30 protein-coding genes and 7 pseudogenes are annotated in these 44,035 nt (G+C 57.7%); 23 read left to right on the top strand and 14 right to left on the bottom strand.

Features of this window, described 5'->3' with window-relative positions; translation table 11 throughout:
- Both KJQ96_RS33450 and KJQ96_RS33455 read left to right on the top strand, forming a co-directional pair.
- A pseudogene (locus tag KJQ96_RS33450) lies at window positions 1–92 on the top strand (insulinase family protein); the annotation flags it as partial.
- Between the two features lie 31 nt (window positions 93–123).
- Entirely contained in the window at window positions 124–876 is a 753-nt protein-coding gene (locus tag KJQ96_RS33455) for a 4Fe4S-binding leucine-rich repeat protein (protein ID WP_213253717.1), read from the top strand.
- 399 nt (window positions 877–1,275) lie between these two features.
- Here the strand turns inward: KJQ96_RS33455 and hemN are convergent, their stop codons facing one another.
- Window positions 1,276–2,631, bottom strand: a complete 1,356-nt coding sequence (gene hemN, locus KJQ96_RS33460; RefSeq protein ID WP_213253718.1) for an oxygen-independent coproporphyrinogen III oxidase — start codon at window positions 2,629–2,631, stop codon at window positions 1,276–1,278.
- A 260-nt stretch (window positions 2,632–2,891) separates the two neighbouring features.
- On the opposite strand from hemN, the pseudogene KJQ96_RS33465 reads away from it, so the two are divergent.
- Window positions 2,892–3,621, top strand: a pseudogene (locus tag KJQ96_RS33465) (HAD-IC family P-type ATPase); the annotation flags it as partial.
- 105 nt (window positions 3,622–3,726) lie between these two features.
- Here the strand turns inward: KJQ96_RS33465 and KJQ96_RS33470 are convergent.
- Window positions 3,727–3,960, bottom strand: coding sequence for a hypothetical protein (locus tag KJQ96_RS33470; protein ID WP_244608661.1), 234 nt, complete (start codon window positions 3,958–3,960; stop codon window positions 3,727–3,729).
- A gap of 7 nt (window positions 3,961–3,967) precedes the next feature.
- Window positions 3,968–4,300 carry a hypothetical protein gene (locus KJQ96_RS33475; RefSeq protein WP_057853677.1) on the bottom strand — a complete coding sequence of 111 codons (333 nt, stop codon included), beginning with the start codon at window positions 4,298–4,300 and terminating at the stop codon, window positions 3,968–3,970.
- Between the two features lie 324 nt (window positions 4,301–4,624).
- Between KJQ96_RS33475 and KJQ96_RS33480 the strand changes: the two are divergent.
- From KJQ96_RS33480 to KJQ96_RS33495, 3 genes and pseudogenes are all read left to right on the top strand, one after another.
- Window positions 4,625–5,507: pseudogene (locus KJQ96_RS33480) on the top strand (tyrosine-type recombinase/integrase).
- Between the two features lie 11 nt (window positions 5,508–5,518).
- Window positions 5,519–6,541: pseudogene (locus KJQ96_RS33490) on the top strand (IS91 family transposase); the annotation flags it as partial.
- A 362-nt stretch (window positions 6,542–6,903) separates the two neighbouring features.
- Complete coding sequence (locus tag KJQ96_RS33495; protein ID WP_213253721.1) at window positions 6,904–7,086, top strand: hypothetical protein; 183 nt, start codon at window positions 6,904–6,906, stop codon at window positions 7,084–7,086.
- A 168-nt stretch (window positions 7,087–7,254) separates the two neighbouring features.
- On the opposite strand, the gene KJQ96_RS40675 is transcribed toward KJQ96_RS33495, so the two are convergent.
- Together KJQ96_RS40675 and KJQ96_RS40680 are read right to left on the bottom strand one after the other, a co-directional pair.
- Window positions 7,255–7,635 (bottom strand): hypothetical protein, encoded by a 381-nt coding sequence (locus KJQ96_RS40675; RefSeq protein ID WP_249726841.1) that lies wholly within the window; start codon window positions 7,633–7,635, stop codon window positions 7,255–7,257.
- Window positions 7,620–7,802, bottom strand: a complete 183-nt coding sequence (locus KJQ96_RS40680; protein ID WP_249726843.1) for a hypothetical protein — start codon at window positions 7,800–7,802, stop codon at window positions 7,620–7,622. Before KJQ96_RS40680 ends, KJQ96_RS40675 begins: the two co-directional genes overlap by 16 nt.
- Window positions 7,803–7,929: 127 nt before the next feature.
- On the opposite strand from KJQ96_RS40680, the pseudogene KJQ96_RS33505 reads away from it, so the two are divergent.
- The 3 genes and pseudogenes from KJQ96_RS33505 to KJQ96_RS33515 form a co-directional block, all read left to right on the top strand.
- Window positions 7,930–9,111 (top strand): annotated as a pseudogene (locus tag KJQ96_RS33505) (PQQ-dependent sugar dehydrogenase); the annotation flags it as partial.
- A 4-nt stretch (window positions 9,112–9,115) separates the two neighbouring features.
- Window positions 9,116–10,012 carry an SMP-30/gluconolactonase/LRE family protein gene (locus KJQ96_RS33510; RefSeq protein ID WP_309142505.1) on the top strand — a complete coding sequence of 299 codons (897 nt, stop codon included), beginning with the start codon at window positions 9,116–9,118 and terminating at the stop codon, window positions 10,010–10,012.
- Between the two features lie 291 nt (window positions 10,013–10,303).
- Window positions 10,304–11,635: a site-specific integrase gene (locus tag KJQ96_RS33515; RefSeq protein ID WP_213290535.1), complete on the top strand. Its 1,332-nt coding sequence runs from the start codon at window positions 10,304–10,306 to the stop codon at window positions 11,633–11,635.
- An 88-nt stretch (window positions 11,636–11,723) separates the two neighbouring features.
- On the opposite strand, the gene KJQ96_RS33520 is transcribed toward KJQ96_RS33515, so the two are convergent.
- Window positions 11,724–14,000, bottom strand: coding sequence for a hypothetical protein (locus KJQ96_RS33520; protein ID WP_213290536.1), 2,277 nt, complete (start codon window positions 13,998–14,000; stop codon window positions 11,724–11,726).
- Window positions 14,001–14,023: 23 nt separating this feature from the next.
- Window positions 14,024–16,123: an AAA family ATPase gene (locus KJQ96_RS33525; protein WP_213290537.1), complete on the bottom strand. Its 2,100-nt coding sequence runs from the start codon at window positions 16,121–16,123 to the stop codon at window positions 14,024–14,026.
- Between the two features lie 222 nt (window positions 16,124–16,345).
- Between KJQ96_RS33525 and KJQ96_RS33530 the strand changes: the two genes are divergently transcribed.
- The 6 genes and pseudogenes from KJQ96_RS33530 (at window position 16,346) to KJQ96_RS33555 (ending at window position 25,611) form a co-directional block, all read left to right on the top strand.
- Window positions 16,346–17,659, top strand: a complete 1,314-nt coding sequence (locus tag KJQ96_RS33530) for a DUF2130 domain-containing protein (protein WP_213290538.1) — start codon at window positions 16,346–16,348, stop codon at window positions 17,657–17,659.
- 88 nt (window positions 17,660–17,747) lie between these two features.
- A complete protein-coding gene (locus KJQ96_RS33535) occupies window positions 17,748–21,794 on the top strand; it encodes a helix-turn-helix domain-containing protein (RefSeq protein ID WP_213290539.1) in 4,047 nt (1,348 codons plus the stop codon).
- A gap of 705 nt (window positions 21,795–22,499) precedes the next feature.
- A complete protein-coding gene (locus tag KJQ96_RS33540) occupies window positions 22,500–24,248 on the top strand; it encodes an alpha/beta hydrolase (RefSeq protein WP_213290540.1) in 1,749 nt (582 codons plus the stop codon).
- 291 nt (window positions 24,249–24,539) lie between these two features.
- Complete coding sequence (locus KJQ96_RS33545) at window positions 24,540–24,755, top strand: hypothetical protein (protein WP_213290541.1); 216 nt, start codon at window positions 24,540–24,542, stop codon at window positions 24,753–24,755.
- Window positions 24,752–24,958 carry a hypothetical protein gene (locus KJQ96_RS33550; RefSeq protein ID WP_213290542.1) on the top strand — a complete coding sequence of 69 codons (207 nt, stop codon included), beginning with the start codon at window positions 24,752–24,754 and terminating at the stop codon, window positions 24,956–24,958. The genes KJQ96_RS33545 and KJQ96_RS33550 overlap by 4 nt, the downstream gene beginning before the upstream one ends.
- A 65-nt stretch (window positions 24,959–25,023) precedes the next feature.
- Window positions 25,024–25,611, top strand: a pseudogene (locus KJQ96_RS33555) (DNA methyltransferase).
- Here the strand turns inward: KJQ96_RS33555 and KJQ96_RS33560 are convergent.
- On the bottom strand, window positions 25,608–27,812 hold the full coding sequence (locus tag KJQ96_RS33560) for a type IV secretory system conjugative DNA transfer family protein (protein ID WP_213290543.1): 2,205 nt from the start codon (window positions 27,810–27,812) through the stop codon (window positions 25,608–25,610). The pseudogene KJQ96_RS33555 and the gene KJQ96_RS33560 overlap by 4 nt on opposite strands.
- Before the next feature lie 2 nt (window positions 27,813–27,814).
- Window positions 27,815–28,090, bottom strand: coding sequence for a hypothetical protein (locus KJQ96_RS33565; RefSeq protein ID WP_213290544.1), 276 nt, complete (start codon window positions 28,088–28,090; stop codon window positions 27,815–27,817).
- 285 nt (window positions 28,091–28,375) lie between these two features.
- Here KJQ96_RS33565 and KJQ96_RS33570 point away from each other — a divergent pair, with 285 nt between their 5' ends.
- The gene (locus tag KJQ96_RS33570) at window positions 28,376–30,550 is read left to right on the top strand and encodes a MobA/MobL family protein (RefSeq protein WP_249734834.1); all 2,175 of its coding nucleotides are present in this window, start codon (window positions 28,376–28,378) and stop codon (window positions 30,548–30,550) included.
- 231 nt (window positions 30,551–30,781) lie between these two features.
- On the top strand, window positions 30,782–31,954 hold the full coding sequence (gene mobQ, locus KJQ96_RS33575) for a MobQ family relaxase (RefSeq protein ID WP_213290545.1): 1,173 nt from the start codon (window positions 30,782–30,784) through the stop codon (window positions 31,952–31,954).
- A 71-nt stretch (window positions 31,955–32,025) separates the two neighbouring features.
- Here mobQ and KJQ96_RS33580 read toward each other — a convergent pair whose 3' ends face one another.
- The 3 genes from KJQ96_RS33580 to KJQ96_RS33590 all read right to left on the bottom strand — a co-directional run bounded on the left by KJQ96_RS33580 (window position 32,026) and on the right by KJQ96_RS33590 (window position 35,134).
- Window positions 32,026–32,805, bottom strand: a complete 780-nt coding sequence (locus tag KJQ96_RS33580; RefSeq protein ID WP_213290546.1) for a hypothetical protein — start codon at window positions 32,803–32,805, stop codon at window positions 32,026–32,028.
- Between the two features lie 263 nt (window positions 32,806–33,068).
- Window positions 33,069–34,391, bottom strand: coding sequence for a type IV secretory system conjugative DNA transfer family protein (locus tag KJQ96_RS33585; RefSeq protein WP_213290547.1), 1,323 nt, complete (start codon window positions 34,389–34,391; stop codon window positions 33,069–33,071).
- A 491-nt stretch (window positions 34,392–34,882) separates the two neighbouring features.
- On the bottom strand, window positions 34,883–35,134 hold the full coding sequence (locus KJQ96_RS33590) for a hypothetical protein (protein ID WP_213290548.1): 252 nt from the start codon (window positions 35,132–35,134) through the stop codon (window positions 34,883–34,885).
- Between the two features lie 48 nt (window positions 35,135–35,182).
- Between KJQ96_RS33590 and KJQ96_RS33595 the strand changes: the two genes are divergently transcribed.
- The 4 genes from KJQ96_RS33595 (at window position 35,183) to KJQ96_RS33610 (ending at window position 39,653) form a co-directional block, all read left to right on the top strand.
- The gene (locus KJQ96_RS33595; RefSeq protein WP_213290549.1) at window positions 35,183–37,546 is read left to right on the top strand and encodes a hypothetical protein; all 2,364 of its coding nucleotides are present in this window, start codon (window positions 35,183–35,185) and stop codon (window positions 37,544–37,546) included.
- A gap of 17 nt (window positions 37,547–37,563) precedes the next feature.
- The gene (locus tag KJQ96_RS33600) at window positions 37,564–37,791 is read left to right on the top strand and encodes a hypothetical protein (RefSeq protein WP_213290550.1); all 228 of its coding nucleotides are present in this window, start codon (window positions 37,564–37,566) and stop codon (window positions 37,789–37,791) included.
- Window positions 37,792–38,214: 423 nt separating this feature from the next.
- Complete coding sequence (locus KJQ96_RS33605) at window positions 38,215–38,628, top strand: hypothetical protein (RefSeq protein ID WP_213290551.1); 414 nt, start codon at window positions 38,215–38,217, stop codon at window positions 38,626–38,628.
- Complete coding sequence (locus tag KJQ96_RS33610) at window positions 38,625–39,653, top strand: hypothetical protein (RefSeq protein ID WP_213290552.1); 1,029 nt, start codon at window positions 38,625–38,627, stop codon at window positions 39,651–39,653. Before KJQ96_RS33605 ends, KJQ96_RS33610 begins: the two co-directional genes overlap by 4 nt.
- Window positions 39,654–39,974: 321 nt before the next feature.
- On the opposite strand, the gene KJQ96_RS33615 is transcribed toward KJQ96_RS33610, so the two are convergent.
- Window positions 39,975–40,535 (bottom strand): recombinase family protein, encoded by a 561-nt coding sequence (locus KJQ96_RS33615; protein ID WP_213290553.1) that lies wholly within the window; start codon window positions 40,533–40,535, stop codon window positions 39,975–39,977.
- 1,106 nt (window positions 40,536–41,641) lie between these two features.
- On the opposite strand from KJQ96_RS33615, the pseudogene KJQ96_RS42260 reads away from it, so the two are divergent.
- Window positions 41,642–41,719, top strand: a pseudogene (locus KJQ96_RS42260) (PEP-CTERM sorting domain-containing protein); the annotation flags it as partial.
- Between the two features lie 748 nt (window positions 41,720–42,467).
- The gene (locus KJQ96_RS33625; RefSeq protein ID WP_213290555.1) at window positions 42,468–42,689 is read left to right on the top strand and encodes a hypothetical protein; all 222 of its coding nucleotides are present in this window, start codon (window positions 42,468–42,470) and stop codon (window positions 42,687–42,689) included.
- A 734-nt stretch (window positions 42,690–43,423) separates the two neighbouring features.
- Here KJQ96_RS33625 and KJQ96_RS33630 read toward each other — a convergent pair.
- Entirely contained in the window at window positions 43,424–43,732 is a 309-nt protein-coding gene (locus tag KJQ96_RS33630) for a DNA -binding domain-containing protein (protein ID WP_213290556.1), read from the bottom strand.
- Window positions 43,733–44,035 lie beyond the last annotated feature (303 nt).

Below are 44,035 nucleotides of genomic sequence, written 5' to 3' on the forward strand. Positions count from 1 at the left end.
AGCTCGACCGCGAGGATGCGCTGGCGTTCTACAAGCGCTTCTACGCACCGAACAATGCGATCCTGGTGATCGCGGGCGACGTCGACGCCAAGGTGCGCGTGCCTGACCTATGTGGGCAGGACAATGGTTGATGATATCGATAAGGCTCTTGACTGGGAGGGCAACCGGCTTGATTGCACGTCGTGCGAGCACCTCGCACTGAGCGAAACCGGCGGATGTCGGCTCAAGCACGCCTGCGTCAACGACCGTTGTCCCCGCGGTATCGAGAGGTTCTTCGAGTGGAATCCGGATCTCGCCGACCGCTATCTCTGCCATCCGCATTTTGAGGTAAGGGCAATCGCGGCGAAGTTTGCCAATGTCTTGCTGCTGCCGCCGCTGATCGATGATCCCAATGAAAAAGTGCAATGGAATGCGATGCTTCGCCTGCCTAGACGCTACGCGTTGCAATTACGGAAGCATCCGCATCCCGAGCTGAGGAAGCGGGTGGCGAGCCTGTTCGACGGTGAAGAATTGCTACCCATGGCCTCGGACGAATATTACTATGTTCGCCTTGTCGTCGCGAGTCGGATCGAGCCTATGCTGCTCCCCCGAATGGTGGATGACGAGGAAGCCGAGGTCCGCCGTGTTGTGGCACGGCGCATTCCAAATGAATGGTTGCTCCGCATGATCGACGATCGTGAGGCGTCGGTAAGACTGGAGATAGCCCGACGACTATCTGTGCAGCTTGTGCCGCTGCTGCGGCATGATCCTGACTGGCGCATCCGCTACGAGGTCGCAAGCCGTGCGCCAGTGACTGAGATCCTTAGCCTCGTCGATGACCCGTATAGTCTCGTGCGCGAAGTCGCGAGCTCGCGGATTGCAGGAGACCGCCGCTGAGATCGATACCGCGTCGGCCGACGCCGACGGCCAGATGAACTTGCCGCGATATGCCTATTGCGTCATGCCGAGGATCTTGACCAGATCGCCGCGGCGTTCCCGGAAGATGTAGAGATCGCCAGCATACGGATATGTGACGCGCCACATATCCATTCTGCGGAGATCTGTTCCTTTTCCGATCCAGGCAATGCCTCCTTGGTCGAATTTGCGCCAAACAAGGTGCTCGCGCAGCGAATTTAAGCCCCGCGGCGGGGCAAGTTGCAGGAAATGGTGCAACCACCTGAGTACGATGCCCGGGAGGACGCAACATTTAACGAGCCAATTATCGCGAAGGTCGCAAGAGCAGTGGCCCGTTGCACGATGCTCGGGGAAGCTACTAGTGTGGCAGCTCCAGGAGCCTCATACTGTGCGGCTGTGAGTCGCGACTGACCGCGCCAGATGAGCATCGAATGCGGACGCTACGGTCCTGACGAGAAACTCGGCGCCTTTCCTGACGAACAGTCGCTCGTCGCCGTCCATGGTCACTGCGCCGTCTGCAATGAGGCTATCGAGCCGCGAGCGATCGACGATGGCCGACTTCGGATCGCGGCCATGCGACAGAGCGATCTTCGACAGGTCGAGGGCCATGTCGCACATCAGTCGCTCGATCAGATCGGCTCGGAAGCGATCGTCACCCGTGAAGCCATACCCCTTGAGGGTGGCGGGCCGGTCCTCGGCGATGCGCGCCAGGTAATCACGGGTTACCACGACATTCTGTGCGAATCCCTGCGGCATCCTCCCGATGGCGCTTGCCCCTAGCCCGATGAGTGTTTCGGCGGTGTCGTCGGTGTAACCCTGGAAGTTCCGACGCAGCCGCCCCTCGCGCTTCGCCGCGGTAAGATTGTCGCGGGGTAGGGCGAAGTGGTCGAAACCAATGCGCACGTAGCCCGCGTCGACCAGGGCTTCCGCAATCAATTCCGACTGAAGATGACGCTCGACTGGCTGGGGCAGGGCGTGTTCGTCGATCTTGCGCTGATGCTTCTTGAAGGAGGGCATATGCGCGTAACCGAACACCCACAAGCGATCCGGCCGGAGTTCGATGCATTTGGCTACCGTGTCTAGGCACGATTGCATGGTCTGAAGCGGCAGACCGTAGATAAGATTGAAGTTGAGCCGGCCGACGCCGGCTCGCCGCAGGCGCTCAACGCACGTGGCGGTCTGCTCGAAAGTCTGCAGGCGGTTGATGGCGCGCTGCACAACAGGATCGAAGCTCTGTACACCCAGGCTCGCGCGATTGACGCCGCTGTAGCCCAAACCCTCCGCGATCGGCTCGGTCAGGGTACGCGGATCGATCTCCACGGCGATTTCGGCGTCGGGCAACACGAAATACGAGAAGCGGAGCGCGCCGACGAGATCGGCGAAGGTCTCGGGCGTCATGATCGTCGGCGTGCCGCCGCCGAAATGGATGTGCGAGATAGGAAGGCGGTGGCCGATAGTTTCGGCGATTAGGTGCGCCTCCGCTCGCAGGCCCGATGTATAGACTGCGATGGGGTCGTCTTTCTGCGTGACCGAGGTGTGGCAACCGCAGTACCAGCACATAGACCGGCAGAACGGAACGTGCACATAGATCGAGGCCGGCTGGCGGGGCGGCAGGGATCCAAGCCACATCCGGTAATCAGGTTCGCCGATCGCTGGCGAAAAGTGCGGCGCGGTCGGATAGCTTGTGTAGAGGGGAAGCCTGTCGTGACCGTACGATTGCGCCAGATCCGATCTCATCTGTTTCTCCTTCAGCTGCCGGATTGTCTAACGACTTCGCTGAGGAGGCACCTTGCGCTGGCGCAATCCTTTGGTCGTTTTGGGCTTCAACTCCGCCAGCAGCAGTTGGCAGCTCTGATCCTCTTGGCCGAAACGCGGCCCGCGGCTTGATTGCGGCAAAAAAAGCCGGCCGAAATGCGTTCGGCGGGCCAAGTCGCGGAGGAGAAACGTCGGCCGGGTGAAAGCGATCAGGCGTCGAGATTGTGCAGGCGCTAGCGGTTGCGATCGGGGTGATCCTGGCGCTCGGCATGTCCGTGGTGGAGACCATTCATCATGCCGAGCACGCTTATTTCGACGCGGCGGTCATGTTGCTGACGTTCCTCCTGGTCGGCCGCGTCCTCGACCAGAACACGCGGCGGCGGACGCGCGCGGTCGCCGGCAATCTTGCCGCATTGAAGGCGGAGACGGCGGCCAAATTCGTGGGACCCGATGAGATCTCGCAGGTGCCGGTGGCGGCGATTCATCCCGGCGACATCGTGCTCTTGCGGCCCGGCGAGCGCTGCGCCGTCGACGGCACCGTGATCGAGGGGCGCTCCGAGATCGACCAGAGCCTGATCACCGGCGAAACGCTCTATGTCACGGCCGGGCAGGGACGCCGGTTTATGCCGGATCGATCAATATTTCCGGCACGCTGCGGTGCGGGTCTCGGCCGCCTCGGAGGCGACGCTGCTCGCCGAGATCACGAGGCTGCTCGACAATGCGCTCCAGGCCCGTTCGCGCTACAGGCGGCTCGCCGACCGCGCCTCTCGGCTCTACGCGCCGGTGGTGCATGCGACTGCGCTGCTCACCATCCTCGGCTGGGTCATCGCAGGCGCAAGCTGGCATGATGCCATCGTCACCGGCATCGCCGTCCTCATCATCACCTGTCCCTGTGCACTCGGGCTGGGGCGCAAGTCCTGGCTATTCTGCGGCTCCGATCGCGGCGGCGACCGTGCCGCGGTGATGTACAGCCGCCCTATCCCGCGCGCGGCATAGGGCCGATTGGACTAAACCGCTCCGCGGTAGGCAGCGATGGCGGCGGCCTGAAGAAGGAAGCGGCACAGAGTGCGCGGCAGCTTAACGATTCTTCGCTGTGCGTCGCGCCGTCCGACCCGTGGCCTCGCTGAACAGGTGGCGGGGGATGTTGATTATCGCATAACGTCGCCGTTCTTCCGGGTGCGTTTCAAAATCTGCCTCCACAAAAATCTCGACGGTCTCCTCACTGGCATGAACTTCGACGCGTACCGGCGCGTCTTCAAACTCCACTTCATATCGGCGACCATTCTTTCCTCGGATAATCGCGTGCGCCATTTCTATGCTACCTCCGGCCCTGCTTCTTGAGCTTCTTCACTCGGTGCTTCTGATAATCCAGAACGGCCGCTGCAAGTGGCATCGAGCGCGGCACGCGCACATGTGTGAGGGAGACGACAAGCGCTCTGCCTGTTTCTTCCGAGCGAGACAAATGGCAAATGATACCGCCCTCGTCACCGGCGTATGACAAATCCCAGACGACGTGGTGCATCCGATCAGCATCGGCAACATTCTCGGCCTGCAGATATTCGATCAACGATGGTGCCAGTTCAACGTCAAATGGCGCAGCTGCCTTGAGTGCGGCGAGCAGCCGGGTGGTCTTCTCCGGATTGTCGAGCATAGGTCGTCCATCTTTAACGGGCGAATCAGAGAGCCGACGGTCAGCGATGATAGCGAATATGGCTCAACAGAGCCATATTCCCTATCCGTCGCACAACTCGCCTTCCTCCCATTGCTGGTTGACCCGATCCAATAGCGACGACCTCACGGGCATTACCCCGCTTCCTCGCTAATACAACGCAGTCCGCCCCCTCCGGCGCATCACCGCTTCGCGGTAGGCGACTCGTGGCAAGCTTCGGTACCACCATCTGATCTTCCTGCATTCCCGACGAAGTTCGATTGCGAGATGCTGGAGGCGCTGCTTGCAGCGCTTAAGGAGCTTCCCATGACGGTTCTTCGACAACGGATGACTGAGGACATGCAGGTGCGGAATCTGTCGCCGCATACACAGGCATCGTATCTCCAACAGGTATCGCTGTTTGCACGTTACTTCCGTATGTCGCCGGATGCGCTGACCCCCGAGCACATCCGGACTTATCAAATCTACCTCACGAACGAGAAGAGGTTGGCCCCCAATTCAATCCATACGGCTGTCGCGGCGCTTCGGTTCCTTTGCAGGATTACGCTCAAGGAGGACTGGACCTTTGGAGAAGACATCCCGCTTCCAAAAAAGCCGCAGAAGCTACCCGTCGTCCTGAGCCCTGAAGAAGTTGTGCATTTCCTCAGCTGCGTGGATTGCAACAAACATCGGGTGATCCTGACCACCTGCTACGCGGCAGGCTTGCGCATTTCGGAGGCCGTCCGGCTGAAGGCCGCCGCCATCGATAGCGCCCGTATGGTTGTTCGCGTCGAGCAGGGTAAAAGTCGCAAAGATCGGTACGTGATGCTGTCGCCCATGCTGCTGGAGATCCTGCGCAGCTACTGGATCGCCGTTCGCCCGAAGGAGTGGCTGTTCCCTGGCATTCACGATGATCGGCCAATCACGAAGGACGCCGTAGAAGCAGCCTGCCAAAAAGGCGCATCGGTTGTCCGATCTCTCTAAACCCGTCACCCCACATTCGCTTCGGCACGCATTCGCTGTACATCTCCTCGAATCAGGTACCGACTTGCGGACCATTCAGCTCCTCCTCGGTCATCGCAGCCTCGCCACCACGGCCAAGTACTTGCGCATCGCGACCAACAAGGTCTGCGCGACGTCCAGCCCTCTGGACCTCTTGCCGCATCCAGTTCCAGCCGAACCACAGCCGGCGCCGCCAAAACACTTCTGAGTTTCAGACCGATGGCCCGCTCGGAGCCGGAAGTGGCGGACATATTCCGCCGCTACGGCGCAGCCTATCGTGAGAGCCATGACGCCTCGCTATGCACCGCACAGCGTCGCGTCATGAGCGCGATCGAATTGTGTCGAACTGCGGCACTTGGTGGTCATGTTGAGCGCTGCGATCACTGTGACCACCAGCGCATCTGCTACAATAGTTGTCGTGATCGCCACGGCCCAAAATGCCAATCACTGGCTCGTGCCCAGTGGTTGGACGACCGTCGATCAGAACTTCTCGACACCCAGTATTTTCATGTGGTCTTCACCATACCGCAGTCCATTGCAGCTATTGCCCTTCAAAACAAGAAGATCGTCTACGGCATTCTGTTCCGGGCCGCCAGCGAGACGTTGCGCACCATCGCAGCTGACTCCAAGCATTTGGGCGCACAAATCGGATTCTTCGCGGTGCTTCATACTTGGGGTCAGGCTCTTTTTCACCATCCGCATCTGCATTGCGTGGTTCCGGGTGGGGGCATTTCTCCGGATGGTACACGATGGATTTCCTGCCGGCGCAAGTTCTTTTTGCCCGTTCTCGTGTTGGCGCGACTGTTTCTCGATTATCTCCGGAAGGCCTTCGACGCCGGAGACTTGCAGTTCTTTTCCTCGCTGGAATCCCTTCGGACGCGCGACGCCTTCTTGCGTCACATCGCGCCTATCCAGAAGAAGGATTGGGTGGTTTACGCGAAGCGCCCCTTCGCCGGACCTGAACAAGTCCTCAAATACGTCGCACGATACACGCACCGCATCGCCATCTCTAACAATCGCCTCCTCGATGTCGACGACGGCAAGGTTCAGTTTCGCTGGAAAGATTATCGCAATGGCCACCGTCAAAAGACGATGACGCTTGGCGCTGACGAATTCATCCGTCGGTTCCTGCTTCACGTACTTCCCGACGGGTTTCAACGTATTCGGTATTTCGGCTTCCTGGCCAATCGCTACTGCGCAGAAAAGCTCGCGAAGGGATGTGATGAGCTGGGCCAGTCGAGGAAATCCAAACATGAAGTCCTGCAAGAGTAGGACCGCCTCAGTTGGCGGCCCGCCATCGTGAACCGGCGGACGAGACGCGCTTGACCTCCGCTCGCCGCATTCAAGCAGAAGCACTTTGCGCTAAGCTCGTGCAAGAGAGCAGAAATGCAGCAACCATTTTTACCTAACCATCACATCGTTCCGTCGGCTGCCGAACGATCGCCTGCTGCTTGGCATGAAGGGCATCCGCGCCGTGCGCAGCGGTGCCGTTCAATACGTGGCGAAGGACGCCAGCGTCTCAATGGGAGGCAGCTACGTCGGGGAATCCACGCCGCGTCTGGCCGGCTCTCCTGTTTGCGTCGATGCGTGAGGAGCCACACGACATGAACGTGATCACATCAGAACGCAATTCCCTGATCTCGGAAACTTGGGCTGTGCTTGCGGCGGCCAAGGACCTTAGCGACACGTCAATGCAACTCATCTGCCGACGCGTGATCGAAGGCCATCTCGCCGGCAGAACACCGCGTGAGGCCGACGCGGTCGCGATCCGCGCCTATTTCCGCTAGGTGCTGATGCAGTGCTCTACGTGAAGAGGCCCGGGAGGTCATCCTGGGCTTTTTCTTGGTGCGCCAGGCATGGCGCGGAGCGCCGTGAGTGGCGCGATTTGATCGGAGTGGTGTCCGGTCGATGACTTGGAGGTGAGAGTCCTCTACAGACCCTGGTGATGGGAACCGTTAGCCGAACAGCAAGGGCGTCGTCGCCAACCGACAGCAGGAACTGAGACAATGCCAGCACACTACCGCGGCCCACCACGGCTGGGCGAGAAGCGCCGCCAAGCTCATGCCTCCAGCGCTCAGCGCCAGCGCAACCATCAGCAACGGCCCAAGCCCGATCGCACGTCCCGCCCACGGTGCGGTGACCGCGCCGACGACGCCACCGAGTGCACCGATGCCGAGCACCACGCCGACAGTTCCGCCCTCCAAACCCAGATCTTTCGTCAGGTGCAGCAGGAAGACCGCCGAGTATGCGTTGTACCAAAAGATGAAGGTGCCAGTGGCCAACGTGACTGCCCGCAGAATCGGGGTGCCGAACACGGTGGTCAGCCCTTCGGCCATTTGGCCGAGTAGCTGGGTCGACCCGGCCGCTGAGCCGGCAGCCGCGCGCTCGGCACGAGCGACAGCAACGCGGCGGCGAGCAGGAACGAGGCTGAGTCGGCCAGGATCGCGGTCGGCGCGGAGAACGTGCTGACCAGCCAGCCGGCCAGGAACGGACCGGCTGCCACCGCGCTTCCTGGCTGAGCTCCAACAAACTCTGCGCCTGGACCAGCCGATACCGGTCCACCACCGTGGGTACGCACGCCAGATAGGCCACCTCGGCGTTCACCGGCGCCACCCCGACCAGCGCCGTTGCCCAACGAGGAGATCAACGCGATCGAGAGAGGGAAGCATTACGGCTGGCCATATTGCTACGATCTTTCGACGCCAAGCCCTGAATTTAAGGCGGTGCTACAGTCCGGGCCCTACAAGAATTTCTGTAACAACACGGCCGCGTACAAACCGCCGCACTCGCTGCTGCCGCCGCACGGCGCGCCACTCGGCATGCTGTATTATCACGGGCGCAAATTCCCGGAACTTGACGGCAAGCTTCTTGTCGCCCTGCACGGCTACCGCCCGACGGGAAGCCGTCTTCTCATCTACGATGTAGACGGCCGCGGCTTCCCGAAAATAAGCCCGCCGCCCGTCCGCTATCAGGTGAGCTGTGGCGCGGAACCGAGCCGCGCCTTTCAGACCGACGCCGGAAATGCTCCGGCCGCCGCCTATGAGGAGCTGATATCCGGCTGGTACCGGGTGAACGGCGCGCGGCCGCAGGGCGCGCCGGTCGGCATGACGGTCGCGGCCGATGGTGCGATCTGGATCGCCGAGGACAAGAACCAGGCAGTGATCCGCATCGACCGCGCTTCCGGCAACCCGCCCGATCCGCTGCCGTGCGGCGTGCGGACACCCGAGCAGATCGACGAGCTTGCCGGCTTCGTCACGAACGATTCCAAGAACAAGGCTCGCCTGACTTCCGTCCGGACCAATCTGGTCGAGAAGCACTGTCTCGGCTGCCATTCCGATTTCGGGCTTAAGAAGGGACAGCCGGGGGCTGAGAAAGATCAAACGGTCCTGCGCTTCATACTCGCGCAGGACGGCTGGATTTATCCAGGAGACCCCGATTCCGGGAAGCTGCGCATCCGCCTCCGCGGACTCGGCGCGGAAAAGCTGATGCCTCCAGGAGGAGAGAAATTGCCCCAGACGGAGCCGGGCTACGCGCAGGTTCTGAACCTTGCCGATTATCTGGCGGGGACGATGGTTCCCGGAACAAGGATGCGGATCAAGCCCGGCCCCGTCCAGCGGAAATTCGTTAGCAAGACCGACAAGGAATGCGGCGAAATCCCGACGACGAAGGTCGTCGTGGTGACACAAAAGAACGCTGCAGGTAAGCCCGGCTTCAGCCGGTTCTATCGGCCTGCCGATATCTTCCTCAACGGCGAGTGCGCCGATGCAGATGGCTACTATATCCGTCAGGACCTTCTGGTGCCTTTGCTGTAGCGCCATGCAGAGCCTGGCCGCCGTGACATCCGCGCCGGCCGAAGTGAAGTTGTTCGAAAGCGTCCAGGCCACGCCCGCGGGCGAATACACGTCGGGCATCGAAGGGCCGGCCGTCGATCTCGACGGCAATCTCTATGTCGTCAATCTCGGCAGACAGGGCACGATCGGCAAGCTTCCACCCGGGAGCGCCGCTTCCGAGAAGTTCATCGATCTTCCCGAGGGCAGCGTCGGCAACTCGATCCGCTTCGCGCGCGACGGAACGATGTTCATAGCGGACTACAAGAAGCACAACATATTCGCGGTGAGGAAGGGCAGCGCGATGCCCGAAGTCTGGTTTCATTCCGACCAAATGAACCAGCCTAACGACATGACCATCGCGCGCGAGGGCACGATCTACGCGAGCGACCCGAACTGGAAGGGACGCAGCGGCCAGATTTGGCGGATCGCGAAGGGAGCCGACGGATCGGTGCAGGGTAAGGTGATGACCGCGCCACGCGCCATGGGCACCACAAACGGCATCGATCTCAGCCCCGACGAAAAGACGCTCTATGTCGGCGAGTCCGACAGTGGTCAGATATGGGCTTATGAAATTCGCGGCAACGAGCTGACCAATGCAAGGCTAGTCAAGACGTTCGATCGCGACACAATCGACGGGGTGCGTACCGACACGGAGGGCAAACTATTCATCGCCCGCATCCTAAAGGGTTCAATTGCAGTCCTGACCCCAGACGGCAAAGCCCAGAGAGAGATCGCGCTCAAGGGCAAAGAGCCCTCAAACCTCGCCTTCGGTGGCAAAGACGGCAAGACGATCTTTGTCACCCAGCGGCAAGGGGGCTTCATCGAATCCTTCCGCACAGACCAGGAAGGGCGTGAGTACTGCCTGCAAAGAACTGATTGCTAGACATGACTTATAAGCCTTCGAGCAAATGCTTATAAGTCGGCAACTGGATAGGTTTCTAACAAACCTGATCAGTCTCAACGCACCTAAGCGGAGCGGCTCGTGAGAGCTTGTCAGGCTCATTACCTGAAGGTCATAGGTTCAAATCCTATCCCCGCAACCAAATATTGTACGTAATACAAAGGGTTAGGCAAACGCCTAACCCTTTAATTTTTCGTAAATGCCCTAGCACAGAGCTAGCACAAAATTCGACTTTTGGTTCCACGGCGCTAAAATGCTCGTGGAGGTGCGGAGATGGCTCGGCACGAACTGCTAGGTGGTCTGGTTCAAGTTTATCGGCGGGGGGAGGGGCGGCATTGGCATTGCTCGGCATCCATCAATGGCCGGCAGCACCGCGCGACCACTGGCGAGGACGATCTCGTCCTCGCCAAGCAAGCGGCCGAAGACTGGTTTCTTGCGCTTCGGGGGAAATCAAAGGCGGGTCTGCTCCTCAAGGAAAAAACCTTCCGGAAGGCCGCCGAGCAATTCCTGAAGGAATATGAAGTGATCACCGAGGGTCACCGAAGCCCGCGCTGGGTGAAAGGGTACGAGGATCGTCTGCGGCTCCACGTTTTGCCGTTCTTCGGCGACATGGGTCTCTCGACCATCACGCCCGGCAAGGTCCAGGAATACCGGGTGCACCGGATATCCACTTCAAAGGCGCGCAAGACTGACGCCGAAGATCCCGACAAGGCTCCTCCCAAGCCACCTGCCCGTAGCACCATTCACAATGAGATCGTGACCATACGGCAAGTCCTGAAGACGGCCATTCGTCATGAATGGCTCGCGCACCTTCCCGACTTCTCGCCTCCGTATAAATCGCAGGGAAAGGTGGTGCATCGGCCGTGGTTCAGCCCGGAAGAATACAAGCAGCTGTATACGACGACGAGGGAGCACACGAAGGCGAGCCCTCCGCATTACCGTTGGAACGCTGAGCAGTTGCACGACTACGTTCTTTTTCTCGGCAACACCGGTCTGCGGCCGGACGAAGCCAAGAACCTGCAGCACCGCGACGTGACCATCGTGGAGGAGGGGCGTCGCGGCGAGAAAATTCTAGAAATCGAGGTGCGCGGAAAGCGCGGCGTAGGCTACTGCAAGAGCACGCCGAGCGCGGTTCTGCCTTACGAGCGGTTGCTCAGTCGGCCAAAGTATGTGCCGCAGGGAAAAGCCCGCGAGCGTAAGAGGAATCCTCGTCCTCCGGTGCCACCCACGTATCCCCAGCCTACCGATCCCGTTTTTCCAGGCAACCACCTTAAGCTTTTCAATCGGCTGCTTGAGAAAAGCACGCTGAAGCTTGATCGTGATGGCAAGCCACGCACGGCCTACAGCCTGCGTCACACCTATATCTGCATGAGGCTGATGGAAGGCGCCGATATTTATCAGATCGCGAAGAATTGCCGCACCAGCGTCGAGATGATTGAGAAGTTCTATGCGGCGCACATCAAGAACACTCTCGATGCTTCCGCCATTAACGTCCGTCGATCGAAATCCGTCCGGCAGGTCAAGCCGGTCATGTCCAGCGAGCCTGCTATCCGCATCAACCCGGCTGCGATCGAGGCTACAGAATCCAGAGATACTGAGGTTTAGCGGGCCAAGCTGGGCACGTACTTAGAGCCCGGAGGGGCTCCTCTTACGAGCCGGTAGCGGCTCGCCTTCATGCGCGAAGGCGCACTTTCTACTCGTCTACGTCATCGAAGATCGAACGTGATCCTTCCCAAGTGTCTTCGAGTGAGCCCATCGTGTTTGAGCTACGTCGCGGAGAGGGGCGATCCGATTGAAGATCGTCGATGATGCTTTTGATTCTCTCAAGTCCAGTGTCGATCGCTTTTTGGACATTCTGGTCGGCAGCAAACTCCTTCTTGAAGTCTCTCAAAGTGGCTTCCAGGGTACTGAAGTACTCCTCGGGATCGTCTTCGCCCCCACAATTGAAGCGCCAATTGCTAATGCAATCGTCGAGCTTCAAAAGGAGGTTGCTACGAACGTGCGTCAGGCACTCCTCCAACTCATCAGGAGTGAACAAGGCTCGAACCTCCCCATCAAGGAAGCCTGAATCCGGGGTATCAACTGCCAACTCACGAATCGTGGCAATGTGTCGTTTCCTGTCTTCTTCGGGCAGAAGCGAGAAGCTGTGGAGGCGGCAAACAACTCCAATCTCGGAGATGCTGTCGAGGTAAGACCACAAATTGAGTGATTTCAGGTAGCTGGGTTCAGCGGCCAAATACTGCTGGAGGAATTGAGCATCGCAACGGTAAGCGAGAAAGCGGTTAACTTGTGAGGTGTTCTCGGAACGCTGCTTTTTAAACTCAAGAATCCGGCCAAGCACCAGCGCAAAGCGATCAGGAGGAACGATCACTTTTGCGCCTTCATAACCAATATCGCCGCACGATACTTCGTGAAAAAGGCGAGGGACCGGCGTTCCTGTAAGATATATATCCAGCAGCTCCCGGTTCTCGGCCACTATGGTGGCGAAAGCATCGCGGATCGTAGGATGCTTGAACGTCCATGCGACAGATCCGGCCGATTTCACCTGGATAAGCAGACTGCCATCCAAAGAGTTCAGAGCATTGCGGACCTCGGATTGAGATCCTCCAAGCAAAGCCAGCGCTTCCGCTTCATCGGGCATGAGGGCGACCGGACTTGTGAGTTGCCCGCCTCTCATGAACACAAGGGCGATGGCGGCACGAGAGGAAACGTCCAAGGTCTGAATAACATCCATCAAGAGCTGCATTGGATTGGCTACAAAATCCTGAAGCTCTGATCTGTCGATCGAAAGCTTCCTTGTGAAAGCTCGGTTACCTAACCTACGGGCAATCTCCGGGCTAAACCCGGAGTGCGCTGAGACCGGAGGCAGGTGAGGCTTCAACTCTGATTTGAACGTGTGGGTTTGATTCCCAAGGCGCATGTGATTGTAAAGGATTTGATCTTTCTCGGGTCGAGACAATTCCTGAACTTTGATAACGACCTGCGACTCAAGAATTTCCGGGAGCGCTGCCTCCTTGATGAAGGAACGAGCGTTTCGATAGATGTAGTCTCGTGAAGTGAAGATTACTCTGGCTCCGCGTTTGATCGCGGCGTGAAGATGCGGAAACGCGCTGTTCCATTTGAACGTTGCAGCCACGTCCAGTTGTGTGGCGCCAAAGGCGTCATCAACCCAAAAGAACTGCTGTTTTTCGCGAGGGTTCGAATGCCGCACGAATTCGTCGGCATCTCTAATCTTGATAGTTGAGCATCCCCACTCGTCGAGAGCTCCCAATGCGAGGGCCGCCGCAATAGTGGATTTGCCGCACATCGGCTCACCGAGCAGCAAAACGAAGCCGTGCTCAATGAGAGCTTTGGCTGCCTTCCGATAGGCTGAGGTAAGTACAAATTTTGAAAGGTCGTCTCCTAGCGCGCTCAAGATTTCCTGAGATTGAGCATACGCGCGCTCATCGAGGATTTGGCTGAGATCGCCCAGCCCATAAATGCGTGGCACCAGCATTCGGAGACGTGGGGATTCATGTATGAACTGCGAAATTCTATCGCTTCCATAGGCAGCAAAGTGTTTTACACCGGAAATAGCCAGAACGGTGCTTCGAAGCTTTTCCTCGAAAGTCCCCGTTAAGCGTGCGTTGGTGAAGAGAAAATAGTTGTCCGCGAGGCCGTGCTCGGCCAACCGCTCTATCTTTGAGATTTCGTCTTTCAGGTCAGCTAAACGTAGCGTTTTGGCGGGCTGGGACGTGAATTTGCATTGCGCCGCGAAGGACCCGCTAAGGGTCTCTCCCGATTGTACCTTCCACTGACCGTGAAAGGCACCATCCCGACCGCCGTCATGAGTGTCGTAAAAACCTTGGACCGTTTGTCCCCAGATCTCGCTTGCCACTGCCACACAGAGCTGCTGGAAGGCTTTCCATCCCAATGAATGCAGCTCGTAGCTTGGCTGTGCCGCTTGCGCTTTGGCAGGAACTGATTTCATTCCGGTTGCATCGTTTCCGTCGTTCATAGGCCTGAGAACAATTCCGCCAGGATCTCTTTCAGCTCCGGCGACCTCCCGGTACCGAGCGGTTGACTTAGCGCCAATGCATGTGCCTCTGTTTCTATCATGGACGCTGCTTTGAGCGCTCGATTTGGCTTCGATCCGTCCGCCGGACAACCATCAGGGTAGTATTCTTCGATGGCTCCTTTTGAAAGAACGCAAATTCCCTGCGTCTTTAGGTGATCTAGAAGTGGAACTATTGCCGTCGCGCAAACTGGGTCCTCGCGGCATGCGAGACAGCGTGTCAACTCGCTTTCCCACGAGAAGAGCGAGTCAAGCTGCGCCAAGGCATCATCGTCCACGACCCTCGTAGCCTGCATATTGCGGAGCCCGGCCCTGGCATTGGTATACTTCGCTCTAAAGCTGTGCCGATTAAACCGATCTCGTATTTGAGAAGCAGTTGGCGTGGCGGCCAGGCCAGTCTCCTGGATTCTGGCGTCGATGCTTTGAATCGCTGTGGCGCGGATGGCGTTGCTAGCCTCGTTGGCGCCGAGATGCTCGTAGTCTTTGAAGAGAGCATCGAGATCGGCAACAATCATGACTTTCATGCCGAATGACTGAAAAAAGGCTCGATACTTACCAAAATTGCCTTTGCCATCGACCCGAACCAGTCCGATGCTCTTTCTCTCAAAGTCCCAATCCAGGCTTAGCTTCCTTGCTATATGCTTGAGATAACTATCGTCTGACTGACCCTCAAATAGCACGACACGCGAACTGAAGAACGCGGCGTCAGCATTCTCAAACCGAGCCAGACGAAACACTTCGGCGGACGCTCCATCGAGAGCAAAATCGATCGGGTACAGAACTCCGACAGGCTTCGGAGCGCTTGCTTCCTTGGCAACTCTCGTAAATCCGGCCGTTACGCCTGGTGCGAAGAAGAGAGGCGAATGTGTAGTGACGATTACCTGATGCGCGCTTGAAATAGCGGCCAAGGTGTCAAACAACACCTTTTGTGAGCGCGGGTGAAGATATAGCTCCGGCTCTTCGAACAAGAATAGCAGGGGCCTTTGAGCTGCCCCCTCGTCAGTTCTTTCTCGCTGCTTTTGCACGTATGCCTGAAGCAGTGCAAACGTGAGTGACCTCTTAATGCCGTCCCCCTTGTTTTCGATAAGGTCCCGAGAGCCGTCATCGATATAGATTTCCGCCGTATTCAATATTGTCCGCAGTTGCGGAGGTGGGATTGCTAGTTCGACCTTCGCGCTGGGAAAGTTTTGGCAGAGTATCCCTTCAAGCAGATTTTCCAGCGATCTTACCTTCGCATGTCGCTCATCCACTCGAAGTCCATCCCGTGTGATCCGATTGAGCAGTGTATCGAGTTGAAGGAGCGAATCCGAAATACGAGCTAGGTCCGGCTCCATATCTTCGAGTAACAGCCCTAACAGGCGGCCGAACGATGTAGACTGTGTTGTCTTCATATCATCGGCTAAGTTCTTCACCGCTGGAATGTAGATTGGCTCCGGCATAAGCGTAGTGATCGAGGGAGCCATGCCTGACGGGAGCGGACCGTCGACCATTTCAAGCTCTTCCTCGTTCAAGATGGCGAGGCAATGCTGCAAGTATTCTGTCGCCTTTGCGATCGTGCTTAAGTCTTCTGGGGCGTTGGCAATAAATTCAGGATAGCTTTCCTCCAATGCTGCGCGTATCGCATTGCCTCCCCGTTTTCCCTTAAAAACCTGCTCTATGGCTTCGTCCCGGTACCGCGCTTCCCGGGGGACCTTCCTCAAAATGCGATATTCGGCCTTCTCGCCAGCTTTGCAGCGTACAATGAGCGTAAAACGCCCTTGCACAACAAGCGGCTCTATTTTCCCTCGGTGGGTTTCGCCGAGTCTCTCTAAGTCAGCATTGCCGATGCCGCTGAAGACTAGCTTGAACTCTCCGCAGAGTTCGGGGTCATAAAGTTGGGACGACGAAAGGCTGACTTGTTTCAACGCACCGACGATTGCTTGGAGAACCGTCGATTTTCCGGCGTTGTTCTCTCCGACAAGACAAGAGAACTTTGTCGCCTTGAATGTCGCCGCTCTGAGACCTTTGAAATTCGTTATGTCGATCTGTTCTAAGAGCATAATTGCCAAACCTAAAAAAAGCCGAGCTGCGCCGGAGCCGCTCGATTCGTGCAGTATTCCACAACTTTAGGTTTGCGGCGGGTCTGCTGCAAGGCGAAAGCCACATTGCCCTTCGAATTTTGCTCTCAAGTTCAACAACTAAATTGGGTATTGCGTGAATCAGCGCTGCGCCGAGACTGTCCGGGCACCGCTGTTCTGGTACAATAGCAACAAGGGGGGGCTATGAATTTGAAGGCAACTATGGGCAACGGGGTGCAGGAGCCGACTCTCAACTGTCCTAACTGCAACCATGAGATCAAGCTCACGGAGTCGCTCGCCGCTCCTCTGATCGAGGAGACACGCCGTCGTTTTCAAGAGCAGTTGGCGAGCAAGGATGCCGATGTTGCGCGGAAGATCGAGGCCTTGCGTCAGGAGCGCGAACAGCTCGAAAAATCACGAGAGCAGATCGAAGACCAGGTAAAGCAGCGGCTCTCGGCCGAACGCAGTCAGATTGTTGCTGCCGAGGCCAAGAAAGCAAGGGAAGCTACCGCTGCGGAACTTCAGTCAAAGGGTGCCGAGCTTGATGAACTTCGTAAGATCTTGGAAGCCAACAACGCGAAGCTCGCGGAGGCGCAGCAGGCACAGGCCGAGCTGATGCGCAAGGAGCGCGCGCTCGACGAGGCAAAGCGCGAACTGGACCTTACCGTTGAAAAACGGGTCCAGGCTTCCGTGGATGATATCCGCTCCAAAGCCAAGCGGGAGGCAGATGAGGCAGCCCGGCTCCGAGTACTGGAGAAGGACCAGACCATTGAGTCGATGGCCCGCACCATCGAGGAGTTGAAGCGTAAGGCGGAGCAAGGGTCGCAACAATCTCAGGGGGAGGTCCTTGAGCTTGAACTCGAAGAGCTTCTGCGTGGACGCTTCCCGACCGATCTTATCGAGCCGGTCGGTAAAGGAGAGTTGGGCGCCGACGTTGTGCAGCAAGTCAACGGCTCCATCGGTCAGCCTGCCGGTATCATCCTTTGGGAATCGAAGCGCACCAAGGCCTGGAGTGACGGCTGGCTGGCAAAGCTCCGCGACGACCAGCGGCGCTGTGGCGCTGACGTAGCGCTCATTATTTCCCAGGCGCTTCCAAAGCACATTGAGCAGTTTGATTTAATCGATGGTGTTTGGGTGGCTCATCCGCGATGTGCCCTGCCCGTCGCGGTAGCTCTTCGGCAGACGTTGATTGAGGTGAACAGCTCCCGGCTCGTTCAGGAGGGGCAGCAAACCAAGATGGAGCAGGTCTACCATTATCTGACCGGCACGAAATTTCGGCAGCGCGTGGAGGCCGTGGTCGAGAAATTCAATGATATGCGCGAGGACCTCGACAAGGAGCGCAAGTTCATGGCCCGGCAGTGGTCCAAACGCGAAACACAGATCGTCTCAGTGATCGAGTCGACTGCGGGTATGGTCGGCGATCTGCAGGCCATCGCCGGGAAGGCCATGCCGGAGATTCCCAGTATCGATCTTCCCCTTATTGAGAACAGCGACGCTACGGAACGGAAAGCCTTTTAATAAAATTACTCTATCCTTATCAATCGCTTAATGGATGGGTTCCGGTGACATCTTGACACATTCTCGAACTCACATTATGTGTACGAGAATGACAACACAAAATACGAGTGCTAAAAATACCAAGGCTAAGTACGAGAAGTTCGGTCACCTTCTTGTGCGCTTACGCGTGGCCGCCCGCATCGAGCGGCAGGCAGACCTTGCCGATTTGCTCAAGGCCACGCAGCAGACTGTAAGCCGCTGGGAGGCTGGGCTTTCACGGCCCCGCGAAAACCAGATCCCTCAGATCGCCAGCGCCTTGGGTGTCGCGCCCGAACAGCTCGTTGAAGCCGCAGGCTATTCGGTGCCCACTGTCGTGGCGAGCTTTGACAAGCCGTTTCCCGTTGATGCGCTTACCCCGGACTCATTTGAGCGGCTATGCGCGCATCTCCTGCAACGGATGTACCCGGATGCGCAGGTCCATCGGGCCGGAGGCCAAGGGCACACACAGGACGGCACCGATGTCATGGTGACCCTACCGAACGGCGCCAAACACTCGTTCCAGTGCAAGCGCGTGGAGGAGTTCGGTCCACAGAAAGTCCATGCAGCGGTCGCCAAGCACAGCGTTAGGGCCAGCAAGAAGGTATTAGTGCTCAGCCGCGTCGCGAGTCCGCAAACGCGCGAAGCTCTCGCCGTGCATAAAGGATGGGAGCTGTGGGACAAGGATGACCTGTCCCTCAAGATCCGGGCGTTGGCAAAAGTGGATCAGCTCGCCTTGGTGGATATCTTCTTCCCAGGTCGCCGCTTTGAGCTTCTCGGGGTTACGGAAGAAGGCGTCTGGGAGACGACAGGTGAATTTTACGCGGCCTTCCAGAACGAGAAAGCCCTGTTCAATCATACCTGGAAGCTCGTGGGGCGAACTGAACCGCTCCACGAACTTTCCGATCAACTCAAAGATGAACGGGTCCGCGTTGTCTTCCTGGTGGGGTCAGGAGGCTCAGGAAAGTCGCGTGTGCTGAAGGATGCCATCGAGGGGTACGAAGCCTCCACCAAGGCAACAATCGTGCGATTCCTCGCCCGGACTGCTGAAGTTTCTAAACGCAGCCTAGAAGACTTTGGCGAAAAGCCATCGCTTCTTGTTGTTGACGATGCCCATGACCGCAGCGATCTTCCTCTCCTCTTCCAGTACGCAGCAACGAGGGGTCAAACCAAGCTTGTTTTGGCGCTGAGACCTTACGGCCTCGACCATTTAAAGGCGCAGGCAAGCAATTTCTCGCTCATCGAAAAGGCCCGGGAGGTCAAGCTGTTGCCGCTTGCGAAAGCCGAAGCTGAGCAGCTAGCCGAGCAGGTGTTGAAAAAGGAAGACGGCCCACTGAAGGCAGCAAAGGACATTGCCAACCTAACTTACGACTGTCCGCTAGCCACCGTGGTAGGCGCGCAGATCGTCGCGAGGGACAAAAAGCACTTCGACCTTGCCAAGAACGAGGATGCATTCCGCTCGACACTCTTTGGCAGATTTGAAGATGTCATCGCCGGTGAGCTGGGCCAGAAGTCGGACGGCGAACCCATCAAGAAGCTCCTAAGTGTCATTTCTCTCTTCCAGCCGTTCTATCTCGATGATCCGCAATTGCTCAACATCATCGAGCAGCTCGTGCACATTGCTCCTCACGATACCAGCAGGCTCTTCAAACTATTGATCGACGCCGGGGTTTTGTTCAAACGTGGTGCACGGTACCGGCTCTCTCCTGATGTCCTTGCAGACTACGTGATTGAGGCCGCGTGTGTCGGTACCGATCGCCAATCCACGGGGTATGCCGAGGCCGCCTTCGATCTAGCGGGGGACAGGCTCGCAGATGCTCTCCTTCTCAATCTTGGCAAGCTTGACTGGCGGCTCTCCAACGGAGACGCCAGTAATAGTGACCTACTGAACGGGATCTGGCGCAAGCTTAAGCCCCGCTCAGACTATCAGGACCCGCATATTCGTGCGGTGGAGGGCGTTGCCTACTACCAGCCGCTTCGTGCGATCGAATTTGGTGAGGCGCTCATCCGCCGTGGCGAATTCACGTCTCAGCTCTCGGGCATCTTCAAGTATGCTGCCTATAATCTCGACTACGTGGAACGCGCCTGTATGGCGTTGTGGGAGTTGGGAAAGGATGATACCCGGCAGCTTCACTCGCATCCCAACCATCCTATCCGCACCTTGGCGGAGCTTTGCGAAGTGGCGCCGAACAAGCCGCTGATCTTCAATGAAAAGATCGTGGATTTCGCTTTGAAGCTAGCAGCCGATCCGGCGGCTTGGGATTCGCATTACACGCCCTTGGACATCTTGAAATCGGTCTTCAAGACCGACGGCCATACCACCCAGAGCCAAAATCACACAATTACCTTCAATCGATTCACCGTAACTCCCAAAGCGGTGGCCCCGCTGAGAAAGCGCGCATTGACGGCTGTTATTGAGCTTCTTGGAAACTCAAACATCCGAGTATCGACACGGGCTGCCGAAGCACTCGGTCATGCTCTGCGGTACCCGATGGACGCCGGAAAAGAGCTCTATGAAGAGTGGACGGGGCTCTTCTGCGAGACAATTGAAGACCTTGACCGGGCGGTGCGGTTGCACAGCTATGATCCTCTTGTCCTTGTCGGCATTACCAAGGCGGTTTCCTGGCACGAACAGTACAGCAAGTCCGCAACGTCAAAGCCTGCCAAGAAGCTGAAGGAGACCCTGACGGCATCGCTAGACTACCGCGTCTTTGCCACGCTTAGCGACGGATATGGCATGGAGTTTCGGCGATTCAATCCAAAGACCTTCGAAGTCGACTGGAATAAGTTTCTTCAATCGCTTGCGTCTGAGCTTGTTGCCAAGTTTCCGGAAGGCGAGAGCCTCCGGCAATTTATCGCCGAGCAGCTGGAGCATATACGGGCCGCGAACCCCGATGGGTCCTCATCCCCTCACGTTTTATATGGAACTTTGCTCAAGGCCTCGTCGTCACTTCCCAAAGCCACGATTGCAAATGCGCTCAAAGATCCGGTGTCCTTAACCGCCCGTTTTGTTGGAGACGCGCTGCAAACCTTGTGGCTCAAGGATATAGGTGCTGGGCGCGCTGTCATGCAGCAATTATTGGCATCCTCCAACCCTGAGCTGCAAGCCCATGTCGGCCGGGCGCTATCGGCGATAAACTTCGCCCAGCGGCCCTATGAGTCCGATGAGGCGGACGCGCTAGAGCGCGTCGTTACTTCAAAGCATGAATGGACCGTCTTCTCAGCCATTCACGCGTTGCGCTCTGTCGCCAGAGCGAAGGCGGAGGAGGCGCTACGACTTGCCAGGTTGACGAACATCGGCGCCAATCCTCGGCTTGCAGACGAGCTGCTCTGCCTTTTCGGCTTTGGCGAGGAGCTTCGCTTTGATCTCTTGAGCAAGGAGGATGTGCAATTATTCCTCGACAAGTTGATGGAGGTCCCTGAGCTCGACGGGCATTGGACCGAGACATTCCTGTCCAATACCTCACAGAGCTTTCCTGATATGGCCTTGGCCTTCTTCATCGCCCGCGTTGAACGTGCGGTGTCCACGAAGGCATGGAAGTACCGGCCGACGAATCACGGGCCATATGTCCATGTTCCCCTCAAGTTCAAGGAGGCGCCGAACTATGGTGCACTGCTCGCCAAGACAGTGCAATGGATCAGTAGCGCCGGTTACGAGGAAGACCAGCGTTTTCTATTCAACTACCGGGCCCGCGAGCTATTTGAGGCGGCCTTTGGCGCGTTTGATGAAGAGGTCGTCCAGTTCTTTGAGCGCTGGTCGGAAACAGCGGATGAGGCCGGGTTTAAGATCATCGCAAACCTTCTGGAGGAGGCACCTCACACCTTCGTCTTCACTCATAAAGACTTTGTGCTCGCGTTGATGACCCGGGCGCAGCGTGCCGGGGCAGACGCCCTCAAGTACGTCGGCTCTGCCTTGTTTTCCGCATCCGTTGGCGGCATGCGGGAAGGTGCGGCGGGCGAGCCGTTCGCACGGGACATCGAGTCGAAGCAGAAGTGCGAGGAGATTTTGGCGACGCTCTCGAAGTTCTCGCCTGCGTATGAGCTGTATGACGGCGTGCTCAAGCACGCGGACGGTGAGATCGCACGCTCCAAGCGCGAGCGCGAAGAATTCGAGGATTAGAAATGGAGCGATTTGAGCTTACCGTTGTTGCTCAAGGCTCCCAGTCCATCTGGGTAGCAGTTCTCGTCGTGGCGCTCGTCTGTGCTACGATCATCGCAATCGCTGCCTCATTCGCGGCTGCCAGACTCTGGCAGAGCCATCCCACCGCCCGGAAGAAGCGACGCTAAACGCTTACCCTTCGGTGCGGGGCTTCCAGTACGTTCCCGGCAGAGGCATTCCTCCCAGAGTGACGACTCCAAAGACCTTCTGGCGCGGTCCCTATTGCGTTTCATGAGGCGCGTCGGCTTAGCCGACCGGGCTGTCGTGAACGGAGCTGCGAAGACGCATCTCCGCCTACGGCTTCCATCCCTCGCGCATCATATTGTGTCCCTTGCCGGAGGCACTCGGGAAAGCACCTGCCTTCGGCACCGCTATCACTGATGCGTTCCCGGGTGCCGTTGTTAACCGGTCTCGGCACTCCGAGCTTGCTTTGCCGCGTTTCGCAAGAGCCTTTGGACGAAGGTGCGAAACGCGGGTCGCTGCGGCTCCCTCTTTCTGTTTTGTGCTCAAGGTCCCAAGTCTGGGCTGCGCCAGGGCTGAAAGTTCTGTCAGAAGCGTCATTGACAAACGACAACTCCGGCTAGAATCATAACCTAATTTTATTTGAGCCGCATCTCGCCGGTCGAGGCGGGAAATTGACCGGCTAGCGTCGTGGACGGGTCCACCATGTTATTTAACGATGTCCTGGCTGAACTTATTTCCTTCCTGAAGGCCCGATTTCCCGGAGTAACAATCAACGCGCAAACGTATGTTCACGACCTAATTTCTCCGAGCCGAATTTTAGCATTGGTGCATGACATCAATAGCGCGCAGTGGGTGAAGGCTGGCGGAATGTCGCTACGGCCTGAGGAAGCGCGAGAACTCAGACTAGTAAATGACATAGCGTTGCGGCTTTTTCATAGCCTCCCCAAAGAAGAACGTCATGTCGCGAAGCCGGTAACGAAGCCCACTCCCTCCGCTTACGATCGCCAAAGTGACCAGCAATCTAGCCAAACTTCCCAACAAGAAGACGGAAGCGGATCGTCTTCGTTCCGACACAGGAGCGACGAACCCCAGAAACGTTTTCAAGAACGAATGAAAGATGATGTGGCAAAACGAATAGAACGTCAGATCGAAGAGCAGCAACGCGCAGCCGCCGAGGAGGCTGCGCGACTTGAAGCCAGCCGGCGCGAAGCTCAAGCGCAGCATGATCGACTGGAGGAGCGGCGTTCGGAGATTGGCTCGGAGCGTGACTTTTCAGAGCTTGAGCGCCGCATGGCGGAGCAATTGAGAGCAATAGAACGAGATCGGCAATTGCGGGAACTTGAAGCTGCCTTCCGCGCTGACCTCTCACCTTCAGTCGAAGTCCCTGTCGGCTCTGAGTCCGCCCTAGAGGACGCCTTGTCGGAGCTGGCGCGCGCAGATGAAGGGCAGACTCACCCTACGGTGAAAAGCGTAACTCGTTCCCTTTGGTATGGCACCAATCGTAAACCGGTCCAGGCGAGCGACATAAACAAAGGCTTCTCGGGTGAAAGAGATTCCCGAGTTCATCTTGGGCTTTGCAAGGTTCACATTCCCGAGTCGCACAAGATAGGATCGGTTGGGTCATCCTGGTGGAAAAGGCTCTTCACTGGGGTGGATGACCGACTCAAGACCAAGAGCCTGGAGGAATACTCCGCCGACCGGTTCTGGGACGCAATCTCAGCCCAACTGGCCAAACTTCCCGTTGACGATCGTGAGGCCGTGGTCTTCGTGCACGGATACAACGTCTCCTTTGCCGATGCGGCCGTTCGAGCTGCGCAACTAGCAGCCGACCTCGCTATCAGAGGAAGCATGGCATTTTTTAGCTGGCCATCAAAGGGCAGCACGGAGAGCTACATACACGACGAGGCGTCGATAGAGGCCAGCGAGTCCGCAATCACGGAGTTCCTAGTCGGCTTCGCTGAAAGGTCCGGAGCCGCTCGACTTCACATCATCGCGCACAGCATGGGCAATCGGGGTGTCTTACGCGCTGTGAACAGGATTGCGGCTGCGGCCGCCGAACACACGGGTAAACCCTTCGACCAGATCATCTTGGCCGCCCCGGACGTTGACGCCGACGTATTTCGCGATCTGTGCAAGGCTTACTCCCGGGTTTCTCGCCGAACAACGCTCTACGTGTCGTCCAAAGACTGGGCCGTTGAGGCGGCACGCTGGCTACACGGCTTTCCGAGGGCCGGACTGTTGCCGCCGGTCATGGTCGCTCCCGGAATTGACACCGTAAACGTCACGCACGCTGATCTCACGATGCTAGGCCACGGGTACGTCGCTGAAGCAAGGCTGGTGCTCACCGACATGCACGCCCTGCTCCGCTTTGGGGCACACCCCAGGGATCGCGCGGGTTTGCAACTGCAAAGCTCGGATGATGGCCAAGCCTACTGGCTGATCGGCCGGTAGCTGCCTTCTCCTTGGTCTTCGCTGGTAAGCTCTTCACCTAAAGCACAAAGCGCATCTTGGCGTGGTCCCACTACGTCTCAAGGCCACATCCCGGTGTGCGTCTATCCCCAATGCACGGCCAGTAACGACGGGAAGTTAGGACCGAGGCGCCCCGGCGCAAGGCATCCAACCGTATCCCGGAGGGTCCCTCGGTCGGAGCCTCCTTGCGCCGCTGCTTATGACCTCTGGTCCTTTTGAACTCCCGTCCGGCCGCGATTGGCGCAGCTGGAATAACAAACGGGAGATAGTCCGATGAAGACGAACCAAAAGAGCCAGAAACCTTACGCGGTCTACGTGATCGAAGGTGAAGGCACTGACAAAGCCTACTGGAACCGGATCGGTGCAGCCTGGCGTCACGAGGACGGCAAGGGCTTCAACATCAGCCTGAGCTGCCTGCCCCTGAATGGCCAACTGGTCGTTCGCGAGCCCAAGGCCAAGCCTGAGTCCGACGCGGAGGCGGGGCGATGAGCCCCGCCGCTACGCGGCGTTACGTCGTCCGGTTCACCGACTGGACGCTGTACGAAACCGTCGTGCTTGCCTCCAACAAGCGCGAAGCACTCGCCAAGGCGATAGCCCTCTACAACGCCAACGGCCTCCTGGACTTCACCACCAATGTTTCCGGTGTGGACGGCTGGGAAGCGGAATTCCTCGGGATGGAGGTTCAATCATGAACCTCCCTTTCGCGAACTACCGCAACGAGGTCGTGCCTGGAGACTGTGTCCAGGTCATGCGCCGCATGGGCAGCGCATCGGTGGATTTCATCCTCACTGACCCGCCGTATCTTTGCCGCTACCGCTCGCGCGATGGCCAGAGCATTGCCAACGATGATCGTGATGACTGGCTGGAACCGGCATTCTCCGAGATGTACCGGCTGCTCAAGCCGGACTCCCTGTGCCTGAGCTTCTACGGCTGGCATGTCGCCGATAAGTTCATCGGCGCCTGGCGCAAGGCGGGTTTCCGTCTTGTCGGGCACGTCGTGTTCCGGAAACGGTACGCATCATCGGTGCGCTTCCTGCAAGGCAGGCACGAGCAGGCCTACCTCCTCGCGAAGGGCGATCCCAAGTTGCCCCTGGCACCAATCTCCGATGTTCTCGAATGGGAATACACCGGCAACCGGCTGCATCCGACGCAGAAGCCTATCAGCGTCTTACAGCCACTCATATAGGCGTTCTGTCCCCCGGATGGCTTGGTGCTTGACCCGTTCTGTGGTTCGGGCTCAACGCTGGTCGCTGCGCGGCGCACAGGTCGTTCTTGTGTCGGCATTGAGCTGGATGCGCGGCATGTCGAAACAGCTACCCTGCGCCTGAACGCGCCCACGGGTTAGACCGCTGGCGATTGCCGCGTTGAGCCGGGCTCTTGCACTGCAAGGCCCAGCTTGGCTTGAAATTCCTTGGGCTCATGTTCGGGAAAAATCTTCTTTAGCCGTGCCGGATAGTTGGCCTGTGACATCACCAGAATGGAATCCCTGAACTCAGGGCCATAGAGGTCGGCCGGATCGACAAGAGGCTTGCGCCGACTCTCCAGCAGGCCTTCCCGCTCGCTAACGTTACGGCTCATGATCTGCGCACGCTCCTCGCTCGGATTCATGTAGATGCGCACCGCGCATTGATCGAGCATGCTGGAGGCGGAGTCCTTGTAGATCCTTTCAAGCTGGCCACTGTCCTGGGCGAAGAACCAGAAGCGCACGCCGTAGCCACGGCCTGTGGCCAAGCCTCGTTCCAGCACGTCCATGCGCTGGAGCTGGGGCATCTCGTCGATAAAGAAGGTGACCTTGGGCGCGGAGCTGTTGGGCCTTCCTGATATGAGGTCGCGGTAAAGGCACGCGAGCAGTGCGCGGACGGTCGACCGGTAATAGTCGATACGGTCAAGGTCAATTGTGATGTAGAGGGTTGCCGGTCCCTCGGGGCCTTGCCGGAGATCTGCGCCACGAAGTTGGGTTGTTTGGCTTAGTCGAAAGGTGTTGCCAGCTTGCCAGCTCGTGAGTTGGTTCCGTGAAACTTCAAGCACGCTGCTTCGTTGCTTGTGAGCCATCATGAGAAAGGTGCGCCCCTCGTCGTAAAGCAACGACTGCCCCGACTCCCGGAGAACTTGTAGCCAGTCCTTCACATCTTCCGGACAACGCGCGAAGACGGTTTCAAGGGTGTCCTGCTCACTTGAACTCGGGGCGCTCGCTATATCGTTGATCGCGCTAAGGGCATCGGCGACGGTCCGGCCATTCCGGCCAGCTCGCAATGCGGTCTTTGCAAGTGCGGTCGCCACAGCCCGCACACCCGCCAAATCCCAATAGTCCTCACGCTCGCGCGGAAAGGTGAGGGCGCGGGCGAGAATAGTCGCATCCTCGTAGGCAAAGTCACCATTCTGGTCGGTGCGAATCCAATCCAGAGGATTAAAGCTGATCGATTCCGCAGGGGACGCCGGATCGTAACGGTAGACGGGCCCAACGTTCTGGCTGCGCCATCCCGCCGTCGCTTCGTAGAGCTCGCCTTTCACATCGAGTACCACGGCGCCACCTTTGTAATTCACCAGGTTGCGCTTGAGCAGAAGCGACTTGCCTGTGCCGGGTGCCGCGACTGTAAAAACACTCTGTGGGGAGTCGTAGAACATTTCCTGGGAGGTGCCGTAGAACGGCCCAAAGCGCAGGGCGCTTGGGCTGGTCTCGTCAGGGATCAGATTGGAATAGTCATCTTGCGGCGAAAGCCAGCGCGCGCCGGCAAACAGGTGGCGTTCGAGCACGGCGCGGTCCTCTGCTGTCACGGCCCCGGCGGGATCGAGGGCGCGGCGGAGCGCGCTCTCCACGCGCTCCATGGCTGCACCCTTCTTGCCAAAGTGCGCGGTTACGATGTCGTCCAGGGCGTCGCGGAGCTTTGCCCTTCGGTCGGCCGCGAAAAACGCATCACCTCCTGGGAGTAGGGCACAATCCCCCTCGTTCCAGACGAGCGGAACGGTCACCATGGTCCGCTCATGGGCAGATAGTACGTTGAGTGCCTCCAAGACGTGGGCGAGGCGCAGCGCGTGCCGCTCGCTCTCGCTGAACTCACGCAGGGTTCGCCTGAACGACGCTCCCGCGATTGCGCCGACTGCGGCGCGGGTCAGGAAGTCCTTCTCGTTCTGCCTGAAGAACGCGGTTACCGGCTCATCCTCGGCCTCGGGGACCTGGGCGGGGGCGATGTCCTGGACAAAGCCGGCCGCCAGCCGTTCCAGAGATGACACCGGCAGGAAGGCCGGAGCGAGGTCTGTCATACTCACGGAAAACGGCGTTAGGTCGTTGCCGAACTTGCGCTCGATGGCGGCCAGCGCGTCGGCCCGGCTAAAGCCTGCGCCCGCGGCGCGGCCGGGTGCGCTCGCGAGGGACCCGAGGGAAGGCTCGGGGACCGAAGCGGGAGCAGAGGTTCGCACTTGCGGGCGCATGGCGCGCCGTGATGCTGCAGCTCCCATGAGTCCGCCAATCCCGCCGACGTAAAAGTAGACGGTGAGTGCAACGAACAGTGCGCCGATGAGCAGAAATCCGGCGGCCGGATCGCTCAAGGTTACGAGCCGGGCTTGGGCGGCTGCTGGGCGAGAGCCTGTTCGCGTTCAGCGAGCTCACGCTCGCGGCGTGCCAGTTCTTGCTCCCGCGAATGATTCTGGACGACCTTAACGCCGGCGGCTGTCGCCTTGGCGGCGTCCTTCGTCATACTAAATCCGCCACGGAACATCATGGCGAAGCCGCCAATTATCAGCAGCGGTCCAAAAAAGAATGGCGGGACGAATGTCAGGATGATGCCGAAGCCGAGAATCATCGTTCCAAGAATCATTTTGCCCATGAGTATCCCCAGGTTGAAACTATCCCCTCGCGCAATCATCCCGTAAGGCGGCCCGGAAAGCAAGCAGCGGCGCGCCGGGGAAACCCCGGACCCAGCGGCGCGGCGTCATCCTCCGCAAGGGAGGCGACAGCCGCACCGCGCGACCTGGCGTGGAGGGTTGCGGGGCCATCAGAGCACTACCCACTTGCGGAGAACGAAGGAGCGTTGGTAGCATGGCCAGGTCGGTAGAGCGCACTTATGGGTTTGCACGGCAAACCCGTGCGCTTCGCCTGATGGAGCTGCGCCTTGGCTATCTACAGCCTGCGTCATACGCCCATCGGCCGCTCGACCCAGGACCGCCCGCATACTGCGGCGGCGCACGTTGGCTATATCAGCAGGCCTCAAGCCGCCCGGCATTTCATGGCAGCGCGTATGCCTGAAAGGCCCAAAGCCGCCGCCGCATACCTAAGGCAGATGGAGGATGGTGACCGCGTCAACGCCCGGGTGGCCGACAAGGTCATGCTTGCTCTTCCCAAAGAACTGAACCGCGAGCAACGGGTGCAGCTCGTGCGAGACTTTGCCAACGACGTCACCAAGGGGCGTGCCTCGTGGCTGGCTGCCCTCCATGATAAGGGGAAGGATGTCGGCAACCCTCATTGTCACCTGCTGATCCGCGATAGGGACCCGGAGACGGGTAAGCGTGTGATCGGGATGAGCGAGTCAGGCAGCACCGAGATGCTGCGTGAGAAATGGCAGCAGCACGCGAACCGTGCTCTTGAATTGGCTGGGCATGACGCACGGATCGACCGGAGGTCGCTGCAGGCCCAGGGCATCGACCGTCCGCCCACCATCCACGAGGGGCCGAATGTCAGGGCGATGGAGGCCCGAGGGGGCCGTCCACAATCCCGGCCGCGCCTTGTGCGCAACGGGCGAGGGGCCCGCAATCCGTCACGTCAGGTGGACTATCCTTCGATCGACCGGGGACAAACCCGACCAGCTTACAACCGCAGCCTAAAGGCCGTCGAAACGGAGGCGGATTTTTGGGAAGCGGCGGATCGCGACCAGCAGCGCCGCGAGTTCGAGGACAGAGGTTTAGGAGCGGATTACGCGCGTTGGGAAAAAACCTCTAGGCGGCCAGGCTCAATGCAGGGTGTCCGTCGGTTTCCGGTCAAGCAGCAACAAGGCGGTTTCGGCGTCCCAGCGGCGGGAGAATTCCGCCCACTCTCGGTCCCGCCCCCGTTGCCAAGCCACTCGCCGCGCGTCGCTTTCGGCCCACGCGTTCTCAAGCCAGCGTCTGATGGGGTTAGTCGGGGAGAGCGACAAGGCGATTTCGCCGAAAACCTCAGTAAAAGTCCAATGCGGGCCGCGCTGCGCGGCGAGCGCCCGGAAGGTCGAAATACTAAAGAACACAAGTCCATGATGGGACAACAACCGAAAATTGCAAGGGGAAGTGATATGTCTGACGAGGACGATCGGCTTCATAAGCAGCACGCGGCAGAACGCAACCGCTTGAAATTCGAGGCGGACCAGAGCCGAGGTCGTTTCGATGACCTCATGAAACGCTCGTTTCGTGATCCCAAAGCTGCCGAACGCAAAATGGACGAATATCAGGCAAAGCACGGACCCGAGAAGCTTTATGAGAAGCTCGACCACGAGAGCTTAGGGTCTCCCTACGGTCGGGGAGTGTCCTTCGGCCGCCGTCCCGGCAGTATGGCGTCGTTAGATGGGCTCAAGAGCGGTGCGGGAGACCTTCAAAGGCAGTCGAATATCGCGCGCCGCCAGCTGCCCGAGGCGACGAAGAAGATGCACGCCGATCGGGACAAATTGCGCGGCGCCGAGCAAACGTTTGAAAACAGTCGTCCGGCAGCAGCCCCGCAGCAGGTAAGACCTGCGATGTCTCCGGCGTCGCATGCTCCGCGAGTACCGAGTGCAGATGAACGGCAGGCCAACCAGCACCATGGGCTCGTGCAGCAAGGGCAGCCGAAGCCGCCCGTGCAAAATGAGGCGCCGCAGCGTGATTGGTCGAGGATGAGTCCGGAAGCGCGTCAGGCCAAGCAGCACGGGTTGATGGAGCAACCAACGCCACATGAGCCCGGCGCAGGCAAGGCCGCTAAGGAGCCACAGGCTCGGTCGTCACGTCCTGAATTTGCGCCTCAAGGTGCGCCTCAAGCCAATCAGCACAAGGGTCTCCAACAGCCGGGCCATCCGGCGCCTCAACAACCGAGCCAGACGCCACAGCCGGACTGGTCGCGAATGAGTCCCGACGCACGCCAGGCGAACCAGCACAGGCTGATGGAGCGTCCCCTACCAGCGCCCGCAGGACCTGTGATGGCACCGCCACCTGCAGGAATGGTTGGCCGTACTTTGAGCAGCCCACCACCCGGCGAACTGAAGCAGCCCCAGATGGCTCCCGCACCAAAACCCAGTGCTGAAAAACCGATTGAGCCTCGGCTGAAGAAAGAGTGCGGACTGGAGATGTGACGACCAAATCTAAAGTGGAAGTCCGTCGGCTGTCATTTGTCGAACTGGGTTTCGCTGTTTCGCTTGATCGACATGATCGACATTGGGGTGCAGCAGCGACCGAGAAGCCACGAACAGTTTGATTCCAGGATTTTTAGCGAGGGAAGAGCGCACTTATACATCGCTGCGCGACATAGGTGCACGGCCGACACAGCGGCCGTAAGGTGTCCCTGACGGGACAAGTTCAAGGGAATGGCTTCGTATCATCTTTCCGCGCAACCTGTGAAACGCTCTGAAGGGCGTTCAGTGGTGGCGATGGCGGCCTACAGGGCCGGAGTCCTGCTGAAAGATGAGAGGCGCGGCGTCGAGGTGGATTATCAGCGCCGCAGGGGCGTCGTGCATGCCGAGATAATGGCGCCCGATGACGCCGCTGAGTGGCTGCTCGACCGCGAGGTGTTGTGGAATGCGGTGGAGCGAATGGAAAAGCGCCGTGATGCGCAGCTCGCCCGCGAAATCAACATGGCGTTGCCTTGCGAATTAAGTGATGCAGAGCGGCTTGAACTGGTGCGCTCCTTTGTGCGGAGCCAGTTCGTATCAGAGGGGATGGTTGCGGATATTGCGATCCATGCGCCAGTCACCGAGAAGGGGGATGATCCGCGCAATCATCATGCCCATGTGTTGCTGACCATGCGGCAGGCTGGTGGCGGAGGTCTGCGGCGCGTGAAGACGCGCGCCTGGAACAGCGATGCCATGCTGATTGCCTGGCGCAAGGCTTGGGCCGAGCAGCAGAACGAGATGCTGGGACGGCGGGGGTACAAGGCGCGTGTGGATCACCGAAGTCTGGCCGTTCAGCGGACGGAAGCATTGAGGCTCGGTAACCGCAGGATAGCTGCTGAGTTGCTGCGCGAGCCGGAGATCCATGTGGGGCCGAAGGCAAGAAAGGCGACGGTCCTGCGACCGCCAGAGAGCAAGGTCCGGAAGGTCGGCCCCAGACGGAGAGCGGGGAAGGGGACCGCTGACCGGCGCGAAGTACGATATCCCGAACTCGATCGCGGGAGTCGGGCGCAGCAGACGATGGCCAGGCTCGCCGGCAACGCACGCTCATACCAGGCGGTTGCGGCAAAGGCAGAGCGACAGAGCGCGCGGCTGCGGCAGCGTCAGGTGTACTACGCGAACCTGGAAAGGGATGACGGCGAGTCTTCAGACCGGCAATCGGAGCGGGAGGACAGGCTTGAGCAAGAGGCGCATGCGAGGCGCCGGCTGGCGGAGATCGCCTACTGGCTTAACGAGCTTGATCTTCTCTTCTTCGCCTTGCTTGGCATTCGCGAGAGTCAACTGGTTCGGCACTCGGAGTGGTCCAACAGGACTTCGCGGAACCACTCGCGTATCCCGCTTGCGAACGGACGCAACCGCCCAAGGCATTGATCAGCTAAGCTTAGGGCCTCAGCAGCTCAGCTACATCATACCCTTCGCGAGTGAGCTTAAAGACTTGATTTTTAGAGCAAGCCGAGCGAGGCGAGTTCCCTCAGGGCGCCTAGCCAGGTCGCCTTTGTGCGGGCGTCTTCTCCTGTGAATTTCTTGCCGTTAACCTGAATCACGTCTCCGGAGATAAATTTGACGTGCAAGATTTGTCCGTTTCGATCCAGTGATCCCTCGACCAGCAACGTCTTCGCCTCATCACTCATGCCGGGAATCGTCTGAGCCGCTTCGCTAAGAACCTCATTGATCAGCGCTTCGCGACCTGCCCCGGCGCCTTCGACGTGAAAGAAGAGATCGTTATTGATCTTCGTTGCGAGCTGACGCCGAAACTTCTCGGCAAAGCCGTCGGTAGAGTCATACGTCTCGAAGAGACCGCGGGTTTTGAGTTGCTCTCTGAATTCTTTCAGTGCCTTGTATTGCGCCTCGTCAACGCTGTCCGGGCGGACCGGTGCCGATGAGAAGTAGATCATGGCCGGCTTTCCGGCTTTCACATGCTCTTCTATTTCCTCAACCGATCCGCTGACCGCTACTCCCGTCGGCGTGCCGATGCGGGTCCAAAATATCGCTACCAGCAAGTCCGCTCCTTCCAGGATCTGCCCGTTCAGAACGCCTTGCGGCCGCTCTTCCATTGAAGGGTGCGAATGCGTTTCCCATCCGATAGGCATAAGCGCAGTAGCTCGCGACTCCGAATGCATGGTATTCCATTCGTGGATAATATCACGCGCAAGTTTCCGCTCGGCCGCTACATCTCCGGGCGAGGCGATCATCACGTTAAAGACTGTGGCTTGATAGGACATTGCGGTTTCCAACACGTCGGAGCCTGGTGCAATTTATAGGTGTTATACCTGCGCAATGGAAGCCGCCCCTGGAGATCGCCTGGGGAAACGACGGACAACGAAGAAGAGACAAAGGCGCAGGAAGAGGCCGAGACTAAGCTCCTCCTCCAGATAGAGGCGGAGCATACGCTTTGTGATGACCCGACGTGGCGCAACAAGCAGCTTAAGCGCCTCAAGCTCTAGGCCGCAAAGCATGATCAAGATCGGCCTAAGCCCTCCTAGGCTTATCGGGCGTCTCGCGAGTCCACTTTCTGACACTCAACCGTCGTGGCTGGCGGCTTCGCGGGGGACGGCCCGGGTGGCCATTTGTCGTACTTGCCGCGCCAACGCAGATTGCGCCAGGAACGGTAATTGACCTTCGCAGCCAGCACGGGGTACCGGAGAATGTCGCTGCGGTAGATCACGATGGCGTGCTTTCCGGGCAGGCGCATGACCTCCGAAGGATCGAGCAGCCAGCGGCCGGTCTCCGATTGTCCGAGCGAATGATGCTGGCGGACCGGGTCCAGATTGGTGTGCGAGGTGCCTGCGTTGCGGGAGAGCGATGTGGTCTGGCCGATGATCTCTGACACGAAGCGGGCGGCGTCCAGGTCGGCAACGTTGAAAAACACCTTGCATGTTGCGTTCGCCAGAAACGACCCTGCGCGGCGGTAGATTGTCCGAAGCTGGCTCAGGTCTTGAAAGACCAGGAGCGGCGTGCAGTAGGCCCGCAGGTAGCCGACGCCGCGCTCCAGTGGCTCAAGGCTGCCGAGGGCGGCTGCTTCGTCGAGCAGCAGCAGGACCTTGCGTTTGGGGCGTGGCAGGTTCTTCGCCCGCGTGAGAGAATTGATGACGCAGCCGACCATGACCCGCAGGAAGGCTGCGTAGATGTCGAGCTTCTCCTCGTCGACGACCAGATAGATGGTCTTGACCTGTTGCACGAGATTGCCGAGGTCGAAGTTCGAATATCGGCTGATTTCGCCGGCAGGGCCGCCAGCGGTCCACACGCGCGTTGCCTTCTCGGCATTGGAAATAATGCTCTTGAACTCCTCGCTGCCATCCATGGAGAGGAAGCTTGCGGCGATTTCTGCGGCGGGACGGGATCCGCCGGTGCTTATGGTCTGCAGCAAATCCTTCAGGGATTCAGGTGGCAGCGTGGACAGGCTGCGTACCTGCGCGAGGTTCCGGCGTTCCAGTTCATGGCGCATGACGTGAAGGATAAGGCAGGCCAGCAGCCCTTCGGTCTTCGCGTCCCAATGGCTGGTCTTCTCGTCGGGGATGATCATGAGGCGGGCGAGCGCCTCCGCGTCGTCCCGTTCATGAAGAGTACCGGTTCGGATCATGTCGAGGGGATTGAAGTGATCCGAATGAAGCGGGTCTGTGGTATCGAGAAGGCGGACCATACCGAGGGTCTCACGCTGGCGACGTGTGATAGCGCTGTTTTCGCCCTTGATATCAGTACAGACAATCGAACCACGATAATCGAGCAGGTTAGGGATCACGATGCCCACGCCCTTGCCAGCGCCCATTGGCGCGAACACTGCAATCATCCCGTCCTTGTTGAAGCGCAAAAAAGAACGGCCTACTCGGCCGACGATGGGTCCACGTCCTCTTCGCACTCCTGACCAGAATAGCTCGCATCGGGATGCGAAGCGGGCAGAGCCGAGCGCTCCACCGGGGCTGAAGCCGTGCCATCGATGGAGTTCGTGCAGAACTCTTAGAATGCGGGTTGTGAACCAATACAGGAAACGGACCGCCAACACGGCGACTCGCAGAAGCCACAGCAGTAGATGCGCCATGCGGCCAGACTGCCACACGGTCTGGTAGTGAGCCAAGCATAGTGAGCATCGCCTTGCCGCTGACCGCGCTAAAGACCAAGGCATATTCGACCGAACCGACCTATATCCGACGTCGGTTCAAGCCGTACCCGTCTTTAGCAGGCGGCGACCTGAGCAATCCTTCCATATTGTGATGCCGTAGATGTCGGGCACTCACTGAAAAAAATCCGTGGGAAATAGCACCTCCAGTTGAAAAACGTTTTAAGTGTAGTTTGTACTATGCTCTACTCAAGTGAAAATTTTTCGCGGCTCATTTTCTTGTGGTCTTTTTTGAGGTAACTATGGCCTATTTCATCGTCAAAGAAAAAGCGCTCAACCTTCGAAGCGCTCCAAAAGAAGTCAACAACAACATAGTGACGGCGTTGTCTCGCGGGCAAATTGTCACGCTTATTTCCGTTGCCGATCCTTCTACCTGGTGGTTCGTTCACGCTCAAGTCGGCGGACAAAGTCTGGTTGGGTACGTCTGGCACCAGCACCTTTTAGCTCTCCCGTCGTCCCCAACACGTCAGAGACCGGAAGGCAATGTGCCCTCCAGGAGCAAAGTATTTGATGATGAAACAACTAAGGCGTTATCGCCTTTCCTGACTCTTCAGGGTCCAAAAGATACAGACGCCGAAACATTGCTGAGATTTACACGGACCCGACTTGTGCCGTTGGAGTGGAGCGACATTCTCCAGCCTAAAGCCGGGAGCAACGGGTTCGAATATCTTCGGTCCTACTTGCACAGGGCTTGGAAGCTACGGCCAGAGGAATTCGATGCCGCAAAATTAGGTCTGTTCATAACAGTTGGTGCTGCTCCAGGCCTAGAGGTGAAAGTCACTCACCCATCCGGTCGCGAATATGTTGCTATTCTTAAGGATCCCGCCCAAGCGAGTCATGTCTTGGACGATGAAGCAAGCTACGACGCCTTCTGGGCAACCGGCCTGCTTAAACTCCAGCTCGATCCTGCGATATCGCCATCAGTTGAAGAACTGGATCTCAGCGCCCCGGTCATAATCAACGAGTACAACGAGCTTGTCGCTGCGGAAACTCTCGCAAAAACGTTCTCAGAGAAAGCTGATGAGTTCGTAAGTACTTCGATCGGACCGCAACTGCTTGAGGGTGATGAAATCGAGCGAGTCTCCTCGCGATTTCTGAGAATGAAAGCACCTTATGAGCAGGTCAAGGTGGCGAAGCTTCGCCTGAAAGACCGGGCGGCAGATCTTGGATACGTGCTGCCTCTTGTTCAAGAACGTAGACCTCTTCCAGGTGGGGGTGACGCTGTCCTCGAGCCCGGAAAGCTTTACCGGGAGTATGTCCGACTCTTCACATGGACTACGACTCATGAACGGATCGTCTTCGACCGCATTTTTCCGCGACGCGTGGTCGATACAACCATACATGTGGAGCTAGGTCGAGACTACTATCAAGTTATGCCTGACTACGATCCGTGGATTGAGCGGCGTGATCAGCTTTTCAGAAACGAGAACCTTACATCTTATATATTCCAGCGGAATGGGTCGGAGTTTGTGACTCGCAATGGCGAAACGCTCTCAGCGATCGCGAAGCGCTGCGACCTGGACGAACAATTCCGTTTGGCGTGCGCGATATGGATACCAGTGTACGAGCAAAAGCTCACAAAAGGTGAGGTTTTAACAAAGTATCTAATCTACAAGAGGCCTCTGCCCGGCATCAAGCCCATCGATTTTCCGCAGGTGTTCATTCGAGAAGAGCTTGCATATAAATCACACTGGAAGCATCCGGAAATAGGAGAGCTTTTAAATAGTTTGAACCTCGCGCCTGGTGAGGAGCGAACTATAACAATCGAGAGAAGTTACTCGCGCGAAGCAGAGGAAAGAAAGACGGCCACGTCATTGCTCGACGTCTCTGAGACCGAGTCGTTGGATCTCGCGACTGAGATCGAGAACGAAGCAAAGCGTTCTGAGGACACATCGAGGAGCAGTAACTGGGACGTTAGCGCAGGCGGAAGCTTTTTTGGCGGTCTTTTCTCAGCTTCCGGCGGGGCCGGCGGATCTTCAACGACAACCACTTCTGAATTTGCTCGTAACGTGCAAAAGCTGGCGCGGCGAGCATCTAATTCGCTAACGAGGCGAACGCGTCAAGAGGTCTCAACGTCGAGTTCAGTAAGAACGAACATTCTGAGTCGAGAAGTTACGACTATAAAAGTAAATAATATCAACGACGGCCGGACGCTTAATCTGCTTTTCTATCAGCTATTCAATGTATACGAGTGCGGGCTTTACCTAGAGGACTTGGAGCTCGTCATTGTGCCGCCGATAGAGGTGGTGGATGGAAGCAATGTCACTCTGCCGGTTCGAGCCAAGTTCTCGGAAATCGAAAAGGCGCTCGATTTGGCTGATTGGCGAAGGCTGCCCATTTTGCCGGACATGCATGGGAGCACAGATGAAGCCTTTACTGATCAGTACTACGGCAAGATCCTGAACGCTATTGAGGCGGTTATCGATAGCGATTACCCAAAGAGAGACGCCGGGCTGGAGCAACGCAGATCAGCTAACGTTGTAACGTTTGCTGAGGCATTTGCTCGGCCGTTGGGGGTTGTCGCCGAAGGATGGCGAGACAGGGCAAAGCGCATAGCTGATCGAGTGGCGAGTGCCATCTTTCATGATGAGCCCATCAGCACGCCTGAACAGGGCGGACGAAATAGCTTAGTAAAACTCAAGGTTCCTGCTCAGAGCGTATACATGACTCTTTCGTTGGCGTTCGGCCGGGGACAGAACCTTATGCAGAAGAAATGCGCGCACAGGAGGTATTCGCTAAGGCGGCTGCGAATGAGAAAGAACGCGCCGCCGCGGCTTACCAAAGAGCGCTTGCGCGACGCGTCGGAGGCGAGGACGCAGACGATGAAGTCGTTATGGACAACTGGCTAGCCGCGGAACGAAGCAACTTGAAAGAGCTTCGCATTATTCTTGCAGATCAGATGCCCAAGGGCCAATGGGGGCTTCGAGCAGAAGGAGTCATTCAAAAGGCATTTGAGGTGACGTCAGATCAACGAGAGGCGCGGTTGCAATGGACAACTGATCAGACCTGGCTGGTAGCCGCCGAAGCTATCGCGCCGGCAATAATCCATTATCCTACAGGTACGGCGTATTGGCTTTCGATTACTCATAGTTGACGAGGTATTATCGTGGCAAATTGGCTCCCCAGGCATACGATCGCCCTTGCGGTAGCGGCGGCGCTAGGAATATTGGCCTGCTATTTCACAGCGAGGCACTCCATCGCACTTCAAGGGCTTTTTTTGATTTCAGTTGGATTGCTGACTGTTGCTTTAATTACAATCGGTCTCGGAGTTACCAGTCGTGCAGCCGGCATCCTAATTGATGAGCGTAATCGATACTCGATTTCTAGGTTGTAATTAGTGCTCTGGAATTTGCTGCTGATAGCTTGCTACTTGTCTGCGGTAATTCACAATCTTTTGTCAGGGGTGGCTGATCCCCTTCTCATAAAGGTTCCGCCGGAAATATGGGTCCTGGCGGGCATTACAAATGGAACAGGACTCCTAGCGCCTCTTATTCTCAGGCGAGGCGATCCGCCGAAAGTGGATCAAGCAGTCTCGCAACTTGGTTCGAAGGAAAAAGAGTCGATCGCGGTGAAGGAGACCTCGAGGGATGCAAGTATCGGCGATCTTTTCAGTGGAGAACGGGGAACAGATTTTCAGACTGTAGATGTGCCGAGGGTTCAACAGCTTGCGTTCACGGCTATTTTGGCTGGCACATACGCCCTAACCGCGCTTAAGCTTTTTCGCGGCGCTGCTCCGGGGAGCGCGATTGCATCACTTCCGGAGATCGGGGAGGGATTCATTGCCCTCCTGTCGATCAGCTCAACAGTCTATATGGGTGGAAAAGCACTGCCCGGTTTGGCTCAGCAGATGACGGGAGCATCTGAGAAAACGGAAGACCAGGCTAGTCCAACTGTTGCTAAAGCCAGTTCATCAGGAGGCGCGGTGGGATGATAACTTCGCCCGCGCTAACGGCTTTGAGATTTGCTGGTCGAGCTGCGCTCGATACTGTCACGACACGTTGGGATTCCCAAGTATTGGGAGACAACGAACTACCACCAGAGTTGCGAACGGAAGAGCGTTTCCTCCTCATTTTCTTATTACCCAGGCTCTTAAAATTGCAGGGTGCAACTCTTGCGCATAACTGTGCGATGCGTTGGCAATATGGACAGGGGCCAGGGCGTGAATTCAAAGTGATTGCCGTCAAAGGGCGGAAGCCGATCAAATATTGGACGTTCAAGCTTTCTCAGATTGGCAAAAGCGTCACGCTCATGAGTGCGATTGACGAAGTACTGCTGGAAGCTGTGAAGGCAATCGAGGAACTGGCAGCTCCAACTGCCGCAAAGAGCGCGCGATGGGAGAAACTATTCACGCTAGCATCGCAGCTTGCTAAGGATAACAAGAAGCCAGCTTGGACGAAGGCAGTCGGTGACTATCGCACGCAGATGGATCATCCTTCGTATCCGATACTTATAAGAAATGTTTCTGACGAAGACTATATCGAGCACCAAGAACATCCGCTTCAGTCAGATGCGTTCAAAGCTATCGGAAAGTGCGCAATCCGTGCGTATCTACACGGCCAGCTAATCAAACGGGACGGCAGTCCAGATATCAAGTTCAAGCCGGAGCGGGTGGGCGTCAGGATTTGGGACGATTACGATTTTGTTGATGGCGCCCTGTCGGACTGGTCGAGTATCAAGAACTTGCGGGCTGGAGAGTCATTGGGATTTTTATTGACTGGCCGCTACTCGCAGCCTTTGGGGAGATGGCAGCAGAAAGGCAAGGACCCCTATATTCTACAGAATGCTGACTTTGCAGATTACCGAAATCTCTTCCGACCAAAATACAACGAATGGCTTAATAAGAGATCTGGGAATCACAAAAAGGATGATGGCTACCTGGTTTGCGAGGACTATTCCTCGGTATCGGAATTTAAGGAGTTTCTTATAAAAACGGGCGCGGAATACAAATTGATCTGAATTTGGTCGAACCTTGCTTGGAGCAAACAGCCCGAAGGGTAGTGAAGAGTTTACAATGCCGATGCTGACTGACTTTGATCTATGAAGATATTCATGGATTGCCCGGACCAGTGAAAGAATTGCTTCCGAGAAACTAAGGTAAAGTGCGATGTCGGTCTCACCTGTTTCGAGACGGATCGCCCTGTCCCGTCGTCAGGTCAAGGGTAAGACGAGCGGCAAGCCGCCCTTGACCTGGCGCCGTTCCAGCGCAGTGGGCTTGTCATCGCAAATGCCCTGGTGTGGGCGTTAGCCCGAACAAGTGATGGGAGCGCAGGAAGCGCTTTAAACAGGTTTGGGCTTCAGGCGTGAGATCGTCGTCGCGCTGACCTTGTAAGATTGCGCTATTGCCGCCGGAGGCTCTCCTGTAGAGAGCCGTCGCAAGGCCTGCCGCTGCTGTTGCGGCGACATTTTGGGTTTTCGACCAAACTTCACGCCGGCTGCCCTTGCACGCTGACGGCCAGCGGCGGTCCGACGAAGGATGTCCTGCCGAGTCTTTCGTGCGATATAGCCAACCAGGGCGGCGAGGACCTCACCGAGCTCGGTTGTGGTGTCGGCCCAGGGCTCGGCAAGTGACTTGTAGGTCGCCCCTCGCGAGGTAATCCATTCCAGGATTTGTAATGTCTTGTAGGGCCCTGCGCGCGTGAGCCGGTCGAGTGCGGCGAAGATGACAACATCGCCGGGCTGCACCTCACGGAGCAGTTGCTTGAGCAGTGGACGCTTGTCGCTTATGCCGCTTTGCTTCTCCGCATAGATTTTGGTGCAGCCCTCCGCGCGAAGCTGAAGCTCTTGAATGTCGAGCACCTGGCCGTTGGTGCTTACTCTTGCATATCCCAGGATTGCCATCAGAGGAGCCCTCCATAACGGGGTGAGGTCCGTGCAGATGTCCTGACTTTTGCAAGCCCAAACGAGCTATACTGCAGTGCGTTTATTCCCTGGCGGATTCCTGAATCTTTGTGCGGGGTTAGCCGATCCAATCAAAAAGACTTCCGTTGCATTGACCGTCTTATCCTGCACCTGGAACGTAAAAGCGTAAATCAGGATTTTCGCGCATGTAGTCGTCGGGCTTCCCGATAACCTTCCTTCACGCACAACACCTGTGAACCGAGGCCGGGACGTTTGCCCGCATGGGTATTTTGTTATCGCAGGAAGGTCGTCTCATGAAAGGCTTGTTCGCTGCCGCCTTGTTTGTTGGAGCGTTTGCCATCATTCCATCGCCCACGTTGGCGGAATCGTGCACCTGGGCTCACGGCCGGTGCCTCCAGCCCCGGAGCGGTGCGTGCGACGCGGCGTGCCGATCATACTGCAAGGGCGAGTATCGGGCCTGCATGGCGACCGGCTCGTTTCGTACACGGAATCATAGCTGGACCGGCCTGACCAAATCGTAAGGCGGCGCTGGCGTGGCCATCACCGGAAAGGATGCTCCAATGACTCTAAAGATTGTGAAGCTATGTTTGGTTGCCGCGCTGGCAGGATTCTCGGCACCAGCGTCAGCTGTCGTTATTGACCTGGCACCTTCAAATTTCTCTTTTGGTCCGAGCTACAGCCAGGACGGCTACACTTTCACCAACGGCAACGCCGTCAGCGGTTCTTATGCAAACTGGATTCCGGGAGGATTTCCGGCTTTCAACGCCAGTAACGCGAACGGCGATATCGTGCAGGTTGGCGCAGCTACCTCGAACACCATTACCAACGACGCCAGTCAGGCCTTCAGCTTCAGTTCGATCGGCCTCGCCAACGTCTACAACAATGGCGGTGGGGGTGACGTACTGTTTACATTCAATCACGTCGGCGGTGGCGTGAACTCGGCAACGGTATCCCTGCTCTCGGGTGTTCTTGGATTGCAGACGTTTCTGTTCAATGAAACCGGCCTGACCAGTGTGGTGTTCACACCACTTACGACCGAAGGCCCGTACCTCCAGTTCGATAATATCGACGTAAATGTGTCCGCCGTCCCGGAGCCGTCCACCTGGGCGATGATGATGCTGGGGTTCGCTGGCTTCGGTCACATGGCGTACCGCCGACGCAGGATGGCCGTGCCTGCCGTATTGGCGGCTATTGTAGCGGCAGGATTCGCCGGTCACGCGGAGGCCGCCACGAAGAAACAGAAGAAGCCACCCAGCGAGGCCGCCACGCAAAGCCAGCAGCAGCCGAAACCTGCCACCAACACCTACGGCCCAAGTTGCAAAAATCAGGGCGCGTCGATCATGTCAGGTGGTTGCGTTAACTTCAGAAGAACGGCAAGCGTGCGAGTGGCACAACCAAGAACGGAACGCGTTTCACCTGCGCCCAGAAATAACCAGGCCGCCAAATATTACTCCTGACCAACGGATGCAGTCGAGCCGATGACCGGACATGCGGACCGCTTGTGGAATGTAGGTCATCCTACAAATTGCGTCAGCTTGGCCGTTTCCGTTGATGAAACGGCACTATTCCGCGTGTATTTGTTTTCAGAAGATGGGCGGGTGGTACATTTCCTTGCCGCAAGGCGAATGGCCGCTACGTTGAATAACCAAAAGAAAGCGAAGACCATGAACCTAAGTGGCATGCTCGCTTTATGGTTGGGAAAGTTGAGAGTCTATCTCTCGATTAGCATCAGCCACTAAAGCAACAGGGGCCGTTAGCGCGGCCCCTGCTGTTTGTCGAATAACCATTCAAGCGATACAAGCTCTATGAGTCAAAACGCGAAAAGCGTCAATACGAATTTTGTCAGAGCACTTGAATACAGATAGTCCCCATTAACTGAAGGCCAAGCTAGACTCGGGGCGGAGGTACGCCATGCATCATATGTATCCCGACACCGTGACCTTTGCCCTTTTCTCCCGCGAGGTGCCAAGGCCCACCGTGACCATCCGCCGCGATGGCAGGCTAAAGCCGAAGGATCCGTCCCTTTGCGTGCCGGATGCCACGGTGCTGCTGGAAGGCGATGACGATTCCATCGACATCACCGCCAAGCAGTATAAGGCGATGGTTCAGCTTGTTCGCGTGGCCTTGCACTGAAATCCCTTTGCCAGGATCATCTTCAACGGTGGGGCGTCGCCTTGGGGACTCGACTGGCTCCACGGCCTTGAGAATGAGATGACCGTACGCGAGGCGATGCGGATACGGCCGATTCACATCTCGAAAGTGCTGATGCGAAAACGGCCGCTGCATCCAACAGTTCGACGGTGGAAAGACCGCAGACTGGGCACCTGATGAATAAAAACGTTGCAAGTCCGTCGATGGGCTCGCCTGCTTTTCCTTCGGCGCTGTTGCTTTGTCTTCGCCTTGTTGTTGTCAACGTAGTGGCCATTTGCCTTGTGGCGCCTTGAAGCTAGCACGAGGACTTTTAGATCGCGGCGCCACCTCGATTTTATTGAGGATTCTCCAGTATGCGCCGTCTGCTCCAGGCTTCTTGTCCAACGGCATATGTCTTACCGTCGAGCGCAAAGGGCGTGGAGCAGGTCAATTTTAACGCGTACGAATTGGGTCCGCGTAAGGCTGTGGATGCGCCTGATCACGATAAGACGCGCCTCACCCTCTGGGTGAGCAGAATGTTTTCGATATGTTCTAGGTTGTTCCCCTCTTAATTCACGATGGGGGATGTCCAAATCAAGGCAACCCCTTCGTCCATCGTTGCCAGTGGCTCGGCTCCCAGCATGGCGCGGCGATGTTCGAATTTCCGCAAATACCCGCGCATAAGCGAACCCATCGACACGGTTCACCCGACGTCTGACAATCGACAAGCCCGTTGGTCACTGCTTCCACCCAGGCAGGGAGAGTTTCGGGTTTGATGCACCACCACGCAGCAGGTGACGATAGCCGGTCTCAGTCATCCATTGTGCGCGGAGCAGATGGGTTTCCCATGCTCGCCGGGCCCGACCAGGTTCGCTGTCCGGGTCAATGTGCAGCACAATCCTGGCTACTTCCTTCCAGTCCGCTTCCTCGGCGTTGGCGTCGAGCAGCCGGAGGTAGGTGATTATGTGCTCCTCATCGTAAACAGTGAGTTCGTCGGAAACCGGGGCTTCATCGGCAACGTCGGGATCGAGCGGCGGCTTTTGCATGAATCTCCTCATCGTTTACGTCAGGCCCCCGCCGAATATAGCTGCCGTCGTTGCGCGCGGAAGTCCTCTTGGATGCACCGCGTGGTGCGCCGCTGGCACCACTGCGGCACAAATCTGGCGAGGAGATGATTGCCTCGCGCTTCCATTGCCAAGTTCTGGATCGCTACGGGCGCATGGTGGCTAAGCGGCACATTCAAGGCGTTTCGTCCGATGGCTTACGTCTAACGTCCCCTTGCCACGAACTGAGCTGCGTATTCCGACGATCGCGACCACCCGCTACGACGGATTGTGACCACCCATTCC

Source organism: Bradyrhizobium sp. sGM-13, from assembly GCF_018398875.1.
In the GTDB taxonomy this organism is placed as follows: domain Bacteria; phylum Pseudomonadota; class Alphaproteobacteria; order Rhizobiales; family Xanthobacteraceae; genus Bradyrhizobium.

Coding starts and splice junctions, on each gene's coding strand:
- KJQ96_RS33455 (WP_213253717.1), top strand. CDS start 124: ATGGTTGATGATATCGATAAGGCTCTTGACTGGGAGGGCAACCGGCTT.
- hemN (WP_213253718.1), bottom strand. CDS start 2,631: ATGAGATCGGATCTGGCGCAATCGTACGGTCACGACAGGCTTCCCCTC.
- KJQ96_RS33470 (WP_244608661.1), bottom strand. CDS start 3,960: ATGGCGCACGCGATTATCCGAGGAAAGAATGGTCGCCGATATGAAGTG.
- KJQ96_RS33475 (WP_057853677.1), bottom strand. CDS start 4,300: ATGCTCGACAATCCGGAGAAGACCACCCGGCTGCTCGCCGCACTCAAG.
- KJQ96_RS33495 (WP_213253721.1), top strand. CDS start 6,904: ATGAACGTGATCACATCAGAACGCAATTCCCTGATCTCGGAAACTTGG.
- KJQ96_RS40675 (WP_249726841.1), bottom strand. CDS start 7,635: ATGGCCGAAGGGCTGACCACCGTGTTCGGCACCCCGATTCTGCGGGCA.
- KJQ96_RS33510 (WP_309142505.1), top strand. CDS start 9,116: ATGCAGAGCCTGGCCGCCGTGACATCCGCGCCGGCCGAAGTGAAGTTG.
- KJQ96_RS33515 (WP_213290535.1), top strand. CDS start 10,304: ATGGCTCGGCACGAACTGCTAGGTGGTCTGGTTCAAGTTTATCGGCGG.
- KJQ96_RS33520 (WP_213290536.1), bottom strand. CDS start 14,000: ATGAAATCAGTTCCTGCCAAAGCGCAAGCGGCACAGCCAAGCTACGAG.
- KJQ96_RS33525 (WP_213290537.1), bottom strand. CDS start 16,123: ATGCTCTTAGAACAGATCGACATAACGAATTTCAAAGGTCTCAGAGCG.
- KJQ96_RS33530 (WP_213290538.1), top strand. CDS start 16,346: ATGAATTTGAAGGCAACTATGGGCAACGGGGTGCAGGAGCCGACTCTC.
- KJQ96_RS33535 (WP_213290539.1), top strand. CDS start 17,748: ATGACAACACAAAATACGAGTGCTAAAAATACCAAGGCTAAGTACGAG.
- KJQ96_RS33540 (WP_213290540.1), top strand. CDS start 22,500: ATGTTATTTAACGATGTCCTGGCTGAACTTATTTCCTTCCTGAAGGCC.
- KJQ96_RS33545 (WP_213290541.1), top strand. CDS start 24,540: ATGAAGACGAACCAAAAGAGCCAGAAACCTTACGCGGTCTACGTGATC.
- KJQ96_RS33550 (WP_213290542.1), top strand. CDS start 24,752: ATGAGCCCCGCCGCTACGCGGCGTTACGTCGTCCGGTTCACCGACTGG.
- KJQ96_RS33565 (WP_213290544.1), bottom strand. CDS start 28,090: ATGGGCAAAATGATTCTTGGAACGATGATTCTCGGCTTCGGCATCATC.
- mobQ (WP_213290545.1), top strand. CDS start 30,782: ATGGCTTCGTATCATCTTTCCGCGCAACCTGTGAAACGCTCTGAAGGG.
- KJQ96_RS33580 (WP_213290546.1), bottom strand. CDS start 32,805: ATGTCCTATCAAGCCACAGTCTTTAACGTGATGATCGCCTCGCCCGGA.
- KJQ96_RS33610 (WP_213290552.1), top strand. CDS start 38,625: ATGATAACTTCGCCCGCGCTAACGGCTTTGAGATTTGCTGGTCGAGCT.
- KJQ96_RS33615 (WP_213290553.1), bottom strand. CDS start 40,535: ATGGCAATCCTGGGATATGCAAGAGTAAGCACCAACGGCCAGGTGCTC.
- KJQ96_RS33625 (WP_213290555.1), top strand. CDS start 42,468: ATGCATCATATGTATCCCGACACCGTGACCTTTGCCCTTTTCTCCCGC.
- KJQ96_RS33630 (WP_213290556.1), bottom strand. CDS start 43,732: ATGCAAAAGCCGCCGCTCGATCCCGACGTTGCCGATGAAGCCCCGGTT.